This is a genomic window from Paraburkholderia sp. SUR17, from assembly GCF_029536165.1.
Taxonomy (GTDB): Bacteria; Pseudomonadota; Gammaproteobacteria; order Burkholderiales; family Burkholderiaceae; genus Paraburkholderia; species Paraburkholderia kururiensis.
In genome coordinates this window covers 1,782,331-1,839,569 of sequence record NZ_CP120509.1, presented here as the reverse complement: position 1 = coordinate 1,839,569, position 57,239 = coordinate 1,782,331, and the positions used below count along the sequence as shown (strand labels likewise).

51 protein-coding genes and 1 pseudogene (2 of these 52 only partly in view) are annotated in these 57,239 nt (G+C 65.4%); 29 read left to right on the top strand and 23 right to left on the bottom strand.

From position 1 onward, the window contains the following. Positions 1-487, bottom strand: partial view of a LysR family transcriptional regulator gene (locus tag P2869_RS25550; protein ID WP_277598330.1) — the 5' portion only. Its footprint begins 440 nt before the window's first position; the window shows 487 of its 927 coding nt (coding positions 1-487); its start codon is at positions 485-487; the stop codon falls past the left edge of the window. Positions 488-592: 105 nt separating this feature from the next. On the opposite strand from P2869_RS25550, the gene P2869_RS25545 reads away from it, so the two are divergent. The 3 genes from P2869_RS25545 (at position 593) to P2869_RS25535 (ending at position 3,370) form a co-directional block, all read left to right on the top strand. Then, entirely contained in the window at positions 593-1,363 is a 771-nt protein-coding gene (locus P2869_RS25545) for an SDR family oxidoreductase (RefSeq protein WP_277598329.1), read from the top strand. Between the two features lie 50 nt (positions 1,364-1,413). Then, entirely contained in the window at positions 1,414-2,310 is an 897-nt protein-coding gene (locus P2869_RS25540) for an SDR family oxidoreductase (RefSeq protein ID WP_017775551.1), read from the top strand. A 91-nt stretch (positions 2,311-2,401) separates the two neighbouring features. Next, entirely contained in the window at positions 2,402-3,370 is a 969-nt protein-coding gene (locus P2869_RS25535; RefSeq protein WP_126877209.1) for a LysR family transcriptional regulator, read from the top strand. Positions 3,371-3,446: 76 nt separating this feature from the next. Here the strand turns inward: P2869_RS25535 and P2869_RS25530 are convergent, their stop codons facing one another. Next, positions 3,447-4,223: an alpha/beta hydrolase gene (locus tag P2869_RS25530; RefSeq protein WP_277598328.1), complete on the bottom strand. Its 777-nt coding sequence runs from the start codon at positions 4,221-4,223 to the stop codon at positions 3,447-3,449. 181 nt (positions 4,224-4,404) lie between these two features. On the opposite strand from P2869_RS25530, the gene P2869_RS25525 reads away from it, so the two are divergent. Continuing rightward, positions 4,405-4,746: a zinc ribbon domain-containing protein YjdM gene (locus P2869_RS25525; protein ID WP_017775554.1), complete on the top strand. Its 342-nt coding sequence runs from the start codon at positions 4,405-4,407 to the stop codon at positions 4,744-4,746. A 33-nt stretch (positions 4,747-4,779) separates the two neighbouring features. Here P2869_RS25525 and P2869_RS25520 read toward each other — a convergent pair whose 3' ends face one another. After that, positions 4,780-5,094, bottom strand: coding sequence for a hypothetical protein (locus tag P2869_RS25520; protein WP_277598327.1), 315 nt, complete (start codon positions 5,092-5,094; stop codon positions 4,780-4,782). Positions 5,095-5,207: 113 nt separating this feature from the next. After that, positions 5,208-5,753, bottom strand: a complete 546-nt coding sequence (locus tag P2869_RS25515) for a hypothetical protein (protein WP_277599850.1) — start codon at positions 5,751-5,753, stop codon at positions 5,208-5,210. A 422-nt stretch (positions 5,754-6,175) separates the two neighbouring features. Between P2869_RS25515 and P2869_RS25510 the strand changes: the two genes are divergently transcribed. The 4 genes from P2869_RS25510 (at position 6,176) to P2869_RS25495 (ending at position 10,404) form a co-directional block, all read left to right on the top strand. Beyond that, entirely contained in the window at positions 6,176-6,928 is a 753-nt protein-coding gene (locus P2869_RS25510; protein ID WP_017775557.1) for an SDR family NAD(P)-dependent oxidoreductase, read from the top strand. 36 nt (positions 6,929-6,964) lie between these two features. Next, the gene (locus tag P2869_RS25505) at positions 6,965-8,314 is read left to right on the top strand and encodes an MFS transporter (RefSeq protein ID WP_277598326.1); all 1,350 of its coding nucleotides are present in this window, start codon (positions 6,965-6,967) and stop codon (positions 8,312-8,314) included. 54 nt (positions 8,315-8,368) lie between these two features. Continuing rightward, the gene (gene rhmD, locus P2869_RS25500) at positions 8,369-9,547 is read left to right on the top strand and encodes an L-rhamnonate dehydratase (protein WP_017775559.1); all 1,179 of its coding nucleotides are present in this window, start codon (positions 8,369-8,371) and stop codon (positions 9,545-9,547) included. A gap of 74 nt (positions 9,548-9,621) precedes the next feature. Next, a complete protein-coding gene (locus P2869_RS25495; RefSeq protein WP_277598325.1) occupies positions 9,622-10,404 on the top strand; it encodes an SDR family NAD(P)-dependent oxidoreductase in 783 nt (260 codons plus the stop codon). On the opposite strand, the gene P2869_RS25490 is transcribed toward P2869_RS25495, so the two are convergent. Beyond that, positions 10,398-11,429: a LysR family transcriptional regulator gene (locus tag P2869_RS25490; protein ID WP_277599849.1), complete on the bottom strand. Its 1,032-nt coding sequence runs from the start codon at positions 11,427-11,429 to the stop codon at positions 10,398-10,400. The genes P2869_RS25495 and P2869_RS25490 overlap by 7 nt on opposite strands. A gap of 131 nt (positions 11,430-11,560) precedes the next feature. On the opposite strand from P2869_RS25490, the gene P2869_RS25485 reads away from it, so the two are divergent. The 6 genes from P2869_RS25485 to rhaS all read left to right on the top strand — a co-directional run bounded on the left by P2869_RS25485 (position 11,561) and on the right by rhaS (position 17,667). Then, positions 11,561-11,875 (top strand): L-rhamnose mutarotase, encoded by a 315-nt coding sequence (locus P2869_RS25485; RefSeq protein WP_126877203.1) that lies wholly within the window; start codon positions 11,561-11,563, stop codon positions 11,873-11,875. Positions 11,876-11,907: 32 nt separating this feature from the next. Further along, positions 11,908-12,846: an amidohydrolase family protein gene (locus P2869_RS25480; protein ID WP_277599848.1), complete on the top strand. Its 939-nt coding sequence runs from the start codon at positions 11,908-11,910 to the stop codon at positions 12,844-12,846. A gap of 91 nt (positions 12,847-12,937) precedes the next feature. Then, complete coding sequence (locus P2869_RS25475) at positions 12,938-14,446, top strand: sugar ABC transporter ATP-binding protein (protein WP_277599847.1); 1,509 nt, start codon at positions 12,938-12,940, stop codon at positions 14,444-14,446. Continuing rightward, complete coding sequence (locus tag P2869_RS25470; protein WP_277598324.1) at positions 14,443-15,519, top strand: ABC transporter permease; 1,077 nt, start codon at positions 14,443-14,445, stop codon at positions 15,517-15,519. The genes P2869_RS25475 and P2869_RS25470 overlap by 4 nt, the downstream gene beginning before the upstream one ends. Next, positions 15,512-16,531, top strand: coding sequence for an ABC transporter permease (locus P2869_RS25465; protein WP_277598323.1), 1,020 nt, complete (start codon positions 15,512-15,514; stop codon positions 16,529-16,531). The genes P2869_RS25470 and P2869_RS25465 overlap by 8 nt, the downstream gene beginning before the upstream one ends. A gap of 128 nt (positions 16,532-16,659) precedes the next feature. Beyond that, complete coding sequence (gene rhaS, locus P2869_RS25460) at positions 16,660-17,667, top strand: rhamnose ABC transporter substrate-binding protein (RefSeq protein WP_017775567.1); 1,008 nt, start codon at positions 16,660-16,662, stop codon at positions 17,665-17,667. A gap of 71 nt (positions 17,668-17,738) precedes the next feature. Here rhaS and P2869_RS25455 read toward each other — a convergent pair whose 3' ends face one another. After that, positions 17,739-18,662: a sterol desaturase family protein gene (locus tag P2869_RS25455; protein WP_017775568.1), complete on the bottom strand. Its 924-nt coding sequence runs from the start codon at positions 18,660-18,662 to the stop codon at positions 17,739-17,741. A gap of 459 nt (positions 18,663-19,121) precedes the next feature. Between P2869_RS25455 and P2869_RS25450 the strand changes: the two are divergent. The 4 genes and pseudogenes from P2869_RS25450 to P2869_RS25435 form a co-directional block, all read left to right on the top strand. Next, positions 19,122-20,415: pseudogene (locus P2869_RS25450) on the top strand (glycine betaine/L-proline ABC transporter ATP-binding protein); the annotation flags it as partial. Next, positions 20,408-21,313, top strand: a complete 906-nt coding sequence (choW, locus tag P2869_RS25445; protein WP_277598322.1) for a choline ABC transporter permease subunit — start codon at positions 20,408-20,410, stop codon at positions 21,311-21,313. The pseudogene P2869_RS25450 and the gene choW, both read left to right, overlap by 8 nt. Before the next feature lie 159 nt (positions 21,314-21,472). Continuing rightward, positions 21,473-22,450: a GlxA family transcriptional regulator gene (locus tag P2869_RS25440; protein WP_033351194.1), complete on the top strand. Its 978-nt coding sequence runs from the start codon at positions 21,473-21,475 to the stop codon at positions 22,448-22,450. Positions 22,451-22,543: 93 nt separating this feature from the next. Further along, a complete protein-coding gene (locus P2869_RS25435; protein WP_017775572.1) occupies positions 22,544-23,485 on the top strand; it encodes a choline ABC transporter substrate-binding protein in 942 nt (313 codons plus the stop codon). Positions 23,486-23,580: 95 nt separating this feature from the next. Here P2869_RS25435 and P2869_RS25430 read toward each other — a convergent pair whose 3' ends face one another. The 11 genes from P2869_RS25430 to P2869_RS25380 all read right to left on the bottom strand — a co-directional run bounded on the left by P2869_RS25430 (position 23,581) and on the right by P2869_RS25380 (position 37,905). Continuing rightward, positions 23,581-24,750 carry a CmpA/NrtA family ABC transporter substrate-binding protein gene (locus P2869_RS25430; RefSeq protein WP_277598321.1) on the bottom strand — a complete coding sequence of 390 codons (1,170 nt, stop codon included), beginning with the start codon at positions 24,748-24,750 and terminating at the stop codon, positions 23,581-23,583. 10 nt (positions 24,751-24,760) lie between these two features. Further along, a complete protein-coding gene (locus P2869_RS25425) occupies positions 24,761-25,336 on the bottom strand; it encodes an ANTAR domain-containing protein (RefSeq protein WP_017775574.1) in 576 nt (191 codons plus the stop codon). A gap of 13 nt (positions 25,337-25,349) precedes the next feature. After that, positions 25,350-28,157, bottom strand: a complete 2,808-nt coding sequence (locus P2869_RS25420; RefSeq protein WP_277598320.1) for a nitrate reductase — start codon at positions 28,155-28,157, stop codon at positions 25,350-25,352. A gap of 13 nt (positions 28,158-28,170) precedes the next feature. Continuing rightward, positions 28,171-28,539, bottom strand: coding sequence for a nitrite reductase small subunit NirD (nirD, locus tag P2869_RS25415; RefSeq protein WP_126877258.1), 369 nt, complete (start codon positions 28,537-28,539; stop codon positions 28,171-28,173). A gap of 55 nt (positions 28,540-28,594) precedes the next feature. Then, positions 28,595-31,027 carry a nitrite reductase large subunit NirB gene (gene nirB, locus P2869_RS25410; RefSeq protein ID WP_277598319.1) on the bottom strand — a complete coding sequence of 811 codons (2,433 nt, stop codon included), beginning with the start codon at positions 31,025-31,027 and terminating at the stop codon, positions 28,595-28,597. 142 nt (positions 31,028-31,169) lie between these two features. Further along, on the bottom strand, positions 31,170-32,372 hold the full coding sequence (locus tag P2869_RS25405; protein ID WP_277598318.1) for a nitrate/nitrite transporter: 1,203 nt from the start codon (positions 32,370-32,372) through the stop codon (positions 31,170-31,172). 533 nt (positions 32,373-32,905) lie between these two features. Then, positions 32,906-33,124, bottom strand: a complete 219-nt coding sequence (locus P2869_RS25400; RefSeq protein WP_017775579.1) for a hypothetical protein — start codon at positions 33,122-33,124, stop codon at positions 32,906-32,908. Between the two features lie 238 nt (positions 33,125-33,362). After that, positions 33,363-33,863, bottom strand: coding sequence for a nuclear transport factor 2 family protein (locus tag P2869_RS25395; protein WP_277598317.1), 501 nt, complete (start codon positions 33,861-33,863; stop codon positions 33,363-33,365). Between the two features lie 324 nt (positions 33,864-34,187). Next, positions 34,188-34,508 (bottom strand): 2Fe-2S iron-sulfur cluster-binding protein, encoded by a 321-nt coding sequence (locus P2869_RS25390; RefSeq protein ID WP_199544388.1) that lies wholly within the window; start codon positions 34,506-34,508, stop codon positions 34,188-34,190. Positions 34,509-34,646: 138 nt separating this feature from the next. Continuing rightward, a complete protein-coding gene (locus P2869_RS25385) occupies positions 34,647-35,777 on the bottom strand; it encodes a VIT1/CCC1 transporter family protein (protein ID WP_277598316.1) in 1,131 nt (376 codons plus the stop codon). Positions 35,778-35,904: 127 nt separating this feature from the next. Continuing rightward, on the bottom strand, positions 35,905-37,905 hold the full coding sequence (locus P2869_RS25380) for a sigma-54-dependent Fis family transcriptional regulator (protein ID WP_277598315.1): 2,001 nt from the start codon (positions 37,903-37,905) through the stop codon (positions 35,905-35,907). A 426-nt stretch (positions 37,906-38,331) separates the two neighbouring features. Here P2869_RS25380 and P2869_RS25375 point away from each other — a divergent pair, with 426 nt between their 5' ends. Further along, positions 38,332-38,625: a DUF1488 domain-containing protein gene (locus P2869_RS25375; protein ID WP_017775583.1), complete on the top strand. Its 294-nt coding sequence runs from the start codon at positions 38,332-38,334 to the stop codon at positions 38,623-38,625. A 188-nt stretch (positions 38,626-38,813) separates the two neighbouring features. Here the strand turns inward: P2869_RS25375 and P2869_RS25370 are convergent, their stop codons facing one another. The 4 genes from P2869_RS25370 to P2869_RS25355 all read right to left on the bottom strand — a co-directional run bounded on the left by P2869_RS25370 (position 38,814) and on the right by P2869_RS25355 (position 43,850). Beyond that, the gene (locus tag P2869_RS25370; protein WP_126877191.1) at positions 38,814-40,115 is read right to left on the bottom strand and encodes an NCS2 family permease; all 1,302 of its coding nucleotides are present in this window, start codon (positions 40,113-40,115) and stop codon (positions 38,814-38,816) included. A 228-nt stretch (positions 40,116-40,343) separates the two neighbouring features. After that, entirely contained in the window at positions 40,344-41,120 is a 777-nt protein-coding gene (locus P2869_RS25365) for a slipin family protein (RefSeq protein WP_277598314.1), read from the bottom strand. Beyond that, positions 41,117-42,760: a nodulation protein NfeD gene (locus P2869_RS25360; protein WP_277598313.1), complete on the bottom strand. Its 1,644-nt coding sequence runs from the start codon at positions 42,758-42,760 to the stop codon at positions 41,117-41,119. Before P2869_RS25360 ends, P2869_RS25365 begins: the two co-directional genes overlap by 4 nt. Positions 42,761-42,818: 58 nt before the next feature. Next, positions 42,819-43,850, bottom strand: coding sequence for an AraC family transcriptional regulator (locus P2869_RS25355; RefSeq protein WP_277598312.1), 1,032 nt, complete (start codon positions 43,848-43,850; stop codon positions 42,819-42,821). Positions 43,851-44,146: 296 nt separating this feature from the next. Between P2869_RS25355 and P2869_RS25350 the strand changes: the two genes are divergently transcribed. The 6 genes from P2869_RS25350 (at position 44,147) to P2869_RS25325 (ending at position 51,683) form a co-directional block, all read left to right on the top strand. Continuing rightward, positions 44,147-45,280: an acyl-CoA dehydrogenase family protein gene (locus tag P2869_RS25350; protein ID WP_277598311.1), complete on the top strand. Its 1,134-nt coding sequence runs from the start codon at positions 44,147-44,149 to the stop codon at positions 45,278-45,280. Positions 45,281-45,402: 122 nt separating this feature from the next. Continuing rightward, the gene (locus tag P2869_RS25345; protein WP_277598310.1) at positions 45,403-47,112 is read left to right on the top strand and encodes an AMP-binding protein; all 1,710 of its coding nucleotides are present in this window, start codon (positions 45,403-45,405) and stop codon (positions 47,110-47,112) included. A 123-nt stretch (positions 47,113-47,235) separates the two neighbouring features. Next, positions 47,236-48,783: a CoA-acylating methylmalonate-semialdehyde dehydrogenase gene (locus P2869_RS25340; protein WP_277598309.1), complete on the top strand. Its 1,548-nt coding sequence runs from the start codon at positions 47,236-47,238 to the stop codon at positions 48,781-48,783. A gap of 22 nt (positions 48,784-48,805) precedes the next feature. Then, positions 48,806-49,699, top strand: coding sequence for a 3-hydroxyisobutyrate dehydrogenase (mmsB, locus tag P2869_RS25335; RefSeq protein WP_017775591.1), 894 nt, complete (start codon positions 48,806-48,808; stop codon positions 49,697-49,699). Further along, positions 49,699-50,514 (top strand): enoyl-CoA hydratase, encoded by an 816-nt coding sequence (locus tag P2869_RS25330; RefSeq protein ID WP_277599846.1) that lies wholly within the window; start codon positions 49,699-49,701, stop codon positions 50,512-50,514. The genes mmsB and P2869_RS25330 overlap by 1 nt, the downstream gene beginning before the upstream one ends. Next, entirely contained in the window at positions 50,511-51,683 is a 1,173-nt protein-coding gene (locus P2869_RS25325) for an enoyl-CoA hydratase/isomerase family protein (protein ID WP_277598308.1), read from the top strand. The genes P2869_RS25330 and P2869_RS25325 overlap by 4 nt, the downstream gene beginning before the upstream one ends. Positions 51,684-51,699: 16 nt before the next feature. Here the strand turns inward: P2869_RS25325 and P2869_RS25320 are convergent, their stop codons facing one another. Next, complete coding sequence (locus P2869_RS25320) at positions 51,700-52,470, bottom strand: DeoR/GlpR family DNA-binding transcription regulator (protein WP_277598307.1); 771 nt, start codon at positions 52,468-52,470, stop codon at positions 51,700-51,702. Between the two features lie 360 nt (positions 52,471-52,830). Here P2869_RS25320 and P2869_RS25315 point away from each other — a divergent pair, with 360 nt between their 5' ends. The 4 genes from P2869_RS25315 (at position 52,831) to P2869_RS25300 (ending at position 56,846) form a co-directional block, all read left to right on the top strand. Continuing rightward, positions 52,831-53,952, top strand: a complete 1,122-nt coding sequence (locus P2869_RS25315) for an ABC transporter substrate-binding protein (protein WP_277598306.1) — start codon at positions 52,831-52,833, stop codon at positions 53,950-53,952. 66 nt (positions 53,953-54,018) lie between these two features. After that, positions 54,019-54,954, top strand: a complete 936-nt coding sequence (locus P2869_RS25310; protein WP_277598305.1) for an ABC transporter permease subunit — start codon at positions 54,019-54,021, stop codon at positions 54,952-54,954. Continuing rightward, complete coding sequence (locus tag P2869_RS25305) at positions 54,951-55,742, top strand: ABC transporter permease (protein WP_017775597.1); 792 nt, start codon at positions 54,951-54,953, stop codon at positions 55,740-55,742. Before P2869_RS25310 ends, P2869_RS25305 begins: the two co-directional genes overlap by 4 nt. Positions 55,743-55,778: 36 nt before the next feature. Continuing rightward, positions 55,779-56,846 carry an ABC transporter ATP-binding protein gene (locus P2869_RS25300; protein WP_017775598.1) on the top strand — a complete coding sequence of 356 codons (1,068 nt, stop codon included), beginning with the start codon at positions 55,779-55,781 and terminating at the stop codon, positions 56,844-56,846. Positions 56,847-56,870: 24 nt separating this feature from the next. Here the strand turns inward: P2869_RS25300 and P2869_RS25295 are convergent, their stop codons facing one another. Then, positions 56,871-57,239: the 3' portion of a GNAT family N-acetyltransferase gene (locus P2869_RS25295; RefSeq protein ID WP_017775599.1), read on the bottom strand. Its footprint extends 165 nt past the window's final position; only the last 369 of its 534 coding nucleotides appear in the window; its start codon lies off the right edge, out of view; it ends in the stop codon at positions 56,871-56,873.

The window sequence follows — 57,239 nt, the reverse complement described above, 5'->3', positions numbered from 1 at the left end:
CGCCGAGCGAGCGGGCCACCACGCGATCGTCGGTCAGCGTGCCCGCCAGGATGCCTACGTCGCAGCCTTCCTCGATCATGTGCAGCGGCCGGTTCGAATAGCCCAGTTCGATGCGCACGCCTGGATGCGCCTGAATGAAGCTGCTGATGAGCCGGCTCACGGCGGACTGACCGAAGTCGATGGTCGAGAACATGTGGATATTGCCGCTCAATTCGCTCTGGTCGTTGCGCAGCCGCTGTTCGGATTCCTCTGCGAGCGCGAGTAGCGCCTGTGCGTCCGCGAGGAATTGATGCCCCATGTCGGTGAGACTCATGCGGTGCGTGTCACGGCGCAGCAGCGGTGCGCCGCACCGGTCTTCGAGCGCGCGCAACTGACGGCTCAGCGTGGGCTGACTCAGGTGTAGCTTGCGCGCCGCCGCGGAGATGCTGCCGCTCCCCACGATGGAGACGAAGGTTCGCAGCAGGGTAAGGTCGTCGAAGAGGGTCATACGCGTTGAGTATAAGCGATATGACGGCTATGCGGCTTCCGTCGTAGGCAGGTCGAGACGATGATGAACCCATCGCGTCACTACCCACCCGAACGGAGAACCACCATGAGCACACAAATCAGCACCAACGCAGTCAAGCTTGCATCGAAGGTCGCAATTGTCACCGGCGCCTCGCGCGGCATCGGCGCAGCCATCGCGAAGCGCCTCGCCGCGGACGGCATCGCCGTCGTCGTGAATTACGCGGGCCGCGCGGCCGACGCACAAACAGTCGTCGCCGAGATCGAAGCCGCAGGCGGTCGCGCTGCCGCCGTTCAAGCCGACGTGGCCGTGCCGGCCCAGGTTGCCGCGATGTTCGACCAGGCCATCACGTTGTTCGGCGGCGTCGATATCGTCGTGAACAACGCCGGCATCATGCAGCCGGGCCTCGTGCCGTTGGCCGATACCGACGACACGCTGTTCGACCGGCTCGTCGCCATCAACCTGAAGGGCACGTTCAACACGTTGCGCGTGGCCGCGAAGAAGCTGCGCAGCGGCGGGCGCATCGTCAATTTCGGCAGCAGCATCAAGGAACTCGCCACGCCGGGCTATTCCGTCTACGCCGCCACGAAAGCCGCGGTCGAAACGATGACGAACATCTTCGCGAAGGAACTGCGCGGCCGCAACATCACCGTGAATGCGGTCGCGCCCGGACCCACGGCCACCGAACTCTTTCTCAAGGACAAGACGCCCGAGCAGGTCGAGCGGCTCGCGAAGATGCCACCGCTCGAACGTCTGGGTCAACCCGAGGACATCTCGTCGGTGGTGGCGTTTCTCGTGAGCAGCGCGGCCGATTGGATCGACGGCCAAACGCTGCGTGTGAACGGCGGCATTGTTTAACGCCGAGCCACTTCCCTTCATTCGAACCCGTCGCAAATCAAGGAGCCAACATGAAACACGTCATCGTCGTGACTGGCGCATCGAGCGGCTTTGGACGCCTGAGCGCCGAAGCGCTGGCAAGAGCCGGCCACATTGTCTACGCGTCGATGCGCGACACGGCGGGGCGCAACGCGCCCGTCGTCGGGCAGATGGCGCAGTTCTCGTCGGAGCACGGTGTCGATCTGCGCACTGTCGAACTCGACGTGCTTTCGCAGGCGTCCGTGGACGCAGGCATTGCGCAGGTGACTCGCGAGCAGGGCCGCATCGACGTCATCGTTCATAACGCGGGCCACATGGCCTTTGGACCGGCAGAGGCGTTCACGCCGGAGCAATACGCTGAGCTTTACGACATCAACGTGCTCGGTACGCAGCGCGTGAATCGAGCGGTGCTGCCGCAGATGCGCAAGCAGAAGCGCGGCCTGCTCGTATGGGTGTCGAGCAGCAGTTCGGCGGGCGGCACACCGCCGTATCTCGCGCCTTATTTCGCGGCGAAAGCGGCGATGGATTCGATCGCGGTTCAATACGCGCGCGAGCTATCGGGCTGGGGTATCGAGACCTCGATCGTGGTGCCGGGCGCTTTCACCTCCGGCACGAATCACTTCGCGCATGCCGGCCGTCCTGCCGACGAACAGGTGCTCGAGGCCTATGAGAGCGGACCGAACGCGGGGCTGGGCGAGCGTATCCAGAAGGCCTTCGCCGCGATCGTACCGCCGCACGCCGACGTGGCGCTCGTCGCTCAGGCATTGGTCGATATCGTGAACGCGCCGTTCGGTCAGCGGCCGTTCCGCGTGCACGTGGACCCGACGCAAGACGGCGCGGACGTAGGCTTCGCCGTGCTCGACCGGCTGAGGGCCGAGATGCTGCATCGCGTGGGCCTGTCGGAATTGCTGAGGCCGCGCCGCTATTGACGCTGTTCCTTCGTTCCTTGCGCCTTTGTCCCACGCGGCGACTGGTTTATGCTCACGGCTCCCGTCACGATGCGATCGAATCGAGGAACGAATGGACCGGCTGACTGCCCTGGGAGTATTCGTCGCCGCGGTCGAGGAAGGCAGCCTTGCCGCGGCCGCGCGACGCTTTGGTTTATCCGCCGCGATGGCGGGCAAGTACGTGAGTGCCGTCGAGTCGGAACTCAACGCGAGGCTGCTCCACCGCACCACGCGCCGCCTGAGTCTCACTGATATCGGCGCGCGCTATTACGAGCGCTGCAAACAGATTCTGCACGCCTGGGACGAGGCCAACCGCGAAGCCAGCGACGCGCAAGGAACGACCCGCGGTGTGCTGCGTATTGCCGCGCCCGTCACGTTCGGCGCAATGCATCTTGGCAAGGTTCTGGCGCGCTATCTGGAAGCGCATGCGCACGTCAACGTCGAAGTGTCGTTGAGCGACCGTTATGTCGATCTGCTCGAAGCGGGCGTCGACGTGGCGATACGAATTGGACGCCTGCCCGATTCAGGACTTGTTGCGCGGCGCCTTGCGCCGTGTCGAATGGTGATCTGTGCGTCACCGGCGTATCTGGAGCGGTACGGTACGCCGCGTACGCCGCACGATCTGCGGCAGGCACCGCGGCTCACGTTCAGCGAGGCCGTTTCCGTTGGAGACTGGACGCTGGTCGATGCGAAGGGCCGTGCGCATGTCATTGATGGCCCTTGCCGGATGGCGGCAAACAATACGCAGATGCTGCTTGATGCGGCGCTTGCAGGCGCAGGCATCGTCTACGGTCCGACATTCGTGTTCGGAGAGCAGATCGCGCAGGGGCACCTCGTCGCGTTGCTGCCCGAATACAGCACGTCCGAACTGGTGATTCAGGCGGTTTATCCGAGCGCGCGCCACATGCCGCTGAAGGTTCGAAGCCTGATCGATCATCTCGTGGCGGCATTCGGGGACGAACCGCCTTGGGACAGCGTCGCGCGGCCGCGCAAGAGCGGCACGAAGCGCTCGCGTGGCCGCGTTGATCGAGTTGACCCGTAGACGCACGAGCGGGCCTTGCGTGAAGACGCGTTGAATCGCCACGCTCACGGCTCGCGCCGTGAAGTCCAAGTCGCTGTTACCGCTCGCGAACGAATGCTTCAATCACGCTCGCAAGTTCATACGGTGCTTCGAGCGGTGAGAGGTGCCCCGTGTCCGGCAATACATGCAGACGCGCGCCGCGAAGGCGAGGCAGCAATTCGTGCTGCAATGTCTCGACGCGATCCACCTGGTCGCGCTCGCCTGCAATCACGAGCACCGGCACGTCGATGGACGCGACGTCGGCGGTGATGTCTTCCAGCATCGCGGCGTTGGGCCACGCGGCCTTGGCCTGCGCCGCGCCGCGCAGGCCATCCGCAATGACCTGTTCGCGAAGCTCGGGCGCAAGCTGCTTCGCAGTCAGCACATGGTCCAGTACCCACTCGATCGATTCGCGTGAATCGTACGCGGCAGTCATCGCGGCGCGCTGTTCATCGGTAAGAGCCATGGGCGAAGGAGGGGACGGCGCGACCAGCACGAGCCCCAGCAGCCCCGCGGGCCGACGCGATGCCAGCAGTTGCGCGGCCTTGCCGCCCATCGAATGACCGACCACGACATAACGCCGCACGTTCAGGGCTTCGATCACTTCCGCCGCATCGTCTGCCAGATCGGCAAGGGCGTAGCCGTGCGCCGGCGCGTCCGACTCACCCCAGCCGCGATGGTCCGTTGCGATGATCCTGTAGCGGCTCTTGAGTTCGCTGGCGACGATATCCCACGTGCGCGACGAGCCGCCCCAATAGTGGAGAAACACGAGCGCGAGGTCGCCGTCTCCCTGTTGCCTTACGTGAATGGTCGTGCCGCTTGTCTGAATGTGCATGGCGATGCTCCCTTTCTTGATGTGCCAAACCGTGGACGCATCTTAGGTCGCGAGGCCCTGTTCGATAACCCGCGGTTCGTTATCGACAGCCGATCATGGGGCGACAGGATCGAATCGACTCAGTGCGGGGCGCTATACTGGCGCGCTTTTCATCGATTTTGTCAGGTACCAAGGATTACATATGAGTACGTTACCGCCCTGTCCGAAATGCCATTCCGAGTTCACGTATGAAGACGGGGGCGTCTACATCTGCCCGGAATGCGCACATGAATGGTCCGCAGAAGCGGCGGCGCCTACTGAAGCGGCCGCGCGCGTTTATCGGGATTCCGCAGGCAACGTCTTGCAGGACGGCGATACCGTCACCGTCATCAAAGACCTGAAGCTGAAGGGTTCCGGTGGCGTGATCAAGATGGGCACCAAGGTGAAGAATATCCGGCTCGTGGACAGCGACCACGATATCGATTGCAAGATCGATGGCTTTGGCGCAATGAGTCTGAAATCGGAATTCGTCAGGAAGGTGTGATGTGCGGCATGGAGACATTCGCCATGCCTTTCTCTACCGCGCGCGCGGGTCGTTCAAGCCGAACGTCTGCGCGCGCGCACCATGGTGTGTCGTCACTTCGGCACCCGCCATCATCGGGGACGCTCTCAGAATCGGACCCGTCACGGCGTACAGCTTGTCCGCATCCGGCCCATACATGTATAGATAGCCGTCGTTGCCGTCGATGTGCAACTCGGTCTCGCCAAGCTCGCCTGCGCCCGCACGCTTTATCGCCGTCGCGAGCCGATGTTCCAGCGCGTGGATTCGCGCGCGGTCCTTCGGGTAGTAATCGAAGTGGACCATCACGACGGGGCTTGGCGGCCTTGGCATTTGCTCCGCCGCCGCACTGCCCGTGAGTATGGCGAGGCACAGGAGCGTAGCGAGCGTTCTTCGTTTCGGTGCAGGAAGGTTGTCTCTCATTGCATGACCTCAGCGGCGGCGTCTCAGCGATCGGGACGCCAGGCTTCGAACGTGACCGGCTTCGCGCGATTCGCGCGCGTCATGTGGGTTTTGTCCGGCGTGTCGTTGAGCGGGTCGGAGGACGTGAAGATTTCACTGTCGAAGAACCACGCCCGTTGCGCCGCGTCGTAGCGGAACGTGATGAAGTCGGTCCAATGCGCGCCGCACGCCACGGCGTTCTGCACCGTGAAGTAGCGGCCCTTGACCGCGAGCCCATCGTAGCCGTCTTCGAACGGATCGCACTGGCCGCCTTCGTTGGCCCGCAATACGACCGTGTCGTTGCGCGCCGAGAGTCGGTACTGGCCGCCCGCCTGTTCCTCGAAGATGAGGAGGGGACGCGGTGAGGGCTTGTCTGTCGAGTCGTCGGGCCGGTGAGCCACGACGAGCAGGCTTTGCCGTCCGCCGTCGACGTGCGGACCCGCCTGATACACCATCGGCACGTAACCCTTGGGCAGTTGCGCGGCAACGGTGGCCGGCAAGCCGGCCGCATGCGCAACAGGTGCACTGAGGCTGACACATAGCCCCCACATAACGGCCGCTACTTTACGAAGCGCTAACGCGCTGTGACGTTCGATCATGGGCGTTCGTCTGTTCGTTGAATGTTGTTGTTGGCGTGCCGGCTCGCGGCCCGCGCGGGGCGGTGGTCGCTTTCACGCGTGGTCCAGTGCGGCACCTGAGCGGCACCTGGGTGGCACCTGAACGGCACCAGCGCGGATTGTCGATGATCCCGCCCGTGCCGTCCAACCCGCTATTCAACTCCACTCGACCCGCCATCCGTGCGATCCGTCTTTGCTATCACCCCATGCCGCTTCCGGATTGTTCGGCTATCACTGCTCGCCTATAGTGCTCTCCAGCATGGCCGCCAGTGATCCGGGCGCCTTCCCGCGCCCGGCCAAAAAAAGACAAACGAGACATCCGCGCACGTCCCGCGCGCGGCCCTATTGGAGGAGCAATGAATCAGATCGACTTGAACGGCCGGGTCATGGTGATCACGGGCGGCGCGCGCGGCATCGGCTATGCCGTCGCAGAGCGCGCGCTGCGTTCGGGTGCGGCCGTCGCGCTGTGGGACATCGACGCCGATCGCCTCGAAAGCAGCCGGCGCGAACTCGCCGAACTGGGCACGGTATCGGCCGTCACGGTCGAACTCACGGACGAGCGCTCTGTCGACGCCGCAACGCAGCAGACGGTGCGGGACCACGGCGGTATTCACGTCCTCATCAACTGCGCGGGCATCACGGGCGGCAACGGCCTGACGTGGGAACTGGAGCCCGAGGTCTGGCGCCGCGTGATCGACGTGAATCTGATCGGACCATACCTGACCTGCCGCGCCGTGGTGCCCCACATGTTGAAAGAGGGCTATGGCCGCATCGTCAACATTGCGTCGGTGGCGGGCAAGGAGGGCAATCCGAACGCCTCGCACTACAGCGCCTCGAAGGCGGGGCTCATCGGGCTCACGAAGTCGCTCGGCAAGGAACTCGCCGCGAAGAACATTCTCGTGAACGCCGTCACGCCCGCGGCGGCGAAGACCGAGATCTTCAACTCGATGTCGCAGCAGCACATCGACTACATGCTCTCGAAGATTCCGATGAACCGCTTCCTGATGCCGGACGAGGCAGCCTCGCTGATCGTCTGGCTCTCCTCGGAAGACTGCGCGTTCAGCACGGGTTCCGTATTCGATCTGTCGGGTGGCCGCGCCACGTACTGACGGGCCGCGTTGCGAATCAGACGTAGGGGAAACAAGATGAACCCGACGACTTCAATGCCGTCCGTCGATCGCGTCGTGAGCAAGGCGATGCGCCGGCTGCTGCCGTTCCTGTTGCTCATGTACGTGCTCGCGTTTCTCGATCGCGCGAATATCGGCTTCGCGCAGAAGGCGCTGCAACACGATACGGGCCTTTCCGACGCGGCGTTCGCCTTCGGCGCGGGTGTATTTTTCGCGGGCTACGCGTTGTTCGAGGTGCCAGGCAATCTGTTGCTGCATCGCGTGGGCGCGCGCGCATGGATGTGCCGCATCATGGTGACGTGGGGCCTCGTTTCGGGCGCGATGTGTTTCGCGAGCACGCCTGCGTCGTTCTACGCGCTGCGCTTTCTGCTCGGCGTGGCCGAGGCAGGGTTCTTTCCCGGCATTATCTATTACCTCACGCACTGGTTTCCACAGTCGGCGCGCGGCCGTGCCATCGGCGTCTTCTATTTCGGTGCGCCGCTCGCGTTCATTTTCGGCAGCCCGCTCTCGGGGCTGTTGCTCGACATGCACGGCCTCGTCGGACTCGCGGGGTGGCAGTGGCTGTTCCTGATCGAAGGCGGCCTGGCCTCGGCTGTGGGCGTGTGGGCGTTCTGGTATCTCGACAACAAGCCCGCCAACGCGCGCTGGCTCGACGATGCCGAGCGCCGCGTGCTGACGGAGGCGGTGGAGCGCGATGCGCGCCATGCCGCCGCCCACGGCCCGCAGCAGGTGCTCGCTGCGTTGTTCAACGCACGCGTGCTGCTCTTCGCCGGCATTTATGCGCTGATCCAGGTGAGCGTGTATGGAGTGATCTTCTTTCTGCCGCAACAGGTGGCGTCGCTGCTCGGTACGCGCGTGGGTCTGAAAGTCGGGCTCGTCACGGCGGTGCCGTGGTTGTGCGCGCTCGCGGTGACGTGGATCGTGCCGCGCCATGCCGATCGTACGGGCTCGCACCGCGGGTGGGCCGTCGCGCTGCTCGTTCTTGCGGGGCTGGGCATTGCGCTCTCGGGCACGACGCACAACCCGTTGCTCGCACTGCTGGCGCTGTGCTGTGCCGCGAGCGGCTTTATCGCCGCGCAGCCGCTTTTCTGGACGTTTCCCACGCGCTATCTCACGGGCGTGGCTGCGGCGGGCGGCATCGCGCTCATCAATTCGCTGGGCAGCCTGGGTGGTTTCATCGCGCCCAGTCTCCGCGCGCTGGTTCAGAACATGGCTGCAGCGGGTACGCCGGCGAGCGGCTCAGCCGCAGGCCTCGCCGTGCTCGGAGCGGCGAGTCTTGTCGCGGCGCTGCTGGTCGGCACGCTGGTGCCGCGCGAAGCCGGGCCCACCACCGATACCTTCGAGCCGCGCGCCCACCGCGCGCGCTGATCTCATCAAGCGAGTTCATCGAGCAAGCTCATCAAGCAAAGGGAGCGACTACCCATGGCCATGCCCACCATCAAGCAGGTGCGTGCCTTCATCGTTCGCGGCGGCGGCGCCGACTATCACGACCAGGGCGACGGGCACTGGATAGACGACCACATCGCCACGCCGATGGCGCGCTATCCCGAATACCGGCAGAGCCGGCAGTCGTTCGGCATCAACGTGCTCGGCACGCTGGTGGTGGAGATCGAGGCGAGCGACGGCACCGTCGGCTTCGGTGTGACGACGGGCGGCGAGATTGGCGCGTTCATCGTCGAAAAGCACCTCGCGCGTTTTCTGGAAGGCCAGCTTGTAACCGACATCGAGAAGATGTGGGATCAGATGTACTACGCCACGCTTTATTACGGCCGCAAGGGCGTGGTGCTCAACACGATTTCGGGCGTGGACCTCGCGCTGTGGGACCTGCTCGCGAAAATTCGCGAAGAGCCCGTGTATCAACTGCTGGGCGGCCCCGTGCGCGACGAACTCGTGTTCTACGCCACGGGCGCGCGCCCGGATCTCGCGAAGCAGATGGGCTTCATCGGCGGCAAGCTGCCGTTGCAGCACTGCCCCGCGGAAGGCGAGGAGGGGCTCAGGCAGAACATCGAGAAGCTAGCGGACATGCGTAATCGCGTGGGCGACGATTTCTGGCTGATGTACGACTGCTGGATGAGCCTCGACGTGCGCTATGCCACGCGACTCGCGCAGGCCGCGCACGAGTACGGCCTCAAATGGATCGAGGAAGCGCTGCCGCCCGACGACTACTGGGGCTACGCGGAGTTGCGCCGCAACGTGCCGCGCGGCATGCTCGTGTCCACCGGCGAGCACGAGGCGACGCGCTGGGGCTTTCGCATGCTGCTCGAAATGGGCTGCTGCGACCTGATCCAGCCCGACGTGGGCTGGTGCGGGGGCATCACGGAACTCATCAAGATTTCGGCGCTGGCCGATGCGCACAACGTGATGGTGGTGCCGCATGGGTCGTCCGTGTACAGCTATCACTTCGTCGTGACGCGCCACAACTCGCCGTTTTCGGAGTTTCTGATGATGGCGCCGAAGGCCGACCAGGTAGTGCCGATGTTCACGCCGCTCCTGCTCGATGAACCCGTGCCCGTGAACGGCCGCATGAAGGTGCCCGATACGCCGGGATTCGGCGTGCGGCTGAATCCGGAATGCGCGCTCGAACGGCCGCATACGCATTGACGGGTGTGTCGAAGTGCATTGCAATGAGGCCTTCAGATAAGGCCTGAAATGCCCATCCTCGCAAGGAGAACAACGTGCTGCTCAAGGACAAGGTGGTGATTGTCACCGGCGGTTCGCGCGGCATTGGCCGTGCGATTGCACTAGCGAGTGCGCGCGAAGGCGCCGACGTTGCCATCAACTATTGGGGCGACAACGACGCCTCGTACGGCCGCCGCACGGCCATCTCGGAAGTAGTGGCCGAAATCGAGAAGCTGGGCCGCCGCGCGATTGCCATCGAGGGTAACGTGGCCGCACCGCAAACGGGCGTCGATCTCGTGCGCCACACCGTGGAATCGTTCGGCAAGGTGGACGTGCTCGCGAGCAACGCGGGCATCTGCCCGTTCCATGCGTTTCTCGACATGCCGCCTTCGGTGCTGGAACGCACCGTGGGCGTGAACCTGAACGGCGCGTTCTACGTGACCCAGGCCGTGGCGCGGCAGATGAAGGAGCAGGGCACGGGCGGCGCGATCGTGGCCACCAGTTCCATCAGCGCGCTCGTGGGCGGCGGCATGCAGACGCATTACACGCCCACCAAGGCCGGCGTGCATTCACTGATGCAGTCGTGCGCCATCGCGCTGGGTCCGTTCGGGATCCGATGCAATTCGGTGATGCCGGGCACCATCGCGACGGACCTCAATGCAGAAGATCTCGCCGACGATACGAAGCGCGCCTACTTCGAAAAGCGCATTCCGCTGGGCCGCCTGGGCGCGCCGGAAGACGTGGCCGACTGCGTCATGTTTCTCGCCTCCGACCGCGCGCGTTATGTGACCGGCGCCGCGTTGCTCGTGGACGGCGGTCTCTTCGTCAATCTTCAGTGAGCCGGCAGCGAAGACGCGCCGGGCGCCGCTACGCCCTCATAGACGTGCCCGGCCGACGCACTGGAAGGGTCGCCCGTGCGTGCGTCGGCGAGCGGCTGCGAGAAGCGACGCAGCAGGCTCACGAAGTGTTCGGCCGGCTCGGCGAGCGGCTCGTTCTTGCGTGTGAGCACGCCGAAGCCGGGCAGGCTCTTGCCGATTTCGAGCGGCAGCGCCACGAGCAGCTTGCCGCGCACGTGGTCGCGCACCACCGATTCCGGCAGCATCGCAACCGCATCGTATTTTTCGAGCAACTGGAGCGTGGCGAACACGGATGCACATTCGGTCAGATTCACCGGCGTAGCGAGCCCCGCGCGCGCAAGCTCTTCTTCGAACAACACGCGTGCCGGACTCGTGATGGGCTGCGCGACCCAGGGCCAGTCCACCAGTTCGGGCAGCGTCACGCTCGTGCTGCGCGCCAGCGGATGGCGTGCGCGCACCACGAGCAGCAGCGGTTCGCGCGCAAGCGGTTCGAAATGGAAGTCGTTATGTTGCAGCGGCGTGGTGAGACGCCCCAGCGCGAGATCCACTTCGCGGCGATGCAGGAGCTGCACGAGCTGGTCGCTGGTTTCGCCGAGGATGCGCACGTTGAGCAACGGGCGTTCGGTCTTGAGCGCGGCCACGGCCATGGCGAGCACGTCCGGTGCGGCGCCCATGATGGCGCCCACCGTGAGTTGCCCGTGTCCGCCCTTGCGCTTCACGTCGAGGTCTTCGGCAAAGCGCGTGAGTTCCGCGAGCGCGCGACGCGCGTAGGCGAGGGTCACGGTGCCGAGCGCCGTCGGTTCGATGCCGCGCGCGCTGCGCTCGAAAAGGCGAAAGCCGAATGCCTCTTCGATGTCACTCAACATGCGGCTCGCGCTGGGCTGCGCGACGTTGACGGCCTCGGCGGCCTGATGGACGTTGCGTGCGTCGTCGAGCGCGACGAGCAGTGCAAGGTGTTTGAATTTGAGCCGGTTGACGAGCGCGACTGCCACTGCCTGAGGGTTCATGGCCATGTGCGATTCGGTTTGTGGATCGGCCGATCCCAACAACGGATTGGTTGGCTATCGGTGCACGAATTATAGTCGCTCAAAACACGGCGCCGGGCCCGCCAAAACCCGCACGTGAGGAGAAACAGAGCATGGAGACTATCGCCTTCCGGATGGTGCTCAACCCCGGTCAACGCGACGAATACGAGCGACGTCATCGCGAGATCTGGCCCGCGCTTGCCGACGCGCTGCGCGAAGCCGGCATCAGCGACTACTGGATTTTCTTCGACGAAAGCACCCACCATCTCTTCGCCGTGCTCAAGCGCCGCGCGGGCCACACCATGGAGCAGCTTCCGGAGCTCGCCATCATGCGCAAATGGTGGGATTACATGGCCGACATCATGCAGACCGCGCCTGACGGCGCGCCGCTGCAAACGTCGCTCGAACCGCTGTTCCACCTGCCCTGAACGGACCAAGGGAGAGCGCCATGCCGCAGACCTTGCAGGTTGTCGATCCGCACGTTCATTTCTGGGACATCGATACGCACCATTACCCGTGGCTCGCGAAACCGGGCGTTTCGTTCGTTGGCGACGCACGCGAGCTTGCGCACAACTATGTCGTAGCCGACCTCGTGCGTGATGCAGGTGAGGCAGGTGAGGCCGGCGATGCGGGTAGCGTCGAAGTGCTGAAGGTCGTGCACGTCGAGGCGAATCACGACCCTGCGGATCCGGTGGAGGAAACGCGCTGGCTGCAATCGCTCGCCGACGATGCGCGCGAGCACGAGGGCCGTGCAGGTCGAGGCTGGCCCAACGGCATCGTGGCCGCGGCGGACCTGAGCCGTCCCGACGCGCCCGAGATTCTCGCCGCGCACGCCGCGTTCGCCAACACGCGCGGCATCCGCCAGATTCTCAACGTGCACGCGAACCCGCTCTACGACTATGTGGGGCGCCACTACCTGCGCGACGACACGTGGCGTCGTCACTTTGCGCTGCTAGCCAGACACAGGCTCTCGTTCGATCTGCAACTGTATCCGTCACAGATGGAAGAGGCTGCGGCGCTTGCGCGGGCGCATCCCGACATTCCGGTCATCGTGAATCACGCGGGCATGTTCGTGGACCGCAACAGCGTGGCCGGCTATCGCGCATGGCGTGAAGGCATGCGCGCGCTGGCTGCGTGCCCGAACGTGGCCGTGAAGATCAGCGGGCTCGCGATGTTCGATCACGAATGGACCGTGGAAAGCCTGCGCCCTTATGTGCTGCAAACGCTCGACACGTTCGGCGTGGAGCGCGCCATGTTCGCCTCGAATTTTCCGGTGGACCGGTTGTTCGGTTCGTATGGCGCGTTGTGGCGGGCATATGCGGACATCGTGAGCGGTGCCAGCGAAAGCGAGCGGGCCGCGCTCTTTCGCACCAATGCGGAAAAGATCTATCGGATTTGAGCAGCACGCCGAAGGCCGCGCATAACACGAGAGCAACACGACGGCCCCAACATGGAGACACGGTTTGGAGACGAAAGGACATGACGGCCGCGTGCCGCGCCTCGAGCTACGCCAGGCGAGCAAGTCGTTCGGCCGCGTGCGCGCGCTGATCGACGGCAGCCTCGTGCTGTGGCCCGGCGAAGTGCACGCGTTGCTGGGCGAGAACGGGGCGGGCAAATCGACGCTCGTGAAAATTCTCGCGGGCGTGCACGAGCCCGATAGCGGTGAACTGCGCATGAACGGCACCGTGTGCCGCTTTGCGACGCCCGGCGCAGCGCGCGACGCCGGCATCGCGGTGATCTATCAGGAACCCACACTATTTTTCGACCTCTCGATCGCCGAGAACATCTACATGGGGCGTCAACCCGTGGATCGGTTCGGGCGCATCGACTACGGCGCCATGCACCGCGAAGTGGATGCGCTGCTCGCTTCGCTCGGCGTCGAACTGACGGCTGAACAGCTCGTACGCGGGCTTTCCATCGCGGACCAGCAGGTGGTGGAGATCGCCAAGGCGCTCTCGCTGAACGCGAGCGTGCTGATCATGGACGAACCTACTGCCGCGCTTTCGCTGCCCGAAGTCGAACGGCTCTTCGCCATCGTGCGCAAGCTGCGCGAGCGCGACGTGGCTGTTCTGTTCATCACGCACCGGCTCGAAGAGGTGTTCGCACTCACGCAGCACGTCACCATCATGCGCGACGGCGAAAAAGTGTTCGACGCGCCCACCGGCGAGCTTTCCACCAGCGCGATCGTCGCGAAGATGGTGGGCCGCGATCTGGAAAGCTTCTATCCGAAGGCCGACGTGGCGCCTGGCGAAGTGCTGCTCGCGGTGCGCGGCCTCACGCGCATCGGCGTGTTCAAGGACATTTCGTTCGAGGTGCGCGCGGGCGAGATCGTGGCCCTCGCGGGACTCGTGGGCGCGGGGCGCAGCGAGGTGGCGCGTGCCATCTTCGGCATCGATCCGCTCGATGCCGGCGAGATTCGCATTGCGGGCAGGCCGCTCGCGCCGGGGCGGCCGGCGGCGGCCGTCAAGGCGGGCCTCGCGCTCGTGCCCGAAGACCGCCGTCAGCAGGGGTTGGCGCTGGAACTCAGCATCGCGCGCAACGCGTCGATGACGGTGCTTGACAGGCTCGTACGCCACGGTCTGATTTCGGCGGGCCGCGAAATGCAACTCGCAAGCCAGTGGGGCAAGCGGCTGCAACTCAAGGCCGGCGACCTCAACGCAGCAGTGGGCACGCTCTCGGGCGGCAACCAGCAGAAGGTGGTGCTCGGCAAGTGGCTCGCTACGGGGCCGCGCGTGCTCATCATCGACGAACCCACGCGCGGCATCGACGTGGGCGCGAAGGCCGAGGTGTACGGCGCGCTCGCCGAACTCGTGCTCGAGGGCATGGCGGTGCTGATGATTTCGAGCGAACTGCCCGAAGTGTTGGGCATGGCCGACCGTGTGCTCGTGATGCACGAAGGGCGCATCACGGCCGCCATCGCGCGGGCGGAAGCAACCGAAGAGCGGATCATGAGCGCGGCGCTGGGCGAGCGCGACATTCATCTGGGGCGGGCCGCATGATGCGCCATTCGACCACGCCCAGTCATTCACTGCCGCCAGCCGAAGGCGCGGCCCAGGTCGCTGCGATTGCCAGCCGCGGCGCGCCGGGCGGCATCGTCGGCGTGCTTGCGAAGAGCCGCGAAACCACGCTTTTCATCGTGCTCGTGCTGCTGATCGTGGGCACGGCGCTCGCGCGGCCGCAGTTTCTCAATCTGCAGAATCTGCGCGACGTGTTGCTCAATGTTTCGATTGTGGCCTTGCTCACGGCGGGCATGACCGTGGTGATCCTGATGCGGCATATCGATCTCTCGGTGGGGTCGGTGGTCGGCATCAGCGCGTACGCCGTGGGCAGTCTGTACGTCGCGTTTCCGCACATGCCCGTGGTCGTTGCGCTCGCGGCGGGGATCGGCGTTGGCTTCGTGGGCGGGGCGATCAATGCGCTGCTCGTGGCAGTCGGCCGCGTGCCGTCGCTCGTCGCCACGCTTTCCACGCTCTATATTTTTCGCGGCGCGGATTACGCGTGGGTGCACGGCGGACAGATCAATGCCACGAGCCTGCCGGACGCGTTTTCGCGGCTCGCCACGGGGGCCGTATTCGGATTGCCCACGCTGGTGCTGCTCTCCGCGTTCGTGTTGCTCGCGCTCGCCGTGTATCTCAAGCAGTTCCGCCCCGGCCGCGAGTACTACGCGATCGGCTCGAACCCCGAGGCCGCGCGCCTTGCCGGCGTGAACGTGGAGCGGCGCGTGATGACGGGCTTCCTGATCTCGGGAAGCATCGCGGGGCTCGCGGGCGCGCTGTGGCTCGCGCGCTTCGGCACCGTGGACGCGAGCACCGCGAAGGGCATCGAGCTTCAGGTCGTGGCGGCCGCCGTGGTGGGCAGCGTGGCGATTACGGGCGGCGTGGGCACGATACTCGGCGCCACGCTGGGCGCGCTCGTGCTGGGCGCGATCAGCATTGCGCTCGTCGTGCTGCACGTCTCGCCGTTCTGGGAGCAGGCCATTGAAGGCGCGTTGATTGTGGCCGCCATCGCCGCGGATACGCTGCTCGCCCGCTCCGTCGCCAAACGCATGATGAGGAAACGCGACCATGGCTAAGTCAGCGGTCAAGCCGGATTCCGGATTGCTCACGCGCAGCCGCACTGTTGCGCTTAGTTGGGAAATGCTGCTCGCGGTGATTCTCGTGCTTTGCCTCGTACTGGGGCGCGTGCTGTCGCCGGTATTTCTCTCCGGCGCGAATCTCGGCAATGTGCTGGCGGACCTCACCGAAGTCGCGCTGATGGCGCTGCCGATGACGCTCATCATCGTGGCCGCCGAGATCGATCTTTCCGTGGCGTCGGTACTCGGCGCATCGAGCGCATTGATGGGCGTGCTCTGGCACATGGGCTTGCCGATGCCCGTGGTGGTCGCCCTCGCCATCGTCTTCGGCGCGCTCGCGGGGCTCATCAACGGGCTCGTCATCGTGAAGCTCAACTTGCCTTCGCTTGCGGTGACCATCGGCACGCTCGCGCTCTTTCGCGGGCTTGCTTACGTGCTGCTGGGCGACCAGGCCGTGGCCGATTTTCCGCAGGCATGGACGCTGTTCGGCATGAACACGCTGGGCGGCACGTTCATTCCGCTGCCGTTTCTGATCGTGATCGTCGCGGCGGTGCTGTTCACCGTGCTGCTGCAGGCCACGGCGTTTGGGCGCAGCCTCTTCGCCATCGGCGCGAATGCCACCGCGGCGGCGTTTTCGGGTATCGACGTCGCGAAGATCCGGTTGCGCCTCTTCGTGCTCTCGGGGGCCATGAGCGCGCTCGCGGGCATTGTCTACACGCTGCGCTTCACGAGCGCACGCGGCGACAACGGCGAAGGCTTCGAGCTTTCGGTGATCGCGGCCGTTCTCTTCGGCGGCGTCAGCATTTTCGGCGGACGCGGATCGATGTACGGCGTGCTGCTCTCGCTCCTGATCGTAGGCGTGCTGCGCAATGCGCTGACGCTCGTCGACGTATCGAGCGAAACGCTCACCATCGTCACGGGCGCGCTGCTGCTCGCATCGGTGCTCGTGCCGAATCTCGCGGCGCGTATGCGGGCGATGCGCGACAGGCGGTTGCTCGCGCGCTCGAACTGAAGTGCCCGCGGTGCGGGCGCAATACGCAGAGTCGATACATAGAGTCAATACACAGCCGCAATACCGCGCACCGCACCAGAAACATCAACAACTCCGGACACCCGTCCGGTCAATAGAGGAGACGCTTCATGTCGAGATCATTACGTCAGGCCAGTGCCGCGCTGCTGTGCGCGGCGCTTCTCGGGACCAGCGCGCTGGCAAGCGCCGCCGGTATCAAGGATGGGCTCAAGATCGCGTTCGTTCCGAAGCAGATCAACAATCCGTACGAGGTCATTGCCGACGACGGCGGCATGGCCGCCATCAAGGAGTTCAAGGGCGACGGCAAGGTGGTGGGGCCGTCGGATGCCGGTGCTTCGTCGCAGGTGCAGTACATCAACACGCTCACCACGCAGCACCAGGACGCCATCGTGATCGCCGCCAATGACGCGAACGCGCTCGTGCCGTATCTGAAACGCGCCATGTCGCAAGGCATCAAGGTGGTGACGTTCGACTCGGACACGGCGCCCGAAGGCCGCACGCTGTTCGTGAACCAGGCGAACGCGGAGAGCATCGGGCGCGGGCAGATTCAACTCGTGGCGAAACTGATGGGCGGCGAGGGCGAGTTCGCGATTCTGTCGGCCACGCCGAACGCCACGAACCAGAACACGTGGATCAAGTGGATGCAGGAAGAACTGAAAAAGCCCGAGTACGCGAAGATGAAGCTCGTGAAGATCGCCTACGGTAACGACGACGACCAGAAGTCGTTCGTGGAAACGCAGGGGCTGCTGCAGGCGTACCCGAATCTCAAGGCGATCGTGGCGCCCACGTCGGTGGGCATTGCCGCGGCGGCGCGCTACATCTCCTCGTCGTCGAGCAAGGGCAAGGTGGCCGTGACGGGGCTCGGCACCCCGAACCAGATGCGCGCGTTCGTGAAGAACGGCACCGTGAAGGCGTTCCAGCTGTGGGATCCGGGCCAGCTCGGTTATCTCGCCGCCTATGCCGCAGCGAACCTGGCTTCGGGCACGATCACCGGCAAGGAAGGCGAATCGTTCGAGGCGGGCAAGCTCGGCAAGCGGACCATCGGCAAGAGCGGCGAGGTCATTCTCGGGCCGCCCACCACGTTCGACGCGGCCAATATCGACAACTTCAACTTCTGATCGCAGGGCTTCTCAGCGCGTGGCGGTTGCGGCCCCGCGGCCCCGCGGCCCCGCGGACACGCACTCGCCCCTCAATCCGCGCCGGCCGCTACTGCTGTCTTCATGCCGGCACGCCGGCGCAGGTCTTCCGTCGTTTCACTTGCACCGCCGGGCTTCCAGCCCGGCGGGCGCAGCAGGTACCCCGCCGCTGTTCCCACATTCTTTGCCGACGCGATGTCGCGTGCCAGGCTCGCCCAATGTTCGAGTTCCACGACGAACGGGTTGTGCGAGCGCGTAGGCGTAACCAGCCCGTAGCGGCACGGTTCCTCCGCACGCTCCTCCACATAGGTGCCGAACAGGCGGTCGAACACCACGAGCACGCCGCCGTAGTTCGCATCCAGATAAGCCAGATTCGACGCGTGATGCACGCGATGCGCGGAAGGCGTGTTGAACACGTACTCGAGCCAGCCGAGCTTCGGTATCCACGTGGTGTGCAGCCAGAACTGATAGAGCAGGTTGAGCGTGAGCGTGGCCAGCACGACTTCGGGCCGCATGCCGAGCCAGACGAGCGGCGTGAAGAACAGCACGGCGCCGGTGAGTCTGCCTGTCCAGCCGAGCCGGAATGCGGTGGAGAGCGTGAGCTGGTTCGGCGAATGGTGCACCGCGTGCGTGGCCCAGAGGAAACGGATGCGGTGCGACGCGCGGTGATACCAGTAGTAGCAGAATTCCTGGACGAGGAAGAGCAGCGGTACCGCGACGACGCTGCTGAGCGCCAACGTGTGAATGCGGTAATGCCACACGACGTTGAGAACGGCGGTGGTGAGCGGTAGCGGCAACAGCGCGATCAGCTTGCGGCCCACCAGGTCCGCGAGCGAGAGCATGAATTCGTGCCAGTCGAACGGCGTATCGGTGTGCCGGTTCCTGATGCTGAGTACGCCTGCTTCGACAAGCGATGCGCTGACGACGACGGCCGAAACGGCAAGGCCCAGGAGCGTGAATTGTTCGGTAGATAACATGATGTCGACCTGACGGACTGCGATAAAGCGATGTGGGGCAGCACGGGCAATGCCGGCTCGTGGACTCGCGCAGCGGCCGGTTGCTTCGTTGTGCACGGCACCGTTCGCGTTCCTTGAGCGGCAATGTAGCTATCGGCACGGTTAAAAACCATGCGAAAACTATGTCGCGGGGTGTCATGGCAGGGCGCGCGTTGGGTGGTAGTTTTCGGGTAAGGCGAAAGGGCGATGGCGCGCCTCCGATGCCGCGCAGGCCAGGCGCGGCCGGCAGACCAGGGACAACCCTGATTCGTCAGGCCGGCGAGGCGTGCCGGCCGGTGTGCCCAATCGGACGCCGATCCGACAAATTCCGACATTGGCCCGCGTGGCGCCGCCCGCGCGGCCGTCCGGCGCCACGCTTCGCCCAGACCCGCCAGCGCCTTGTCCGGCAAGCCTTTGCGGCTCACGGCACGGCTGTTCGCTTTGCGCATGTGTCGCATTTGCGCAAGCGTTTGTCGTAAATCGTCGGCCCACAGGGGTTTTTTCTGGCAACCATGTATGCACACTGTGAGCGGGCCGACGCCTGCCCGACGAGGAGATGAATTCAATGAATTCCCCAAAAGTCGTGGTCGAAGGGCTGTACAAGGTCTTCGGCAACAACCCGAAACTCGCGCTCGATATGCTGTCGGGCGGCGCAACGAAGGACGACATCTTCGCGAAGACCGGTCAGGTGGTCGGCGTGCAGGACGTGTCGTTCGAGGTGCCGGAAGGCGAGATTTTCGTGCTGATGGGCCTCTCGGGCTCCGGCAAATCCACCCTGATCCGTCTTATCAACCGGCTCGTGGAGCCGACCGCGGGCAAGGTGCTGATCGACGGCCGCGACGTGGCCGCCGTGCGGCGCTCGGAACTCATCTCGCTGCGCCGCACCGACATGAGCATGGTGTTCCAGTCGTTCGCGCTCATGCCGCAGCGCACCGTGCTCGCCAATGCGTCGTTCGGTCTGGAAGTGGCCGGCGTGTCGCGCAAGGAACGCGACAGGCGCGCGCTCGAGGTGCTCGAGCAGGTGGGTCTCGCGGCGTTCGCACAGAAACTGCCCTCCGAGCTGTCGGGCGGCATGCAGCAACGCGTGGGTCTCGCCCGCGCGCTTGCCGTGAATCCTTCGCTCATGATCATGGACGAGGCGTTCTCCGCGCTCGATCCGCTCAAGCGCAAGGAAATGCAGAACGTGCTGCTGCAATTGCAGAAGGAGCAGCGCCGCACCATCCTGTTCGTTTCGCACGATCTCGAAGAGGCGCTGCGCATCGGCAACCGCATCGCCATCATGGAAGGCGGTCGCGTGGTGCAGATCGGCACGCCGCAGGAAATCATCAGCCAGCCCGCGGACGACTACGTTCGCGCGTTTTTCGAAGGCGTGGACACGAGCCGCTATCTCACGGCGGGCGATCTCATGCAGACCAACGCGGTGCCGCTCGTGCGCAATCTCGATGCGTCGAGCGTGGCCGAGTCGCTCAACGGCAGTGCGGACTACGCGTTCGTGCTCGACGAGGCGCGCAAGATTCGCGGCTTCGTTACGCGCGACGCGTTGGGCACCGCGACGCCTGCGCTGCGTCAGCTCGAACCCATTTCGCTCGGTGCGTCGCTCGAACAGGTCGTGTCGCGCGTGTGCGCGAGCGCGACGGCGCTCCCCGTGGTCGACGACGAGGGCTGCTACTGCGGTTCCGTCAATCAATCCGTTGTGTTGAAGGTGCTCACGCGCAGCCGAGGTTCCCATGTCTGAGATCATTCCGCTTGGCCGGTGGGTGGACGACTCCGTCCACTATCTGCTCGACCACGACGCCAGCACGTTCGACGCCATCGGCAAGGGCATCGAGAGCTTCGCCGCGCTGATCGAACACGGCCTGCAAGCTGTGCCGATGTGGGCCATGATGGCCCTCTTCATCGGCATCGGCCTGTGGCGCGTGGGCTGGCGCTTTGCGATCTTCGTCACGCTCTCGCTGCTGCTCATCTATGCCACGGGCTTCTGGGACCAGACGGTAGTCACGCTTGGCCTCACGCTGTCGTCCACGCTCATCAGTCTCGTGTTCGGCATTCCGCTCGGCATCTGGACTGCGAAGAACCGGCACGTCGCCCTCATGGTGCGTCCCGTGCTCGACCTGATGCAGACCATGCCGGCCTTCGTCTACCTGATTCCGGCTGCAATGCTGTTCGGTCTGGGCCGCGTGCCGGGCATTCTTTCCACGGTCATTTTCGCCATGCCGCCCGCGGTGCGCCTCACGAGCCTCGGTATTCGCCACGTGAACCGCGAGATCGTGGAAGCAGGCCAGGCGTTCGGCTGCACACCGTGGCAGCTGCTCTACAAGGTGCAATTCCCGAGCGCGTTGCCCTCCATCATGCAGGGCGTCAACCAGACCATCATGATGGCGCTCTCCATGGTCATCATCGCCTCGATGGTGGGCGCGGGCGGCCTCGGCAACGACGTGCTCGCGAGTATTCAACGTCTCGACATCGGGCTCGGTTTCGAGAGCGGGCTCTCGGTGGTGCTGCTCGCCATCATTCTGGACCGCATCACGGAAAGCTTCGGTCGCACACCGGGTTCCGCGCCCGCGCCGCGCTTCGCCGGTCTGCGCAACGTGATGCGCGTGCGCCGCGACCAGCCGATGGCCGCGCAGAGCTGAGGTTGGCGGCGGCAGTCGCCACACCTGCCTGACCTTCCGCACCTGCCATTTAGCAATAGAAGATCGTTCCAGCAGACAAGCGCGCCGCACGTTTCGTGCGGCGCGTGGCCCAACCCGTGCCTGTACTTGCATCAGGAGAGCGACGTGACGACCGCCGTGATGGAGCTGGCCACCCGTACTGCGCCGTTGTCGAGCGCTGCGCATTTTGGTTTTCTCACGCTGCCCAGCTTTTCCATGATCGCGTTCACGAGCGCCGTGGAAGTGCTTCGCATGGCGAACTACGTGAGCCGCGAGCAGCACTACCGCTGGTCCGTGATTACGCCCGACGGCGTGCCGGTGCGCTCGAGCAACGGCATCAGCGTGCGGCCCACGCGCACCATCGAAGAGACGGGTATGCCGGACGTGCTGATCGTGTGCGGCGGCACGCAGATCCGCAACGCGGTGAACACGAACGTGACCACGCTGCTGCGCGAAGTGGCCGCAAGCGACGTCCCGCTCGGCGGTTTTTGCACAGGTGCCTATGCACTGATGGCCGCGGGCCTGCTCGACGATTACCGCTGCACCGTGCACTGGGAAGACCTCTCGGCGCTGCACAAGGAATTTCCGCGCGTGCATTTCGCCGACGAACTCTTCGTGGTGGATCGCGACCGGCTCACCTGCACGGGCGGCACCGCGCCGCTCGATCTCATGCTGAACCTCGTGGAAGCGCGCCTCGGCCAGCGGCTTGCCGCGCAGGTGTCGGAGCAGTTCATCCTGGAGCGCATTCGCAGCGCGAGCGATCCGCAGCCCATTCCCGTCGATGCGCGCGTGGGCTTCTCGCGCGCCGAGCTGGTCGAAGTGGTGCGGCTCATGGAAGCCAACATCGAAGAGCCGCTTTCGCTCGAAGAGCTTGCGCGGCTCGTGCAGCTTTCCACGCGGCATCTGCAGCGCATGTTCAAGGTCTATCTGAACGTATCGCCCACGCATTACTACCTGTCGTTGCGCCTGAAACGCGCACGCGATCTGCTGCGCACCACCGACGCCACCATTGCGCGCGTCACCACGGTGTGCGGCTTTCATTCGCCGTGCCACTTCAGCAAGGCCTATCGCGCGCAGTTCGGCCACGCGCCGAGCGCCGAACGGCGGCTCGCAAGCTGAAGCCCGAAGCAGCCTCAGGACGCCGATTCAACACGCCCGTTCGGAAAGACCCGAGTTCATGACAGACCAATCGATAACCCGAGGAGAATCACAATGAAATTGAAGCTGTTTGCTGCCGCCTGCGCATTCGCCGCAGCGGCCACGATGGTTCACGCGGCAGAGCCGGCCGCCTGCCGCAACGTGCGCTTCGCGGACGTGGGCTGGACCGACATCGCGGCCACCACCGGCCTCGCGTCGACCGTGTTCGACGGGCTCGGCTATCACGCGACGAAGACCATCGCGTCGGTGCCCATCACGTTCGCGGGCATCAAGAGCAAACAGATCGACGTGTTCCTCGGCTACTGGTCGCCCACCATGGACCCGATCATCACGCCGTTCGTGAAGGCCGGCACGATCAAGGTGCTCGCCACGCCCAACCTCACGGGCGCGAAATACACGCTCGCGGTGCCGGACTACGTCTATAACGGCGGGCTGAAGTCGTTCGCGGACATCCAGAAATTCGCCGACAAGCTCAACGGCAAGATCTACGGCATCGAGCCCGGCAACGACGGCAACGCGCTCATCAAGAAGATGATCGACGGCAATCAGTTCGGGCTCGGCAAATTCAAGCTCGTGGAATCGAGCGAGGCGGGCATGCTGGTCGAAGTGAACCGCGCGATTCGCGACAAGCAGTGGATCGTGTTCCTCGGCTGGGAACCGCACCCCATGAACGTGCAGATGAAGATCGACTACCTGGCGGGCGGCGACGACGTATTCGGCCCGAACTACGGCGAAGCGAAGGTCTTCACGGCCACGCCGCCCGACTACGCGGCGCGTTGCCCGAACGCGGCGAAGCTCGTGTCGAACCTGCAGTTCACCACGGCGATCGAAAACCGCGTGATGGCGCCCATCATGAACAAGGAAGACGCGAACAAGGCCGCGCTCGACTGGCTGAAAGCGAACCCGCAGGTGCTCGACCAGTGGCTCGCGGGCGTGAAGACGTTCGACGGCAAAGACGGGCTGCCCGCGGTGAAGGCGTATATCGCGGCGCATTAAGCATGTGGCGAGGTGCACGGCTTTCACGCCGTGCACCTCGTGTGTCTCGTGCGCCTCGTGTGCGTCGCACGTCTCTCATACGATGACGTCCACGCTCAGACGTGGATGTCGAACCCTTCTGCGTACGCGTCCAGATCGCTGTCGTCCCAGAGCCGGCCGTCCACCAGTACCGGCGCCGCTTCATGCGCAGGCACCGCGATCTCCATGGCCGCCGCAGCCTCGCGATAGAGCGCGGTCTGATTGATCGCGGCCGCCACCGCCAGATAGTCCACCGTGTCGATGAGCCCCCAGCGCCGGTATTGCGTGAGGAACCATGCGCCGTCCGAGGCGCGCGGGTAGTTGACGTTGCCGCCGTCGAAGAAGCGCACGGGCAGGCGCTTGCCGTAGACGCCGTCGCGCACCTCGTCGGGCAGCGTAGCCGCAAGGCGCGGTGCGATCAGTTCATGCGGCACGCCGATGAACTCGGGTTGCGCGAGCCATTGCGCCGTGTCGTCGCGATGGCCGGGGTCATCCAGCCAGCGGCACGCATCCAGCATGGTCTGCACAAGGGCGCGCGCCGTGCGCGGATGGCGCGTCACGAATTCGCGCGTGGCAGCCAGTACTTTCTCGGGATGGTCGGGCCAGATTTCGCTCGTGAAAAGCGCCGTGCGGCCCGCATGGCGCGCCTGCGCCGCTGCGTTCCACGGCTCGCCGGCGCAGAAGCCGTCCAGTTGCCCCGCCGTCAACGCGTCGCCCATCTGCGGCGGCGGAATCACCACGCTTTCGATGTCGCGCAACGGATGCACGCGTTCCGATGCGAGCCAGTAGTAAAGCCACATGGCATGCGTGCCGGTGGGAAACGTCTGTGCGAAGACGGGCTTGCGGCCCAGCGTGGCGAGCGCGTCGTGCAGCGTGCGGTGCTCGTCGAGGGCGTCGGCCAGGCGGTTCGACAGCGTGATGGCCTGGCCGTTGCGGTTGAGCACCATCAGCACCGCCATGTCGGCCTGCGGCCCGCCAATGCCTAGTTGCACGCCGTAGGCGAGGCCGTAGAGCGCATGCGCCGCATCCAGTTCGCCGCACAGCAGCTTGTCGCGCACGGCGGCCCACGAAGGCTGCCGGCACAGTTCGAGCGTGAGGCCGTAGGCGTGGCCGAATTCGAGCATCTTCGCGGCCACGAGCGGTGCCGCGTCGGTGAGCGCGACGTAGCCCAGCCGCAGATGCGTCTTTTCGGGCGCGCCCGCCGCGCGTGGCTTCGTGTTCGCGGCGAGGGAGGAGGGTTCGTTCATTGCGGTTCCGTCATGTCGGCAGGCCGTCTGCATCGACGATCTGGCGCGCCGCCTCGGCCACTTTCACGCCCTGGTCCATCGCGCGCTTTCTGAGCGTGGCGTAGGCGGCGTGCTCGGTCATCTTGCGGCGGTCCATCAAAAGGCGTTTGGCGCGGTCGATCAGCTTGCGCTCCGCCAGTTCGTTTTCGGCCTGCGCGAGGCGCTCGCGCAACTGCGCCTCCTGGGCGAAGCGCGCGAGCGCGACTTCGAGAATGGGGGCGAGGCGCTCGCTCGCGAGCCCTTCCACGAGGTAGGCCGTCACGCCCGCGCCCACGGCGTCGCGAATCAACTGCTGGTTCGCGTCGTTGCTGAACATCAACACGGGCCGCGGCGCCGTGGCGTTCATGACAGCGAGCTGTTCGAGCGTGTCGCGCGAGGGCGATTCGGTGTCGATGATGATGACATCCGGCCGTTCCGTGGCGACCACGTGGTGCAGCGCCTGCGGCGTCGCGGTGGCGGGCAGCATCTCGCAGCCGAGCCGCGCGAGCGCGTCGCGCAGATCGCCGATGGGCTTTTCGGTGTCGGTAACGAGCAGTACACGCAGCATGGTGGACGCGAGTTTAGCGCAGCCTGGCGCGCGGCGGCGCCTGCAGTGCGGCCGCGTGCTGTGTTTCGGCGGAAGGCACGGCGGTTGCCGCCGGCTTCTCACACAGCCGTTTCAATTCCGGCACGCACGATCCGCACACCGTGCCGCAGCCCAGCGTCGCCTTCAGTTCGACCACCGTCGCGCCGCGCCCGATCGCCGCTTCAATGCGCGAGCGGCGTACCTGCATGCAGGTGCACACCACCGGGTCGCGCGGCGCCAGGTTGTCGCGCTGGGCGCTGAAGACGGCAAAGCGCGGACCGGTCCACGGCGTCGCGTCCACGAGCCGCGCGAGCAGCGCGTCGCCGCCCGTTGCGTCGCCCGCGAGCACGAAACCGTCGATCACGTTGTCTCGCCACAGCACGCGCTTGTCAAGCCCGCGCCGTGCGTCGCGGTATTCGAGCACGTCTTCGCCCGCGGGCAGGTCGAGCGCGGCGTGCAGGCGGTCGAGCCAGTTCGCGGGGGCCTGAGCGCTCTCTTCGGAAGTTACCGCGATAGCCGGCGCTGCCGTGTGAGCCGCGCGCAGCACGATCACGTCGTCGGCCTCGATGCGGATGGACGCGTAGGTGCACGAAGCGAGCAGCGGCTGCAGCGCCGCCTGCAATGCGAGCACGTTGCCGCGACGCGCGGCCACGAGCCGCCAGGGCAGCGGCGCGGCCTCGATGCGCACCGCCGCGTGCTTGAGTTCGGGCTGGCGCGAGTGCGGATCGGTGGCGCCGATGGTGGCTTCGTTGATGCCGCCGCTCGCGAGGAACTGGCCGTTCCAGTGCATCGGCACGAACGCGGTGCCGGACTGGACGTCGTCCGAGAACTGCACGGGCAGCACGAGGCTGCCGCGGCGGCTCTTCACGCGCACGAGGTCGCCTTCCGCGAAGCCGCGCCGCGCGGCGTCGGCGGGGGCGAGGTTGACGGCGGCCTCGGGCGCGTGGGCGAGCAGTTTGGCGACGCGGCCCGTGCGGCTCATGCCGTGCCATTGGTCGCGCAGCCGGCCCGTGATGAGCCGGAACGGGAAGCGCGCGTCGGTGGGTTCGGCCACAGGCTGGTAGCGCGGCGCGTGAAAGCGGGCGCGGCCGTCGGCGGTGGCGAAGACGCCGTCGGTGTAGCGGCGCGCGGCGCCTTGCGTGCGGCCCGCCGGAAACGGCCACTGCTGCGGCCCCTCGTCTTCGAGCACCGCGTAGCTGAGCCCGCCGATGTCGAGATCGCGGCCTACGGTGAGCCGGCGATGCTCGTCGAACGCCGCTTCGGGCGAGGCGAAACCGAAGAGCGGCGCGGCATTCGCGTGGCGTTCGCCGTGCCTGCTCGCAAGGCGTTGCTGCATGCGCTGCGCCACCTGGTCGGCGATCCACCAGTCGGGCTTCGCTTCGCCCGCGGCGGGCACGGCGGCCCGCACGCGCGAAATGCGCCGCTCCGAGTTCGTCACCGTGCCCGACTTCTCGCCCCACGTGGCCGCGGGCAGCAGCACGTCGGCGAAGGGCACGGTGTCGGTCTGCGTGAACGCGTCCTGCACGACGACGAATTCAGCCGTGGCGAGCGCTTCGCGCACCTTCGCGATGTCGGGCATGGAATGCACGGGGTTCGTGCAGGCAATCCACACCGCCTTGATCTTGCCGCTGCGCACGGCCTCGAACATCTCGACAGCGGGCAGGCCCGGCGTGGCGGGCACGGACGGCACGCCCCACAGCCGCGCCACTTCCTCGCGATGCGCGGCGTTGCCGATCTCGCGATGCGCCGCGAGCATGGTCGCCATGCCGCCCACTTCGCGACCGCCCATGGCGTTGGGCTGGCCCGTCAGCGAAAACGGACCCGCGCCGGCCCGGCCGATCTGTGCCGTGGCCAGATGCAGATTGATGAGGGCGAGGTTCTTGTCGGTGCCGTGGCTCGACTGGTTGAGGCCCATGCAATAGAGCGAAAGCGCGGCCTCGCTCGCGCCGAACCATTCGGCGGCCTGCATCAGGTCTTCTTCGCGAATGCCGCACAGGCCCGCCGCCACGCGCGGCGTGTACTCGCGCACCATCGCCTTCAGCGCAGCGAAGCCTTCGGTGTGGCGTTCGATGTACGCGCGGTCGATCAGCCCTTCCCAGATGAGGTGATGCAGCATGCCGTTGAAGAGCGCGACGTCGGTGCCCGGCTGAATGGCGAGATGCAGGTCGGCGAGAGCCGCCGTGTCGGTGCGGCGCGGATCGACGACGATCCAGCGAATCGCCGGGTTCGCCGCCTTCGCCGCTTCCAGCCGGCGAAACAGCACCGGGTGCGCCCAGGCCATATTGCTGCCCGCGAACAGCACCGTGCGCGCCGCTTCGAGGTCTTCGTAGCAGGTGGGCGGACCGTCCGCACCGAGCGCCATCTTGTAGGCGCTCACGGCGCTCGACATGCAGAGCCGCGAATTGGTGTCGATGTTGTTGGTGCCGATCAACCCCTTCGCGAGCTTGTTGAAGACGTAGTAGTCCTCGGTGAGCAACTGGCCCGACACGTAGAACGCCACCGCGTCTGGCCCGTGCCGTTCCACCACGCGCGCGAAGCGCTCGGCCACGGTATCGAGCGCGACGTCCCAGCTCACCTGCCGGCGTGCTTCGGAACGATGCGCGCGCATTTCGGGCACGAGTGCGCGGCCCGTTTCGCTTTGCGCCGTGAGCGCGAGCGAGAGCCCTTTCGTGCAGAGCTTGCCGAAATTCGCGGGATGCTCGGGGTCGCCTTGCACGCCCGTGATGCGGCCGCCTTCCGACTCGATGAGCACGCCGCAGCCGACGCCGCAGTAGCAGCAGGTGGAACGGGTGACGGTCTTCATGACGTGTACGCGCTTAAGCCTGGCCGAGATCGACATGCACGAGCCCGTCTTCGTCCACCTTCACCGGGAAGCGTCCCGCGCAGCCTTCGTCCGGCGCGCGTGCTTCGCCGCTCGCAAGGTCGATGTTCCATGCGTGCAGCGGGCACGTCACCGTCTCGCCGTGCACGATGCCTTCGGACAGCGCGCCGCCCTTGTGCGGGCAGCGGTCGCGCAGCGCGAAGACCTTGTTGGTGGCCGTGCGAAAGAGGGCGATGTTGCCGCCCAGGCTTTCGTCGCGTTGCAGCACGCGGCTGCCCAGTTGCGGAATGTCTTCGACGCGGCAAACGGGCGTCCACGCCGAGCCGTCCCGCTTGCCGTGTTCGCTTGCTGCTTCGCGCGCCATGATCTGGATTTCCATCGTGTGTTCCTCGTACGTCATTGCGTGCATTAGGCGACTATTAAGCGATTACTTTGAGCGGAATGTATTCGTGCTTGCGGGCGCCGCCTATCCGCGCTTCCCACGGATCGGGCAAGCCTTCCAGCGAATACAGCAGCCGCTCGTAGAGCGCCTTGCGGCTCGCTTCGTCTTCCACCACTTTCTTCTTCACGTAGTCGAGCCCCACGCGCGCGATGTAGTGCACCGTGCGATCGAGGTAATACGCCTCTTCACGATAAAGCTGCAGGAACGCGCCCGTGTACTCCTTCACTTCCTCGGCGTTCTTCACCTTGACGAGGAACTGCGCCACTTCGGTGCGAATGCCGCCGTTGCCGCCCACGTAGAGTTCCCAGCCGCTATCCACGGCGATCACGCCCACGTCCTTGATGCCGGCTTCAGCGCAGTTGCGCGGGCAACCCGAAACCGCGAGCTTCACCTTGTGCGGCGACCACATGTTGGCGAGCATCGTTTCGAGGTCGATGCCCATCTGCGTGCTGTTCTGCGTGCCGAAGCGGCAGAACTCGCTGCCTACGCACGTCTTCACGGTGCGGATCGACTTGCCGTAAGCATGGCCCGACTTCATACCGAGATCGCGCCACACGTTGGGCAGGTCTTCCTTGCGCACGCCGAGCAGGTCGATACGCTGGCCGCCCGTCACTTTCACCATCGGCACGTTGTATTTCTCGGCCACGTCAGCAATGCGGCGCAGCTCGCTCGGGTTCGTCACGCCGCCCTTCATCTGCGGCACCACGGAAAACGTGTTGTCCTTCTGGATGTTCGCGTGCACGCGTTCGTTCACGAAACGGCTTTGCGGGTCGTCCACGGCGTCGCGCGGCCACGTGGAGATCAGGTAGTAGTTGATCGCGGGGCGGCAGGTCGCGCAGCCGTTGGGCGTGCGCCATTCGAGGAAGTCGTAGACCTGGCGGTGCGTGAGCAGACGGTGCTCGCGAATCGCCTTGCGCACTTCGCCGTGGTTGCGGTCCGTGCAGCCGCATACGGCCTTCGTCTTCGGCGTTTCCTGGAAGTTCGTGCCCACCGTGTTCATCAGGATCTGCTCGACGAGGCCCGTGCACGAGCCGCACGAACTCGCGGCCTTGGTGTGCTTCTTCACGTCGTCCACGGTGAAGAGGCCCTTTTCGGTGATCGCCTTGACGATGGTGCCTTTGCACACGCCGTTGCAGCCGCAGACTTCGTCGCTGTCGGCCATCGCGCTCGCGCGGCTCTGGCCTTGCACGCCCGCGTCGCCCACGCTCGATTCGCCGAACATGATGTGGTCGCGCAACTCGCCCAGCTTGCGGCCTTCGCGCAGCAGCTTGAAGTACCAGGCGCCGTCTGCCGTGTCGCCGTAGAGGCACGCGCCCACCAGTTGGTCGTCCTTGATGACGAGCTTCTTGTAGACGCCGCCCGCGGGGTCGGAGAGCACGATTTCCTCGCAGCCGTCGCCGCCGTTGAATTCGCCGGCGGAGAAGAGGTCGATGCCCGTCACCTTGAGCTTGGTGGAAAGCACCGAGCCCTTGTAGCTGCCGATGCCCATCAGCGCGAGGTGGTTCGCGCAGACCTTCGCCTGCTCAAAAAGCGGGGCGACGAGACCGTACGCAATGCCGCGGTGGCTCACGCATTCGCCCACGGCGTAGATGCGCGGGTCGTAGGTCTGCAGCGTGTCGTTCACGACGATGCCGCGATTGCAGTGCAGGCCGCAGGCTTCGGCCAGCGTCGTGTTGGGGCGAATGCCGGCGGCCATCACGACGAGGTCGGCCGCGATGGTTTCGCCGTCCTTGAACTTCACGCCGCTCACGTGGCCGGCCTCATTGCCGAGAATCTCCGTGGTGGCCTTCGAAAGCTTGAACGCGAGGCCCCGTGCTTCCAGCGAACGTTGCAGCAGCTTGCCCGCGGTGGCGTCGAGCTGGCGTTCCAGCAGCGTGTCGGCCAGATGCACCACGGTCACGTCCATGCCGCGCAGCTTGAGGCCGTTGGCTGCTTCCAGCCCCAACAGGCCGCCGCCGATCACGACCGCGTGCTGCTTGACCTCGGCGGCGTCGATCATGGCCTGCGTGTCGCGAATGTCGCGATAGGTGATCACGCCTTCCAGCGTATTGCCCGGCACCGGCAGGATGAACGGCACGGAACCCGTTGCGATCAGGAGGCGGTCGTAGGGCGCTTCGGTGCCGTCGTCCGCGAACACGATGCGGCGCACGCGGTCGATGCGCTCGATGGTCTTGCCCAGATGCAGGCGAATGCCTTGCTCCGCATACCATTCGAGCGGGTTGAGCACGATGTCCTTGAACGTCTGCTCGCCGGCGAGCACCGGCGAAAGCAGGATGCGGTTGTAGTTCGGATGCGGCTCCGCCCCGAACACCGTGATGTCGTACTGGTCGGGGGCGATCGCAAGCAGCTCTTCGAGCGTGCGGATACCGGCCATGCCGTTGCCGATCACGACGAGTCGGGGCTTGTTCATGCTGAATCTCCTGCGAGTGCGGGTGGAGCGGGTGGAACGGCTCGATGCTTGACGGAATGCATTCGGGTACAGCGGCGGAGTGCAGGTGCCGTGTGTCGATGCACATGCACTCCGCTTCGTGTCTTCGCGTATCAGGGATGCATCAGACGCGCGCGGCGGCAACGGACCACGCGTTGCGCCAGCGGTGCTTCACGTTGCTCATACCGGCCCAGCCGAGCGCGGCGAGGCAGGCGAAGAGCCAAAGACCCGTGGAGTAGGAACCGGTGGCCTGCTTGATGGAGCCGAGGCTCGCGGCGAGCGCGAAGCCGCCCACGCCGCCTGCCATGCCAATGAGGCCGGTCATCACGCCGATGTCCTTGCCGAAGCGCTGCGGCACGAGCTGGAACACCGCGCCGTTGCCCGCGCCGAGGCAGAGCATTGCGGCGATGAACAGCAACACCGTGGGCAGCGGGCCGCCCACGTTGAAGCCCGCGGTGCCGATCAGCACGGCCACGGAGGCGAACACTGTGAGCAGCGAACGCGTACCGCCGATGCGGTCGGCCATCAGCCCGCCGATGGGGCGCATCACCGAACCCGCGAACACGCAGGCGGCCGTGGCCCAGCCGGCGATCTTCGGGTCGAAGCCGAACTGGTCGTGGAAGTAGCCGGGCAGGGCGCTCGCGAAGCCGGAGAAGCCGCCGAACGTGAGCGAATAGAAGAACATGAACCACCACGAATCGCGGTTGCCGAGCATGCGCGCGTAGTCGCCCAGTTGCTTCTTCACGACGACGCCGGGCGCGTCTTTCGCGAAGGCCGTGTAGTAAATCAGCACGGCGACAACCGGAATGCAGGCGATGCCGAATACGTTCTGCCAGCCGAACGCGACAGCCAGCGCGGGCGCGAACAGGGCCGCGAGCACCGTGCCGGAGTTGCCGGCGCCGGCAATCCCCATCGCCGTGCCCTGCTGATGCGGCGGGTACCAGCGCGACGCGAGCGGCAACGCCACGGCGAACGATGCACCGGCTACGCCGAGCAGCACGCCGAGGAACAGCGCCTGGCCGAGCGAGTGCACGCCGATCTGCCATGCGCCGACCAGCGTCGCGATCACGATGGCCTGGCCGAGCAGGCCCGCGCGCTTGGCGCCGACGCGGTCGGCGAGCAGACCCATGAACACGCGCAGAATGGCGCCCGCGAGAATCGGCGTGGCGACCATCAGCGCGCGTTGCTGCGTGGACAGCGCGAGGGTTTGAGCGATCTGGATCTGGAGCGGTCCGAGCAGGTACCAGACCATGAAGCTCAGGTCGAAGTACAGGAACGCCGAGAGGAGCGTGGGGGTGTGGCCATTGCGCCAGAAGCTGCGGTCCATGTGAGTTCCGTCGTTGGATCGCTCGCCGTGTGCGTGTTCAGACTCTTGAACGCGCTGCACCGGTTGCGACGAACGTCGAACGCCATTGCCCGACCGAAGTGGTTCTGGATGAGCCGCGTGCGCCGGCTGTGTGCCGCGCCGCGTGTGGGGCTCATGCTGCCCTGCGCCGTTGCAGGGTGCGAGCCTCGCTATGCAACGGCCGTGCCACCTTGCATGAAAACGCGCAAAGCCTTACTGGATAAGGGACTGAGGAGATCGGTCGGGAATGGGATATTGCACCGCAGCAGTGCGCCGCACCGGCCAGAGGCACTGCTGCGGTGCGGTGCGTTGCAGTGAAGTGCAGGCGAGCGCATGCAGTGACGGAACATGAACCGTGTTGCACGAGGTGCATGAAGGGCGGGAAGGAATGAAGCGGCGGGACGTGCATTCCGTTGCCACGAGATGCACGGGGAAGCAGCGAAAGCAGGGGAAGCGTGAAGCGCGCGGCACGAGCGTGCCGCGCGCGGGGTGATCGATCTCGATGAGCCGGGTCGTCAGCTCGTGGTCTCGGGCATGCGCTTTTTCAGTTCGCGCGAGGCGGCAAGCGGAATGCGCGCGTCGTCCCACTCGCGCAGCCATTCCACTTCACGGGCAGTGAAGACCTGGCCGTAATTGCGCAGGGCGTACTGCAGCGAATCGATGATGTGGTTGCGGATGATCTCGGGCGTGCGCTGGTCGTCTAGCACCGCACGGAACGCTTCGAGCGTGGCCATGGTTATTGCTCCTGTTGCTGTTGTGGCCGCGCGCAGGCGAGAAACAGCATGCGTGCGCGCGAACCGCGATGCGATCCGCGCTTTATCGCACGTCAATAGTCAGGAGACAAACGGAAAAAAATGGAGGGCTCGCGAATTGGCGAGAGATCCTGCCTGGGGACGCCGCATTTTTATGCGGCATGTCTCCATCGTGGCATGACGATGTGAAGGCGGATTCGATGACGGACTATCCGGCCGTCTACTCCGCCGGCACCGGAACGATCGATGAAATACGCCAGCCCGCGCCCGTGCGAAGCGCTACTTCGTACATGAGGAATCGCCCCGTTGTGGCGGACGCTTGCGACTTTCCGGAAGTGATCATGGTTGGCGCGTAGATCTGGGCGACGTCATCGCTGATGGGAAGTATCTTGATGTTGTCCGTCTCCGGTTCGAACTTCCACACGCCTTTGAAAGTTTCGCGGAAGTGGTCCAGCAGGGCGGTTTTGCCCCAGATCCGATAGGGACGCGCCACCAGGGCCACGGGATCGGGTTCGCTGGGATCGGCAGCGACGAAGACGCTGGCGAACTCGGCGAGATCATGCGTGGTCGCGGCATGTGCCTGACGCAGGAAGAGCGTTCTGACTTCCTGCTGATCGCCGTCGGTAAAGCGCTGGGCCGCTGCCGCTGTTTGCGCATACGCCGCAGGAAGCGCGACGACGAGCAACGACAAAACGGCAGACGTAAAGCCATTCCGATTCATGATGCAAACTCCTTTGATGGGGCGTTGACGATGGCGACAGTCCGACAGTCCGACAGTCGATCAGGCAGCGCGGTCACGCTGCGCTCACATGCCCACCGGATGTGGAACGTGCAGCACGGCGACGCGATTTGCGCGGTCGCAAGACTCGAATGTGTGTGCGAGCAAGCCGCGCTGCCTGGTGCAGTCGGCCGTCGCTGGCACGACGTCCCGGCGGGCAACGTAACGATGACTCATGTGGTTGCCGTCTGAACACGGTTCGCCGCAAACAACAGCATGGCTGTACCAAACCACCGGAGCGTGATCGCTCAGGCAAGACGCCCGGCGCTACCGGCCGTTTTCGTTTCGCTTGCCTTGCGGGTTCGCATCGAGATCCACCGCATCGGGCACTTCGATCACGAGGTCCGTCTGCGCAACAGCCACGCAAGGCAGGATGTAGCCCTGCGCCTTTTCTTCGGCCGAAAGACCCGGCCACTCGATCGTATGGCGCACCGTGCCCTCGATCACGCGGCACAGGCACGTGCGGCAGGTGCCGTTGCGGCAGGAGCGTGGCAACCGCAGATTCGCGAAGCCGGCGGCTTCGAGCACGGTGAGCGTATCGGGCGCCTCGAAGGTGCGGCCGAGCGGTTCGACGCGAACGCGTGGGATCGCCGCGTCGCGAGGCTCGTTCGTCGAGGCGTTCGTCGGGTCGGCATGAGCGCTCACGTCTGCGCTCGTGGAACCGTCTGCGTCAGGCCCACTCATGGCTTGCTTCACATCGTTGCTGTTCAATGACGCTTTGCCCGTTCACGAAATGGATACGCCCAGCAAGCGTCCCGCGCCGAACGTGAAGGCTGCCGCGACGAGGCCGATCACGATCTGCCGACCGGCGGAAAACATCGCGCCGCGTCCGTTGAAAAGCGAGGTGAAGACGCCCACGGCGGCCAGCCCGAAGCCCGCCAGCGCCACGCATTGCACGATGGCCCACATGCCGTGCGCCCACAGGAACGGCATGGCCGGGAAGATGGCGCCCAGCGAGAAGAGGCAGAACGAGACGCCCGCCGCCGTCCACGGATTGCCGCCCAGTTCCGCGGGGTCGAGCCCGAGTTCCTCGCGCGTGAGCGTATCGAGCGCCTTGTCCTTGTCGCGCATGATCTGCGCGGCCACGCGGCGCGCCTCTTCGGCCTCTACGCCCTTGGCCTGATAGATCAGCGCCAGTTCGTGCCGTTCGGCGTCGGGCGTCTGCTCGATTTCATCGGATTCCTTCGCAATCTGCGTGCGTGCCAGTTCGCGTGCATTCGTGACGGAGAGCCATTCGCCCAGCGCCATCGAGCAGGCGCCCGCGATCAGCCCTGCGAGCCCGGTGAGCAGGATCGTGCGGTTGGCCGCGCCCGCGCCGGCCACGCCCATGATGAGGCAGAAGTTGGAGACGAGGCCGTCGTTGGCGCCCAGCACGGCAGCGCGCAGGTCGTTGCCCGAGGTCACGCCCTTGTGCCACGACTCTGCGCTCGCAATCTGCGCGCCCTTCGACATGCCCTCGGCATGCTGGCCCTCCACCACGGCGCGCACAACGTCGGCGTGATGCTGTTCTTCCGCGGAGAGCTTTTCGGCGCCGGGCTGGTGCGCGTATTTGTTGCGGTCGGCGTACTCGGCCGCGGCCAGCGTGGGCAGCACGAAGGCGGGGCCGAACGTGCGGGTGAGCGTGCGCATCAGGTGCGTCTTGATGCTGTGCCGATGCGGCCGCACACGCACGCCGTTGGCGCGCAGCTTGTCCGACCAGAGCTGCGCGTGCTCGCGCTCCGACGCCGCGAGCTGTTCGAACACGCTGCGGCGCACGGCGTCCTTTTCGACGTGGGCGAGCGTTTCGTAGACGGCGGCGCTATCGAGTTCGTCGGCGAGATTCTGGCGATAGCGCTTGAGTTCGTGTCGGGAGGCCATGGCATGGGTTCGGGCAGGTTCGGGCGCAAGCTTAACCCACGTGCCGCAAACCCGCTGCTACGGTGCTTCGCCTTCGCCTTCGCCTTCGCCTTCGCCTGCGCCTGCGCCTGCGCCTGCGCCTGCGGCTTCAGTGCGTCGTGCGCCTGCGCAGATGCCGGTAGACGGTATTTCTCGCGAGCCCGAGTTCCCGTGCCGCTGCCGACACGTTTCCGCCCAGCCGTGTCAGCGTGGCTTCGATGAGCGCCGCCTGCCAGTCCTGGAGGCGTCCGGGCGCAGGTGTTTCGTTGCCATTCACGGCGACGGCCGCGGCGGGGGCAACGGCGGCTGCGGGGCTGGCCGCAGGCTCGCAGTCCTCGAAGAAATCTTCGGGCAAATGCTCGAGGCCGATTTCGTGTTCGCCCTCGGCCATGATGCTCGCCGTGCGCAGCACGTTGGCGAGCTGGCGCAGGTTGCCGGGCCAGCGGCAGCGTGCGAAGCAATCCAGTACATCTGCACTGACGCGTTTCGGTGCATGCGGGTGCGTGCACTGGTTTTCCAGAATGCGGGTGACCAGCACCGGCAGGTCGGTGCGTTCGCGCAAGGCCGGCAGCGTCACGGCAAGGCCGTTGATCCGGTAATAGAGGTCTTCCCGGAAGGTGCCGGCCGCAATCATCTCGCGCAGATTGCGGTGCGTGGCGCAGACGATGCGCAGGTCCACGGGAACCGCCCGCGTGCCGCCGAGCGGCACGACGGTGCGTTCCTGCAGAACTCGCATCAGGCGCACCTGTTGGGCGAGCGGCATGTCACCGATTTCATCGAGAAATAAAGTGCCGCCGTCGGCCTGCACGATCTTGCCGGTGTTGCCGCGCTTCCTTGCGCCCGTGAACGCGCCGTCTTCGTAGCCGAACAGCTCGGCTTCGATCAACGTGTCCGGCAGCGACGCGCAGTTCACCGCGACGAACGGGCCGTCCGCGCGCGGCGAATCCTGGTGGATGGCGCGGGCCAGCCATTCCTTGCCCGTGCCAGTGCGGCCGAGCACCAGCACCGGAATGTCGCGTCCCCGCACCTTTTCGACGCGGCGCAGGACATCGGCCATGCGGGCATCGCCGGTATCGAGCGAGGCCAGCGTGACGACGGGCCCTCCCGGCGAGCCCTGCGCCGCAGACCCCGCGGGCCGCACCGCGGCCTGAGGCGAAACGACGCGCGGCGCCGCTGCCGTGGCGTGCGGCGCGGCGAATTCGCCGCGGGCGATCACGCGCACGCCGCTCGGCAGCGTCAACGTGAGGCAGGCGCCGGGCGTCTGTGCGGCGTGCTGGAGCAGGACAGGGAACGGTACGCCGAAGAGCGCGGCGAAGGGTTGCCGCTGGAGCGTGGCGAGCGGCTGGCCCAACTGGAACAGCGCGCTGCGGTTTGCCGAAAGCAGCGTGCCATCGGGCGTGAACGCAGCCAGCCCTTCGTAGAGCGTGCCGATGAATTCGGCGTGCGCGTGAAAACGTACGCGCACAGCGTCGGCGAACTGGTTCGCGAACAGATGGTTCTCGATCATCTGCGCCGACATTCGCACGAGCGCGAGCGTGTGCTTGTGGGCGCCGCGCGCGTCGCCGCTCACGTCCAGCGTGCCGATGGCCTGGCCGAACGGGTCCACGATGGGCGTGCACGAGCAGGTGAGGATGTGGTTGGCGCGCAGGAAGTGCTCGCCGCCGTGAACGATGGTGGGCTGCCCGTCGACCAGTGCGGTGCCGATCGCGTTCGTGCCGCGATCGCTTTCCGCCCACGAAACGCCGGGACAGAGCGCCACGCGCCGGGCCTTTTCGATGAAGTCGTTGTCGCCCAGGCTGTGCAGGATCACGCCGTGGCGGTCGGTGAGCAGCACCATGCTCTGGGTATCGACGATCTGCGCATGCAGTGTCTCCATGACCGGCAGCGCGTGCGCATAGAGCGACTGATTGCGCTCGATCAACTCGCGCAGAATGAGCGGCGCGAGAGGCTGGAAGTCGGGCGTTTCGCCGGTACGCAGACCGACCTCGCGCGAACGCGCGTGGGCCTGCGCGATGACGTCGGTACGGTTGGCCGATATCGCGGGCGGTTGAGTCACTGCGTGTCTCCAGTTCGTGCGGCGCGCAGGCGCCGGGCGCGCGACGAAGTGCATGGCTTCGTCCGGTCTCGCGTGGTGCACCGCGCAATGTCGGCGCAGCAGGGGCGCGCAAGTCAGCGTTCATCTTACAGGACGAGCCGGCGGGCACGGGCTCGTGAGGCCTTGCGCGGGATCGGGGTATGCCCTGGTCTTTGGGTTGGCCCCGGCGTACGCCATGGCCTCGACTTTGCGCCGGTCATCACTAATTCGACGCCTGGCTTGCGAGGCTATGACCCCTTCCGGCCGGGCATCACGTAAAACTTGCGGGTTGCCGCAACTCGTCTAAAGTGAATGGATCACGCGCCGGGCACGATTCCCGGCGCGTGATGTTCGAGCAGTGTTCGAGCCGTTCGAGCCGCGTGCGCGCGCGGCGCACCGAGGAGGAGCGAGGCAGCATAAGCGCGCAGCCCCGATGACCCGTGAACCGAAGGCGACCTCACCATGCAGATCATTTTTCCGAAAGAACCTCCTGAGTATTGCGGGCCCGAACTCACGCTGGCGTTTGCTGCGATGGTAGACGGCGAGCGGCTCGAATGCGTGATTACGGCTGAGGCGCTGGAAGATCATTTTGGTGCGGAGTCCACGCGCGCAGAGGACATGCTGGGTGCCTTCGACGCCCACCGCGAGCGCATCGAAGCGGCTGCGCGGCGGCTACTCTCCGAAACGCGCGGGCGGTGCGCGGTGCTGCGAAGCGGCTACGTGCGGTTCTATGAAGCGAACGTGCGGCCGTCTTGATCCGCCTTGATTCGTCCCGCGTCCCGGCTCGGGCATGACCGGTCGCCTGAATGCAGTGCAGCAAAAAAAGAAGCACCCCGTGGGGTGCTTCTGTGCATTCGGCGTCTGCCCGACGCCTGGGTCGATATCCGGCCCGAGGTCAGGCCCGAGGTCAGGCCCGAGGTCAGGCCCGAGGTCAGGCCCGACGCCTACTCCGCGCCAAGATAGAAGAAGCGGAACAGGAACACCGCGGCAATGATCCACACCACGAGCTTGACCTTGCGCGCCTGGCCGGTCAGCAGCTTGAGCCCCGCATACGAAATGAAGCCGAACGCCACGCCGTTCGCGATCGAATAGGTGAACGGCATGAGCAGCGCCGTGAGCGAAGCCGGCACGGCTTCCGTCGCATCTTCCCAGGGCAGTTCCACCATCTCGCGCAGCATCAGGCACGACACGTAGAGCAATGCGGGCGCCGTCGCGTAACCCGGCACGACGCCTGCAAGCGGCGCCACGAAGAGGCACGCGAGAAACAGCACGGCCACGGTGATCGCCGTCATCCCCGTGCGGCCGCCGGCCTGCACGCCCGAAGCGCTTTCGATGTACGCCGTGGTGGAAGACGTGCCGAGCACCGACCCAGCGAGAATCGCGGTGCTATCAGCCAGCAGCGCGCGGTTCAGGCGGTGCATCTTGCCGTGCACCAGCAGGCCCGCGCGGTTTGCCACGCCCATCAGCGTGCCCGTTGCATCGAAGAGTTCGACGAGGAAGAAGACGAGGATCACGTTCAGGATGCCCGACGAAAGCGCGCCGCGAATGTCGAGCTGAAAAAGCGTGGGCGAAATGGAAGGCGGTGCGGAGAACACGCCGTGGAACTGGTTGCCGCCGAAGAAGAAGCTGAGCACCGTGACCCCGACGATGCCGATCAGGATCGCGCCGCGCACGCGCAGGAAGTCGAGCGTCACGATGGCGAAGAAGCCGATGATCGCGAGCACCACGTGCGCGTTGTGCAGGTCGCCGAGCGCAACGAGCGTGGCCGGATTGCCCACCACGATGCCCGAGGTCTTCAGCGAAATGATGGCGAGGAAGAGGCCGATGCCGCCTGTGATCGCCACGCGTATGGAATGCGGAATGCCGTTCACGATCACCTCGCGCACGCGGATCAGCGTGACGATCATGAAGAGGCAGCCCGAGATGAACACCGCGCCCAGCGCCGCCTGCCACGTGAAGCCCATGCCTTTGACCACCGTATAGGCGAAGTAGGCGTTGAGGCCCATGCCGGGCGCAAGCGCAATCGGGTAGTTCGCGTAAAGGCCCATCACGAGCGAGGCGAGCGCGGCCACGAGGCAGGTGGCCACGAACACGGACTCTTTCGGCATGCCTGCATCGCCCAGAATCGCCGGGTTCACGAAGATGATGTAGGCCATCGTAAGAAAGGTCGTGAAGCCCGCGAGCAATTCGGTGCGCAGATTGGTGCCCGCTTCGTCGAAGCCGAAATAGCGTTTGATGGAGTCCATGAAGAAGGGCCTCTTGGTTTGGTTTTCGTGGATTCTTGATATGGCCATGCGAACGTGCCGTGCGGCTCGCGCGAGCGAGGCCTGGGGCCGCCGCCACTGCGGGCACGGCCATTGCGGCCGTGCCGCACGCGCGGCAGGGTGGGCCGCGCTGTCACGGGCGGCATTGTAATCAGGATTGCGCGCGGCGTGCGTAAGCGGCACGCAACAACGCCGTGAAAGACGACGCGCTCAGGCCTGCGGCGGCTTGGGGCCCCAGCGGTCCAGCACGTGCTGCAGCACGTCGATGGGCAGCGGAAACACGATGGTCGAATTCTTGTCCGCCGCGATGGTGGTGAGCGTCTGCAGATAGCGCAGCTGCATGGCCTGCGGTTGTTGCGCGAGCATCTGCGCGGCTTGCAGCAGCTTTTCGGAAGCCTGCAGTTCGCCTTCGGCGTGAATCACCTTGGCGCGGCGTTCGCGCTCTGCCTCGGCCTGGCGCGCGATGGCGCGGATCATCGTTTCGTTGATGTCCACGTGCTTGATCTCGACGTTGGAGACCTTGATGCCCCACGCGTCGGTCTGCGCATCAAGCACCTTCTGGATGTCCGCGTTCAGCTGCTCGCGTTCCGCCAGCAGTTCGTCCAGTTCGTGCTTGCCGAGCACGGCACGCAGAATGGTCTGCGAAAGCTGGCTGGTGGCCTCGAAGTAGCGCGCCACCTGAATCACGGCGCGTTCGGGGTCGACCACGCGAAAGTAGACCACCGCGTTGACCTTCACAGACACGTTGTCGCGCGTGATGACGTCCTGCGGCGGCACGTCGAACACCACGGTGCGCAGGTCGATTTTCACGACCTGCTGCACGATGGGGACGATCAGCACGAGCCCCGGTCCCTTCACTTTCCAGAAGCGCCCGAGCAGGAACACGACGCCGCGTTCGTACTCGCGGAAGATGCGTATCGATGAAGCGACGAGCAGGATCAGCAGCACGATCAGGATGCTGCCGAAGCCGAAGGTGAATCCCATCATGAACGTTCTCCTTGTTGTAGAGGCGATGCATGGGGTGCCTGTGCCTGTGCCGGTGTCGGTGCCTGCGCGTGCGTGCTGGCTTGCATGGACCCGACACCCGTGTTCCTGCCCGGCGATGGCGACGATCCCGCCGTGTGCGTCGCTTCGCGCGCAGGCTCCACCGTGAGCATGAGTCCCTGGCGGCCCGTCACGCGCACTTCGCTTCCCGCGGCAAGCGGTTCGGCGCAGCGCACGCGCCAGCGCTCGCCATGAATGCGTGCCCAGCCTTCGGGCGCCGTCCCCGTCCCGTCCATGTCCTTCGTTGCGAGACCCTCGTCCAGCACCACGCCGACGCTGCCGATCAATGCTTCCGAACCCGTCACCACGGGCCGTCGCCGCGCCTTGAGCGCGACGCTCGATACCGTGAAGACGAAGAGCACGCTGAACGCGGTGAGCGCGGCGATCATGGGCAACGGAATGCCGAAGCCGGGTGCCTCGGTGTCCATCAACATTAGCGCGCCGATCACGAAGGCCACGATGCCGCCGAAACCCAGCGTGCCGAAGGTGGGCAGAAAAGCCTCGGCAATCAGGAACGCGAGTCCCAGAAAAATCAACCCGAGCCCCACGTAGTTGATGGGCAGCAGTTGCAGCGCGAAGAGCCCAACCAGCAGGCTGATGGCGCCCGCCACGCCGGGCAGCACGAAGCCGGGGTTCGCGAACTCGAAGAAGAGCCCGTACATGCCGATCATGAGCAGGATGAGGGCCACGTTCGGGTCCGTGATGACCGAGAGGAAACGGCTGCGCCAGTCGGGCGCGAGCGTGAGCACGGGCGCGTGTGCGGTGGCGAGTGTGGCCTCGCCCGCGACGGTGGCGACGTGACGGCCGTTCAGCACGCGGAGCAGGTCGGGCACGTCGCGCGCCATGACGTCGACGACTTTTTGCGCGAGCGCCTCGTTCGCCGACAGACTCACCGCTTCGCGCACCGCGCGTTCGGCCCAGTCGGCGTTGCGTCCGCGCAGCTGGGCGAGGCCGCGGATATAGGCGGCGGCGTCCTGCACCTGCTTGCGTGTTTCGGTTGCGCGTTCGTCGCCGGCGGACGGCGGCTTCGCGTCGCTCGGGCGCTGGCCCGGCGGCTCCGCGCCGCCCATGCCGATCTGGATGGGCGTGGCCGCGCCCAGGTTGGTGCCGGGCGCCATGGCCGCAAGGTGGCTCGCGTAGACGATATAGGTGCCCGCGCTCGCCGCACGCGCGCCGCCTGGCGCGATGAAGGCGGCAACGGGCACGGGCGAGGCGAGGATCGCCTTGATGATCTGCCGCATCGATGTGTCGAGGCCGCCCGGTGTGTCGAGCTGGACGACGGCGAGCTGCGCGCGGTCGTGGGCGGCGCGGGCGAGCCCGCGCACGATGAAGTCCGCGCTGGCCGGGCCGATGGCGCCGGCCACGGGAATCACGATGACCGGCGAGGGCGCCGTGGTTGCATGAATGCTCGCATCAACGGCCGCACCGGCAGGAGCGCTGATCAGCAGCGGCCACGTGAGTGAAAACCCGTAGAGGATGCGCCGCGCGAGCCGCAGCGTGCGGCGCGACGACGCAGTGCGCGTGGTCCGCGCGAAGCGCGCAAGGCACAGCAAACGGCGCAAAAAAACGGGCAGCGTGTTCATCGCTGGCGGCCGGCATGCGTTTTTGGCGGCGCCGGCCGGGAAGGTGATGCTCTAAAGCTTAGTCCGATTCGGCCCGTTGCGTGCGTGTCAGCCGGTAATCCGTGGGGCGCATGCCGGTCCACTTGCGAAACGCGCGGTGAAAGGCGCTCGGTTCCGCGAAGCCCACGGCGGCGGCAATGTCCGCGATCGTGCGTGCCGTGTCCTGCAGTTCGCCGATGGCGATGTCGCGGCGCAGGTCGTCCTTGATGGACTGATACGTGTGGCCTTCCTGCTTGAGGCGCCGGCGCAGGGTCGCTTCGGCCACGTTCAGCCGCTCCGCCATGGACCCGGCATCGGGCCACGCGGACATGGGCAGCGCGCGCAGCGTCTTGCGCACGCGCGCCGCGAACGAACCCGGATTGCGGTACTTCACCACGAAGCTGGCGGGTGCGTCGCGCAGGAAGGCCTTCACCGAACGCGCCGTCTGGATCACAGGCAGGTCGAGAAACGCAGGCGAAAGATCGACGTACGACGCGTCCTGGCAGAATGCCATGTCGTCGCAGAACATCAGCCGGTATTCGTGCTCGGCGGGCGGGGCCGCGCAGCGAAAGCGCGCACACAGGAGCGGAATGCGGCGTCCCACGAGCCAGCACACGAGGCCGTAGACGATGATGAACCAGGTGGCATACGCGAACATCTTCGGCTCCGGGGTGCCCGGACGATGCTCGAAGACGAGACGTACGCGCGTGGTGTCGGCCTCCACGCGAACCGCGAGGTCGTCGAGCACGAGGCGCATGAAGCTCACGGCGCGCTGCAACGCCTGCTTGCCCGTGCTCGCCGTGAGCGCCGCGTGCGTCATTGCGATGAAGCTGCCGTAGCGCATGGGGTGCGAGTCCTGGCCGAAGAACTCGTCGTCGAGCGCACGCGCAATGCCTACCCACAGCGCGCCGTACTGCGCCGACGACACGCGGCTCTTCGGCGAGGCCAGCATCTGCGGAGCGATTCCGGCCGCGGCGACGAGCGGCAGCACGTCGAGCCCGCCCTCGCGTGCGAGCGCCAGCGTTTCCTCCACGAGGCTCATCGAGATCGTGCCTTTTTCGTTTTTCTTCATCGTGTTCGGGTAAGGATGTGCGTGGGCTGCTGCGCGCCCCGGGGCATGGCAAATCCGCTCACGCCGATTGATCGAAGCGGGCATCGAAGCGGCACACGAGCATGCCTACACTCCTTCCCAACCGGAAACATATAACGCGGCGAATACGGCGCGTGGCGCGTAGGCGTGCGCGAGGGCGAGACAGTTTAAAGCGCTGACGCGGCCCGCGCCATGTTCGCGCATGCGCTGCATCAAGCGCGATATCCAGCACGACATTAAGCACACCGCCGCAGCATCGAGGAGACAGGAGCCAGCCGATGGACGATTTCCATACCGACGAGCAACGCATGATTCGCGACGCGGCGCGCGAATTCGCCGCAGAACAGCTTGCGCCTTACGCCGCGCAATGGGATCGCGACGGCGTCTTGCCCGACGAAGTGGTGAAGCAGATGGGCGAGCTGGGTCTGCTCGGCATGATGGTGCCCGCGGAATGGGGCGGTTCGTACACCGACTACGTGGCGTATGCGCTCGCGCTCGAAGAAATTGCCGCGGGCTGTGCCGCGTGCGCCACGATGATGAGCGTGCACAACTCGGTGGGCTGCGGTCCTATCCTGAATTTCGGCACGCCGGCGCAAAAAGACCACTACCTGCATGACCTCGCCACGGGCAGCACCATCGGCGCGTTTTGCCTGACCGAGCCGCAGGCCGGCTCCGAAGCCAACAACCTGCGCACGCGCGCCGTGCTGCGCGACGGCCAGTGGGTGCTCAACGGCAGCAAGCAGTTCGTCACGAACGGCGCGCGCGCGGGCGTGGCCATCGTGTTCGCGGTGACGGACCCGGATCTGGGCAAGCGTGGCATCTCGGCCTTCATCGTGCCCACCCACACGCCCGGTTTCAACGTGGGCCGCCCGGAGCACAAGCTCGGCATTCGTGCGTCGGACACCTGTCCCATTTCGCTCGACGATTGTGCGGTGCCGCAGGCCAACCTGCTGGGCGAGCGCGGCGAGGGGCTCAAGATTGCGCTCGCGAATCTGGAAGGCGGGCGTATCGGCATCGCCGCGCAGGCGGTGGGCATTGCGCGCGCCGCGTTCGATGCGGCGCGTGCCTACGCGAGCGAGCGCATCCAGTTCGGCAAGGCGTTGCGTGAGCATCAGACCATCGCCAACATGCTCGCGGACATGGCCACGCGCCTTAACGCCGCGCGTCTGCTCGTGCATCACGCGGCACGGCTGCGCACGGCGGGCAGGCCGTGTCTTTCCGAGGCTTCGCAGGCGAAGCTCTACGCGTCCGAGCTAGCTGAAGAGGTGTGCTCGAAGGCGCTGCAGATTCACGGCGGCTACGGTTACCTCGCCGACTATCCGGTAGAGCGCCACTACCGCGACGCCCGCATCACGCAGATCTATGAAGGCACCAGCGAAGTGCAGCGGATGGTGATTGCGCGACACGTATAAAAGAACGGCCCTTGGAAAAGGCCCCAAAGAGACCTTAGCCACCGTAAGCCACCCTAAACGACCCCACGCGGGCGCACAATAAGCGGCACAGAGCGCACATTCGCGCCGATCAGGAGACGACGATGAACGACGGAGCTGCAGCGAAGCGGTTTATCGAGGCGCGCGATCTGCTGTTGCGCCATCGCACCGACTACGAGGGCGCGTATCGCGAGTTCGCATGGCCGGCGATGGACGAATTCAACTGGGCGCTCGACTACTTCGATGTCATCGCTCGCGGCAATCACAACCCGGCGTTATGGATCGTCGACGACCCGCAAAGCGAAGGACTCAAGCTTTCGTACGCGCAGATGTCGGAGCGCTCTTCGCGCATGGCGAACTATCTGCGCAGCGTGGGCGTGACGCGCGGCGACCGTCTGCTGCTGATGTTGCCGAACCGCGTGGAGTTGTGGGACGTGATGCTCGCGGCCATGAAGCTTGGCGCCGTCGTGCTGCCCGCCACCACGCAGCTTTCGCCCGACGACGTGCGCGATCGTGTCCAGCTGGGCGGCGCGCATTACGTCATCGTGGACGGCGCGGAGCTTGCAAAATTCGATTCGATCGACGCGAGCGTGAAGCGCATTGCCGTGGGCGCGCGGCGCGAAGGCTGGCTCGACCTGGCCGACGCTTGCGAAGCCTCGCCGCATTTCGTGCCGGAGGGCCCCACGCGTGCGACTGATCCGCTGCTGCTCTATTTCACCTCGGGCACGACGTCGAAGCCGAAGCTTGTCGAACACACGCATCAGAGCTATCCCGTGGGGCATCTTTCTACGATGTACTGGATCGGTCTCATGTCCGGCGACGTGCACTGGAACATCAGCTCGCCAGGTTGGGCCAAGCATGCATGGAGCTGCTTTTTCGCGCCCTGGAATGCGCAGGCCTGCGTGTTCGTCTACAACTACGCGCGCTTCGTGCCGCGCGAAATACTCGAGGTACTCGTGCGGTTCAACGTGACGACGCTCTGCGCGCCGCCTACGGTGTGGCGCATGCTCGTGCAGGAGCCGCTCGCCTCGTACGACGTGAAGCTGCGCGAGATCGTGGGCGCGGGCGAGCCGCTCAATCCCGAGATCATCGAGCGCGTGCGCCGCGCCTGGAACATCACGATTCGCGACGGTTACGGGCAAACCGAAACCACCTGCCAGATCGGCAATTCGCCGGGGCAGCCCGTGGTGCCGGGGGCCATGGGTCGGCCGCTGCCGGGCTACACGGTGGAACTGGTCGATGCCGACGATCAGCCCGCGAGCGAAGGCGAAATCGCGCTGCCCGCCTTGCCGTTTGCGCAGCGTCCGATCGGTCTCATGACGGGCTACGCGAACAACGCGAACGCGACCGACCACGCGATGCGCAACGGTTACTACCACACGTCCGACGTGGCGATGCGCCGCGACGACGGCTACTACGTCTACGTGGGCCGCGCCGACGATGTGTTCAAGTCGTCGGATTACCGGCTAAGCCCGTTCGAACTCGAAAGCGTGCTGATCGAGCACGAGGCGATTGCCGAGGCCGCCGTGGTGCCGAGCGCGGACCCGTTGCGCCTTTCCGTGCCGAAAGCGTTCGTCACCGTGCGTCAGGGCTTCGAGGCCGGACCCGAACTTGCGCGCAGCGTGTTCCGCTTCTCGCGCGAAAAACTCGCGCCGTACAAGCGGATTCGTCGCCTGCAGTTCAGCGATCTGCCGAAGACCATCTCCGGCAAGATCCGCCGCGTCGAGCTAAGGCGCCGCGAAGAGGAGCGGCCCACTGAGCCCGACCGCCTGCCCGGCGAGTACTGGGAAGAAGACTTTCCCGATCTGCGTTGATCGTCACCGGGGCGGCGAGGCTTCGTTGCGCGCATCTTCGCCGCTACTTCACATCGCTTCATCTTCAGACGCCGCCGCATGCGTGTTGGTGCGCGGCGGCCTCTCTCGCACAGGAGACACAACATGAGCGCCGTTCCTTCCACTTCTTTCCTTTCATCGGCGTCGTCATCCGATGCACCACCTGCCGTAAAACTGCTGATCGGCGGCGAGTTCGTCGACTCGAAAACCACGGAATGGCGCGACGTGGTGAATCCCGCCACGCAGGACGTGTTGGCGCGCGTACCGTTCGCGACGGCCGATGAAGTGGATGCCGCCATCCGGGCCGCACATGTCGCGTTCGCGACATGGAAGAACACGCCGGTGGGTGCGCGCATGCGCATCATGCTCAAGTACCAGGCGCTGATTCGCGAGCACATGCCGCGTATCGCGAAGACGTTGACCGCGGAGCAGGGCAAGACGCTGCCCGATGCCGAGGGTGACATCTTTCGCGGGCTCGAAGTAGTGGAGCACGCATGTTCCATCGGCACGCTGCAACAGGGCGAGTTTCTCGAAAACGTGGCGGGCACGGTGGACACCTACACGCTGCGCCAGCCGCTCGGCGTGTGCGCGGGCATCACGCCGTTCAACTTCCCGGCCATGATTCCGCTCTGGATGTTTCCGATGGCGCTGGTCTGCGGCAACACGTTCGTGCTGAAGCCTTCGGAGCAGGACCCGCTCTCCACCATGCAGCTCGTCGAACTGGCACTGGAAGCCGGCGTGCCGGCGGGTGTGCTGAACGTCGTGCATGGCGGAAAAGGCGTGGTGGATGCGCTGTGCACACATGAACTCGTGAAGGCCATTTCGTTCGTCGGTTCGACGGCGGTAGGCACGCACGTCTATCGCCTCGGCAGCGAGCACGGCAAACGCGTGCAGTCGATGATGGGCGCGAAGAATCACGCCGTGGTGTTGCCGGATGCGAATCGCGAGCAGTCGCTTAATGCGCTCGTGGGCGCCGCATTCGGCGCAGCGGGACAGCGCTGCATGGCGACCTCCGTAGCCGTGCTCGTGGGCGCAGCGAAGGACTGGCTGCCCGACCTCGTGGAAAAAGCCAAAGCTTTGAAGGTGAACGCGGGCCACGAGCCCGGCACGGACATTGGGCCCGTTGTGTCGCGAGCGGCGAAGGCGCGTGTTGTCGGTCTGATCGAATCGGGCGTGAAGCAGGGCGCGACGCTCGTGCTCGATGGGCGCGGCGTGCGCGTGAAGGGCTACGAAGACGGCAACTTCATCGGCCCGACCCTCTTCTCGAACGTCACGTCCAGCATGGACATCTATCGCAACGAGATCTTCGGCCCGGTGCTGCTCGTCATGACGGTGCCCACGCTCGACGAGGCCATCGCGTTGGTGAACAGCAATCCGTTCGGCAACGGCGTGGGCCTCTTCACGCAGAGCGGCGCGGCTGCGCGAAAATTCCAGAGCGAGATCGACGTGGGGCAGGTGGGCATCAACATTCCCATTCCGGTGCCTGTGCCGTACTTCAGCTTCACGGGCTCGCGCGGTTCGAAGCTGGGCGACCTCGGTCCGTACGGCAAGCAGGTGGTGCAGTTCTACACGCAGACCAAGACCGTGACCGCGCGCTGGTTCGACGACGCGACGACCAGCGACGGCGTGAACACGACCATCAGCCTGCGCTGAACGGCAAACAGGAGAACAGGCCATGAAAATAGGCTTTATCGGGCTCGGCAACATGGGCGCGCCCATGGCGCGCAATCTGCTGAAAGCGGGGCACGCGCTCAACGTGTTCGACCTCAACGCGCAGGCCGTGCAGTCGCTCGTGGATGCGGGCGCGAAGGCGGCGGCGTCGCCGAAGATTGCCGCTACAGACGTTGAATGCGTGATGACGATGCTGCCCGCCGCGGCGCACGTGCGCGACGTGCTCACGGCAAAGGACGGCGTGCTGGCCGGCATCGCGAAGGGCGTGACGATCATCGATTCGAGCACCATCGATCCACAGAGCGCGAAGGCGTTCGCGGCGCTCGCGGCCGACCACGGCAATCCATTCGTGGATGCGCCCGTGTCGGGCGGTACAGGCGGGGCGGCCGCGGGCACGTTGACCTTCATGGTGGGCGGCAGCGCGGCCGCATTCGACGCCGTGCGGCCGGTCTTGTCGGCGATGGGCAAGAACCTCGTGCATTGCGGCGACACGGGCACGGGGCAGGTCGCGAAGATCTGCAACAACCTGTTGCTTGGCATCACGATGGCGGGCGTGGCGGAGGCCATGTCGCTGGGCGCGGCGCTCGGCATCGACACCAAGGTGCTTGCCGGCATCATCAACACGTCGACGGGGCGGTGCTGGAGTTCAGATACCTATAACCCGTTTCCCGGCGTGATCGAGACTGCGCCCGCATCGCGCGGCTACACGGGCGGCTTCGGCACGGACCTGATGCTCAAGGACCTGGGCCTTGCTACGGACGCCGCGCGTTCGGCGCATCAACCGGTGTATCTCGGCGCGCTCGCGCAGCAGCTTTACCAGGCGATGAGCAGCCGTGGCGAAGGACGGCTCGACTTCTCGTCGATCATCAAGCTGTATCGCGACGGCGAGGGCGCGTGATGATCGAACTCGACTACACGCACGACGGGGCCATCGCGCTCGTCACATTGAAGCGCCCGCCCGCGAATGCGTTCACGCCCGAAGGCTTGCTGCAATTGCAGCGAACCGTGGAAACGCTCGACGCCGACGAATGCGTGCGGGCGCTCGTCATCACAGGCGACGGTCCGCGCTTCTTCAGCGCGGGTGCGGACCTCAATACGTTCGCCGACGGCGACAAGTGCGTGGCACGCGAAGCGGCCGCGCGTTTTGGCGCGGCATTCGAAGCATTGCAGAACGCGCGGCCCGTGGTGATTGCCGCGATCAACGGCTATGCGATGGGCGGCGGACTGGAATGTGCGCTCGCCTGCGACGTGCGCATCGCCGAGCAGCATGCGCAACTCGCGGTGCCCGAGACCGCCGTGGGCCTTCTGTGCTGCGGCTGCGGCACGCAGACGTTGCCGTGGCTCGTGGGTGAGGGCTGGGCGAAGCGAATGATCCTCACGGGCGAACGCGTGAACGCGCAGACCGCATTGCGCATCGGCCTGGTGGAAGAAGTGGTGGAAACAGGCGCCGCTCGTGAGGCGGCACTGGCGATGGCGACGCGCGTTACGACGCTGAGTCCGCAGGCCGTCACGTTCAGTAAGCAGTTGATCCACCAGGCGCGTAACGGCGTGCCGCGTGCGGCAGCGCTTGCGGTGGAACGCGAGCGCTTCGTGGACCTGTTCGATCATCCCGATCAACGCGAGGGCGTGAATGCGTTTCTGGAGAAGCGCGCGCCGCGTTGGAGCAGTATGGGGAGCAGTACGAGGAGTAGTACAGCGGAGGGCACACGATGAGCGCGCTTCGCGATGCGTCGGTGCAGGTTTCGGGTCCCTCGAACCTCGCGCCGAACACTGAACCAGAGGTGATGTTGCGCGTGGTGAATCGCGTCGCGGTCATCACATTGAACCGGCCCTCGGCCATCAACGCGCTTTCGCATGCGATGGTGCGCGAGCTTGCCGAGCTGCTGGGACGCTGCCGCGACGACGACGCGATCGTTGCAGTCGTATTGCGCGGCGCAGGTGAAAGGGGTTTTTGCGCAGGCGGCGACGTGCGCGCTTTGTATGCGCTCGCGAAGCAACGCGATGCAGAGACCAGAGCCGCATGGCAGCAGTTTTTCATCGACGAATACCGGCTCGACTATGCGATCCACACGTTTGCGAAGCCTGTCATCGCGCTGCTCGATGGCATCGTGATGGGCGGGGGCATGGGGCTCGGGCAGGGGGCGCGTCTGCGTATCGTGACGGACCGCTCGAAGCTCGCGATGCCGGAAACGCGCATCGGCTTTCTGCCCGACGTCGGCGCCACGCGTTTTCTCGGCGTGATGCCCGCGGAGATGGAACTGTACGTGGGCCTCACGGGCGCCACGCTTTCGGGCGCCGACGCGCTGCGCCTGCAACTGGCCGACCTTTGCGTGCCCGCGGAATGGCTCGCCTCGTTCGAGGAAAGACTCTTGCGCATGCCGCATGACGGCGATCTGCTCCATGCATTGCGACGCGTATTCGAGCCGCCTTGCAACGTCGTTCCGCACGCGCCGCTCGCACCGTTTACGCAATTGATCCTGCGGCACTTCGACCGGCGTTCGGGGGTGGATCGCATGGTCGCGACGCTGAAGCAGGACCTGGAGCGTGATGCGCCGCGCGAGATTCGTCAGTGGTTACAGGCGACTTACGACGCCCTGACGTCGCATTCGCCCACCATGCTCTACGTCACGCGCGAGGCGCTGCTGCGCGGGCGGCAGATGACGCTGGCCGAATGCTTTCGCATGGAGCTGGGCATCGTGACGCGGGCTATTGAAGACGGCGATTTTTGCGAAGGCGTGCGGGCGCATCTGGTAGACAAAGACCGGCGTCCGCGCTGGGCACCGCTCACGCTCTTCGAAGTGCGGCCCGAACGCGTGCGCCACTTCATTTCGTCGCCGTGGCGCAGGGACGCGCATCCGCTTGCGGAGCTGGGGGAAGTGTAGACACCGAGTGTTGACACTAAGCCAGCAGCACGCGTCTCAATTTTCGTTTCAACGACGTAAAGCCCGCTGCCTCGGCGGCCTTTGCGTTCGTAATCAAGACGTCGATTCGCTCGAGCGGGCACCACGTAATGCGGCTGCGCTGGCCGATCTTGCTGTAGTCGGCGAGCACGACCACGCGGTCCGCGTTGGCCACCATCGCGCGGGCTACGTCCGCCTCGCCCTGGTCGTAGTTGGTCGCGCCGTGCCGGGCGTCGATGCCCACGGGCGAGAGCAGGGCGAGGTCCGCGCGATAGCGATGGATGTCGAGCACGGTGGCGCCCCCCATGGTGGCCGCCGCACGATTGCTGATCGACCCGCCCAGCAGGATCACCTCGTTGGGCGCTTCGGCCTCGCCGCTTGCGCCGCGCATCTTCAGCGCCACGTCGATCGAGTTGGTGACCACCGTCAGGTTGGCGAGCTTCGCCAGTTGCTCGGCGAGCAGCGACGTCGTGGTGCCCGCGTCCACGAAGAGCGTTTGCCCGCTTGCCACCATGCCCGTTGCCGCCTTTACCACAGCGGACTTCGCTTTCACGCGCGTATGGGCGCGTTCGTCGATAGGCGCTTCGTCAGCGGGGCGCACCGCGCCGCCATGCACGCGGCGCAGCTCGCCCATGGCTTCCAGGTCCAGCAGATCGCGCCGCACGGTTTCGCGCGATACGCCCAGCTCCGCCATGATGCGTTCCGTGGAAACGCGGTGCAGCGTGGAGAGCAGCGTACGGATTCTCTGATGACGGTCTTCCTGCCACATTTGAAGGGTGCTCTGTCTTGAAGTGAGGCGGCGAACAGCAGGCCGCAGCACGCGTAGCTTACCTGTACGAGCCGCGTTCCTTCGTTGTATTTTTTTGTGGACTTGCATATTTGTGCATTTGAAATTAGCCTTCGCTCACACCGGGCACCGTGCTCTGCGCACGACCTCTGTGCATCGCGCATATGCTCTTGCGTGACACGAATTTGACGCATTCCGCCGCTACCATCGGGCGCGCCGCCCGCAACGTCCTGACAGAACAACAGGCGGGCGGAGGCTCGCAGACGCGGCGACGGGAAGCCGCCTGCAGTCTTTCTGCAATTTTTTATAACGCAGCAATTTCGGCAGAGGATGGGAAACACCATGAACCGCACGAGGTCAAGCCGTTTTGTTTCGATGTCGGCTGTCGCGGCCGCCGCACTGGTTGCGGCCATGGGCATGACGCAGGTATGGGCTGCGCCGCCCGACGCGCTCGTCGCCGCGGCGAAACAGGAAGGGCAACTGACGGTGATCGCCTTGCCCCATGACTGGTGCGGCTACGGCGCCATGATCAGCGCCTTTCAGGCGAAGTACGGCATCAAGATCAACGAACTGAACCCGGATGCCGGCTCGGGCGACGAGGTCGAAGCCATCAAGGCCAACAAGGGCAACAAGGGACCGCAGGCGCCGGACGTGATCGACGTAGGCCTCTCGTTCGGTCCCACCGCGAAGGCTGCGGGCCTCCTGCAGCCGTACAAGGTGTCCACGTGGAAGTCGATTCCCGATTCGGCGAAGGACCCTGAAGGCTACTGGTACGGCGACTATTACGGCGTGCTCTCGTTCGAAGTGAACGGCGACATGATCGACAAGGTGCCGGCCGACTGGAGCGATCTGCTCAAGCCCGACTACCGCAATGCCGTCTCGCTCGCGGGCGATCCGCGTACGGCGAACCAGGCCATTCAGGCCGTGTTCGCGGCAGGCCTCTCGCAGACGAAGGGCAACGTGGCCGCGGCCGACAAGGCGGGGCTCAAGTTCTTCGCGGACCTGAACAAGAGCGGCAACTTCGTGCCCGTGATCGGCAAGGCGGCGTCGCTCGCGCAGGGCACCACGCCCATCATCGTGCGCTGGGACTACAACGCGCTCGCAGATCGCGACACGCTCAAGGGCAACCCCAAGGTGCACGTCGTAGTGCCGAAGACGGGCGTTGTGGCAGGCGTTTACGTGCAGGCCATCAGCGCCTACGCGCCGCACCCGAATGCCGCGAAGCTCTGGATGGAATACCTGTACTCCGACGAAGGCCAGATCGGTTGGCTCACGGGTTACTGCCACCCCATCCGCTACAACGAACTGATTTCGGCGAAGAAGGTGCCGCAGGCGCTGCTCGACAAGCTGCCGCCGGCTGCTGCCTACAAGGCTGCCGTGTTCCCGACGCTCGCCGAGCAGGACGCGTACAAGGACACGATCACGAAGCAGTGGGACGGGGCCGTCGGCGCCAACGTGAAGTAAGTGAAGTAACCGAAGTTGCGACCAGGCGGCTCCGTACCCACGGGGCCGCCTTCTCGGGGAATATTGATGGCTGCTTCACAGGATCTCGGCCCGGGGTCGCCGGAACTCGTCGTTCCGCGCGTGCCCGCGCCGGCGCCCCAGGTCAACCCGGCACAACATTCGGGGCCGCTGGTCTGGATCGGCGTATTGCCGTTTTTCGTTTTTGCCGTGCTCTTTTTGATTCTGCCGACCGCGTTTCTCATGGTCGGTGCGTTCCAGGACGCGCAGGGCCATTTCACGCTCGACAATTTCAGGCAGCTGTTTCAGGAAGGCGTGCTCGACGCCTACTGGATCAGCTTCAAGGTCAGCGCGGCATCGGCCGCGGGCGGGGCCGTACTCGGCTCGCTGCTCGCATGGGCCGCGGTGCATGGCAAACTGCCGCGCTGGATTCGTCCCACGCTGATGACGTTTTCCGGCGTCGCGTCGAACTTCGCTGGCGTGCCGCTCGCTTTCGCGTTCATCTGCACGCTGGGCCGCGTGGGTCTCGTCACGTTTCTGCTCAAGAAATATGTGGGCATCAATCTGTATGCCACGGGTTTCAGCATCCTGAGTTTCTGGGGGCTGACGCTCACGTACCTGTATTTCCAGATTCCGCTGATGGTGTTGATCGTCACGCCCGCACTCGACGGCCTGAAACGCGAATGGCGCGAGGCCTGCGATTCGCTGGGCGGCACCGCCTGGCAGTACTGGCGTTACGTTGCGCTGCCCGTGCTGTGGCCGAGTGTGCTCGGCGCCACGCTGCTGCTCTTTGCAAATTCGTTTGGTGCCGTGGCCACAGCGTATGCGCTCACGGGCAGTTCGCTCAATATCGTGACGATCCTGCTCTATGCGCAGATTCGCGGGGACGTGCTGCATAACCAGAACCTGGGCTATGCGCTCGCGCTCGGCATGATTCTCGTCACCGGTCTTTCGAACGGCGGCTATATCTGGCTGCGTTCACGCGCAGAAAGGGGGCGCCGATGAAGACGCAATCGCGCGTAGGCGCATGGACGGCGATGATCGTAGGCGCCGTATATTTCCTCGTGCCGCTCATCGCAACGTTCGAATTCAGCCTGCGGATGCGGCGCGACACGTATAGCCTGGACGCGTATCGCGTGGTGCTCGCCGACCCACGTTTTCAGGCTTCGTTCGGCTATTCCATTCTGATGGCGTTGCTCACCATCGTGGTGGGCATTCTGCTCGTCGTGCCCACGGCGTACTGGGTGCGGCTGCGTCTGCCGAAGCTGCGGCCCATCGTGGAATTCATCACGTTGCTGCCGCTCGTGGTGCCCGCCATCGTGATCGTGTTCGGCTATCTGCGCATCTACAACAGCAGTTCGATCCTGCCGCTCACGGGCAACGAGCGCGCGACGGATTTGCTGCTCGTGTGCGGTTACGTGACGCTTGCGCTGCCCTACATGTATCGCGCGGTGGACACCGGCCTGCGCGCCGTGGACGTTCGTTCGCTCACCGAAGCAGCGGAGTGCCTTGGCGCGGGCTGGCCGACCATTCTCTTTCGCGTGATCCTGCCCAACATCCGCTCGGGCATTCTCTCGGGCGCGTTCCTCACGTTCGCCGTGGTGATGGGCGAGTTCACGATTGCGAGCCTGCTCGACCGGCCCGCGTTCGGTCCGTATCTGCAATTGATCGGCGCGAACCGCGCCTATGAACCGTCGGCGCTCGCCATCATTGCGTTCGTGGTGACGTGGGCCTCCATGGGTCTGATCCAGGTGTTCGGCTCGGCGCGCGCCGCGAGCGCCCCCGGCCATTGACGCCGCAACGCAACCGATCCAGCAAGGCAACAAGTCATGGCATTTCTCGAAATCGAAAACCTGCACAAGACCTTCGGCACCAACACGGCGCTGCATCAGTTCGATATGCAGATCGAACGCGGCGAGTTCGTCACGTTCCTGGGGCCGTCGGGCTGCGGGAAAACGACCGTGCTGCGCATGATCGCGGGCTTCGAAACGCCCACGCGCGGCACGATCCGCATCGGTGGTCGCGACGTTACGCACATGCGCACGCGTCAGCGCAACGTGGGCATGGTGTTCCAGTCGTATGCGCTCTTTCCGAACATGACTGTGGCCGAGAACATCGGCTTCGGGTTGCGTGTGGCAGGCAAGTCGGCCGATGAGATTCGCCGTCGCGTGGACGAGATGCTGCAACTCATCAAGCTGCCCGCACTCGCCGCGCGTTACCCGTGGCAACTCTCGGGTGGGCAGCAGCAGCGCGTGGCACTGGCGCGCGCGCTGGCAGGCAAGCCCGAAGTGCTGCTGCTCGACGAACCGCTTTCGGCGCTCGACGCGAAAATCCGCATTTCATTGCGCGAAGACATTCGCACGTTGCAGCGCGAACTGGGCATTACGTCGATCTTCGTCACGCACGACCAGGAGGAGGCGCTTTCCATCTCCGACCGCATCGTCGTGATGAACGAAGGGCGCATCGAGCAGGTTGGCTCGCCCGCGCAGATCTACAACTTCCCGCGCACGCGTTTCGTAGCGTCGTTCGTCGGCACGCTCAACATCCTCACGGGGCACGTCGTGGACCCGGCAACGGGGCGCATGGCGGTGGATGGCCAGGAGCTCGTCACGACCCGCGCACTCGCATCGGACGATGCCGGCAAGAAGCGGCTGCTCGCGTTGCGTCCCGAGGCCATCGTGCTGGAAGCACCGGCGCCGGGCCGCAATACGCTGGCAGCCACGGTGGAGGACGTGAACTTTCTCGGCTCCGTGGTGCGGATTCGCGCGCGCGTGAACGAGGCCGTGCTGTCGCTCGACGTGTTCAATGACCCGGGGCGTCAGTTGCCCGAGCGCGGGCAACCCGTGGCGCTGGGTTTTTCGCACGACAACCTGCTCGTGCTGGAGGAAGGGATTTGACGGCAGCGGTGCAGGTGCGCTGCGCTAGCGGGTTCCCGGCGTGCGCCGATACACGGTGACGGGCCGCTCCTTATAGAGCACGCTGCCGCTTTCGCGGTAACCGCATTTGCTCGCCACGCGAATCGACGCTGCATTGGCAGGGCTGATCATGCAGACGGTTTGCGTGTTGGGCCATTTTTCGTCGGCCCATGCGAGCGCCGCACGTACGGTTTCGGTCGCATAACCTTGCCCGTGCGCCCACGCCGCGAGCGCCCATCCGATTTCGGGCGTGCCGTCGAACGGCGGCTCGATCTCGCGCTGGAAGTCCGCAAAGCCTGCCTCGCCTACAAACCTTCCCGTCGTTTTCTCGCGCACGGCCCAATAGCCGAAACCGAGCAGGGCCCAATGACCCAC

Coding starts and splice junctions, on each gene's coding strand:
- P2869_RS25405 (WP_277598318.1), bottom strand. CDS start 32,372: ATGGACCGCAGCTTCTGGCGCAATGGCCACACCCCCACGCTCCTCTCG.
- P2869_RS25485 (WP_126877203.1), top strand. CDS start 11,561: ATGGAGACTATCGCCTTCCGGATGGTGCTCAACCCCGGTCAACGCGAC.
- P2869_RS25385 (WP_277598316.1), bottom strand. CDS start 35,777: ATGGCCTCCCGACACGAACTCAAGCGCTATCGCCAGAATCTCGCCGAC.
- P2869_RS25315 (WP_277598306.1), top strand. CDS start 52,831: ATGAACCGCACGAGGTCAAGCCGTTTTGTTTCGATGTCGGCTGTCGCG.
- P2869_RS25455 (WP_017775568.1), bottom strand. CDS start 18,662: ATGTTATCTACCGAACAATTCACGCTCCTGGGCCTTGCCGTTTCGGCC.
- P2869_RS25370 (WP_126877191.1), bottom strand. CDS start 40,115: ATGGACTCCATCAAACGCTATTTCGGCTTCGACGAAGCGGGCACCAAT.
- P2869_RS25465 (WP_277598323.1), top strand. CDS start 15,512: ATGGCTAAGTCAGCGGTCAAGCCGGATTCCGGATTGCTCACGCGCAGC.
- P2869_RS25325 (WP_277598308.1), top strand. CDS start 50,511: ATGAGCGCGCTTCGCGATGCGTCGGTGCAGGTTTCGGGTCCCTCGAAC.
- P2869_RS25545 (WP_277598329.1), top strand. CDS start 593: ATGAGCACACAAATCAGCACCAACGCAGTCAAGCTTGCATCGAAGGTC.
- P2869_RS25525 (WP_017775554.1), top strand. CDS start 4,405: ATGAGTACGTTACCGCCCTGTCCGAAATGCCATTCCGAGTTCACGTAT.
- P2869_RS25505 (WP_277598326.1), top strand. CDS start 6,965: ATGAACCCGACGACTTCAATGCCGTCCGTCGATCGCGTCGTGAGCAAG.
- P2869_RS25510 (WP_017775557.1), top strand. CDS start 6,176: ATGAATCAGATCGACTTGAACGGCCGGGTCATGGTGATCACGGGCGGC.
- P2869_RS25320 (WP_277598307.1), bottom strand. CDS start 52,470: ATGTGGCAGGAAGACCGTCATCAGAGAATCCGTACGCTGCTCTCCACG.
- P2869_RS25395 (WP_277598317.1), bottom strand. CDS start 33,863: ATGAATCGGAATGGCTTTACGTCTGCCGTTTTGTCGTTGCTCGTCGTC.
- P2869_RS25355 (WP_277598312.1), bottom strand. CDS start 43,850: ATGAAGAAAAACGAAAAAGGCACGATCTCGATGAGCCTCGTGGAGGAA.
- mmsB (WP_017775591.1), top strand. CDS start 48,806: ATGAAAATAGGCTTTATCGGGCTCGGCAACATGGGCGCGCCCATGGCG.
- P2869_RS25340 (WP_277598309.1), top strand. CDS start 47,236: ATGAGCGCCGTTCCTTCCACTTCTTTCCTTTCATCGGCGTCGTCATCC.
- P2869_RS25490 (WP_277599849.1), bottom strand. CDS start 11,429: ATGAACCCTCAGGCAGTGGCAGTCGCGCTCGTCAACCGGCTCAAATTC.
- P2869_RS25430 (WP_277598321.1), bottom strand. CDS start 24,750: ATGAACGAACCCTCCTCCCTCGCCGCGAACACGAAGCCACGCGCGGCG.
- P2869_RS25540 (WP_017775551.1), top strand. CDS start 1,414: ATGAAACACGTCATCGTCGTGACTGGCGCATCGAGCGGCTTTGGACGC.
- P2869_RS25305 (WP_017775597.1), top strand. CDS start 54,951: ATGAAGACGCAATCGCGCGTAGGCGCATGGACGGCGATGATCGTAGGC.
- P2869_RS25375 (WP_017775583.1), top strand. CDS start 38,332: ATGCAGATCATTTTTCCGAAAGAACCTCCTGAGTATTGCGGGCCCGAA.
- P2869_RS25380 (WP_277598315.1), bottom strand. CDS start 37,905: ATGCACTTCGTCGCGCGCCCGGCGCCTGCGCGCCGCACGAACTGGAGA.
- P2869_RS25530 (WP_277598328.1), bottom strand. CDS start 4,223: ATGCACATTCAGACAAGCGGCACGACCATTCACGTAAGGCAACAGGGA.
- nirD (WP_126877258.1), bottom strand. CDS start 28,539: ATGGCGCGCGAAGCAGCAAGCGAACACGGCAAGCGGGACGGCTCGGCG.
- rhmD (WP_017775559.1), top strand. CDS start 8,369: ATGGCCATGCCCACCATCAAGCAGGTGCGTGCCTTCATCGTTCGCGGC.
- choW (WP_277598322.1), top strand. CDS start 20,408: ATGTCTGAGATCATTCCGCTTGGCCGGTGGGTGGACGACTCCGTCCAC.
- P2869_RS25470 (WP_277598324.1), top strand. CDS start 14,443: ATGATGCGCCATTCGACCACGCCCAGTCATTCACTGCCGCCAGCCGAA.
- P2869_RS25515 (WP_277599850.1), bottom strand. CDS start 5,753: ATGTGGGGGCTATGTGTCAGCCTCAGTGCACCTGTTGCGCATGCGGCC.
- P2869_RS25420 (WP_277598320.1), bottom strand. CDS start 28,157: ATGAAGACCGTCACCCGTTCCACCTGCTGCTACTGCGGCGTCGGCTGC.
- P2869_RS25330 (WP_277599846.1), top strand. CDS start 49,699: ATGATCGAACTCGACTACACGCACGACGGGGCCATCGCGCTCGTCACA.
- P2869_RS25300 (WP_017775598.1), top strand. CDS start 55,779: ATGGCATTTCTCGAAATCGAAAACCTGCACAAGACCTTCGGCACCAAC.
- P2869_RS25520 (WP_277598327.1), bottom strand. CDS start 5,094: ATGCCAAGGCCGCCAAGCCCCGTCGTGATGGTCCACTTCGATTACTAC.
- P2869_RS25310 (WP_277598305.1), top strand. CDS start 54,019: ATGGCTGCTTCACAGGATCTCGGCCCGGGGTCGCCGGAACTCGTCGTT.
- P2869_RS25440 (WP_033351194.1), top strand. CDS start 21,473: ATGGAGCTGGCCACCCGTACTGCGCCGTTGTCGAGCGCTGCGCATTTT.
- P2869_RS25425 (WP_017775574.1), bottom strand. CDS start 25,336: ATGCTGCGTGTACTGCTCGTTACCGACACCGAAAAGCCCATCGGCGAT.
- P2869_RS25360 (WP_277598313.1), bottom strand. CDS start 42,760: ATGAACACGCTGCCCGTTTTTTTGCGCCGTTTGCTGTGCCTTGCGCGC.
- P2869_RS25435 (WP_017775572.1), top strand. CDS start 22,544: ATGAAATTGAAGCTGTTTGCTGCCGCCTGCGCATTCGCCGCAGCGGCC.
- P2869_RS25400 (WP_017775579.1), bottom strand. CDS start 33,124: ATGGCCACGCTCGAAGCGTTCCGTGCGGTGCTAGACGACCAGCGCACG.
- P2869_RS25365 (WP_277598314.1), bottom strand. CDS start 41,120: ATGATGGGATTCACCTTCGGCTTCGGCAGCATCCTGATCGTGCTGCTG.
- P2869_RS25350 (WP_277598311.1), top strand. CDS start 44,147: ATGGACGATTTCCATACCGACGAGCAACGCATGATTCGCGACGCGGCG.
- P2869_RS25535 (WP_126877209.1), top strand. CDS start 2,402: ATGGACCGGCTGACTGCCCTGGGAGTATTCGTCGCCGCGGTCGAGGAA.
- rhaS (WP_017775567.1), top strand. CDS start 16,660: ATGTCGAGATCATTACGTCAGGCCAGTGCCGCGCTGCTGTGCGCGGCG.
- nirB (WP_277598319.1), bottom strand. CDS start 31,027: ATGAACAAGCCCCGACTCGTCGTGATCGGCAACGGCATGGCCGGTATC.
- P2869_RS25345 (WP_277598310.1), top strand. CDS start 45,403: ATGAACGACGGAGCTGCAGCGAAGCGGTTTATCGAGGCGCGCGATCTG.